Annotated in this window: 51 protein-coding genes (2 of these 51 only partly in view); 28 read left to right on the top strand and 23 right to left on the bottom strand. The window is 66.4% G+C overall.

Annotated elements, in window-relative coordinates:
* The 4 genes in view from ACYVF5_RS02960 to ACYVF5_RS02945 are tightly spaced (each overlapping or abutting the next) and all read right to left on the bottom strand, a layout consistent with a single transcriptional unit that may run on beyond the window.
* On the bottom strand, nt 1-547 hold the beginning of the coding sequence (locus ACYVF5_RS02960; RefSeq protein WP_460943170.1) for a dipeptide ABC transporter ATP-binding protein. 1235 nt of this gene lie to the left of the window's left edge; only the first 547 of its 1782 coding nucleotides appear in the window; it begins with the start codon at nt 545-547; the stop codon falls past the left edge of the window.
* Complete coding sequence (locus ACYVF5_RS02955; RefSeq protein ID WP_460943168.1) at nt 544-1401, bottom strand: ABC transporter permease; 858 nt, start codon at nt 1399-1401, stop codon at nt 544-546. Before ACYVF5_RS02955 ends, ACYVF5_RS02960 begins: the two co-directional genes overlap by 4 nt.
* Nucleotides 1398-2495 (bottom strand): ABC transporter permease, encoded by a 1098-nt coding sequence (locus ACYVF5_RS02950; protein WP_460943166.1) that lies wholly within the window; start codon nt 2493-2495, stop codon nt 1398-1400. The genes ACYVF5_RS02955 and ACYVF5_RS02950 overlap by 4 nt, the downstream gene beginning before the upstream one ends.
* Nucleotides 2473-4116 carry an ABC transporter substrate-binding protein gene (locus ACYVF5_RS02945; protein ID WP_460943164.1) on the bottom strand — a complete coding sequence of 548 codons (1644 nt, stop codon included), beginning with the start codon at nt 4114-4116 and terminating at the stop codon, nt 2473-2475. The genes ACYVF5_RS02950 and ACYVF5_RS02945 overlap by 23 nt, the downstream gene beginning before the upstream one ends.
* 656 nt (nt 4117-4772) lie before the next feature.
* Between ACYVF5_RS02945 and ACYVF5_RS02940 the strand changes: the two genes are divergently transcribed.
* The gene (locus tag ACYVF5_RS02940; protein ID WP_460943162.1) at nt 4773-5756 is read left to right on the top strand and encodes a glycosyltransferase family 2 protein; all 984 of its coding nucleotides are present in this window, start codon (nt 4773-4775) and stop codon (nt 5754-5756) included.
* 180 nt (nt 5757-5936) lie between these two features.
* On the opposite strand, the gene ACYVF5_RS02935 is transcribed toward ACYVF5_RS02940, so the two are convergent.
* Complete coding sequence (locus ACYVF5_RS02935; protein ID WP_460943160.1) at nt 5937-8546, bottom strand: ATP-dependent DNA ligase; 2610 nt, start codon at nt 8544-8546, stop codon at nt 5937-5939.
* 79 nt (nt 8547-8625) lie between these two features.
* On the opposite strand from ACYVF5_RS02935, the gene ACYVF5_RS02930 reads away from it, so the two are divergent.
* The 3 genes from ACYVF5_RS02930 (at nt 8626) to ACYVF5_RS02920 (ending at nt 9753) form a co-directional block, all read left to right on the top strand.
* Nucleotides 8626-8970 carry a nuclear transport factor 2 family protein gene (locus ACYVF5_RS02930; RefSeq protein ID WP_460943158.1) on the top strand — a complete coding sequence of 115 codons (345 nt, stop codon included), beginning with the start codon at nt 8626-8628 and terminating at the stop codon, nt 8968-8970.
* A gap of 174 nt (nt 8971-9144) precedes the next feature.
* Nucleotides 9145-9315, top strand: a complete 171-nt coding sequence (locus ACYVF5_RS02925) for a hypothetical protein (protein ID WP_460943156.1) — start codon at nt 9145-9147, stop codon at nt 9313-9315.
* Between the two features lie 24 nt (nt 9316-9339).
* Nucleotides 9340-9753, top strand: a complete 414-nt coding sequence (locus tag ACYVF5_RS02920; protein WP_460943154.1) for a DUF6098 family protein — start codon at nt 9340-9342, stop codon at nt 9751-9753.
* A gap of 283 nt (nt 9754-10036) precedes the next feature.
* Here ACYVF5_RS02920 and ACYVF5_RS02915 read toward each other — a convergent pair whose 3' ends face one another.
* The 3 genes from ACYVF5_RS02915 to ACYVF5_RS02905 form a co-directional block, all read right to left on the bottom strand.
* Entirely contained in the window at nt 10037-10267 is a 231-nt protein-coding gene (locus tag ACYVF5_RS02915) for a DUF2795 domain-containing protein (protein ID WP_460943152.1), read from the bottom strand.
* Between the two features lie 161 nt (nt 10268-10428).
* The gene (locus ACYVF5_RS02910) at nt 10429-11748 is read right to left on the bottom strand and encodes an O-antigen ligase family protein (RefSeq protein ID WP_460943150.1); all 1320 of its coding nucleotides are present in this window, start codon (nt 11746-11748) and stop codon (nt 10429-10431) included.
* The gene (locus tag ACYVF5_RS02905) at nt 11745-13223 is read right to left on the bottom strand and encodes an O-antigen ligase family protein (protein WP_460943148.1); all 1479 of its coding nucleotides are present in this window, start codon (nt 13221-13223) and stop codon (nt 11745-11747) included. Before ACYVF5_RS02905 ends, ACYVF5_RS02910 begins: the two co-directional genes overlap by 4 nt.
* Before the next feature lie 373 nt (nt 13224-13596).
* Here ACYVF5_RS02905 and ACYVF5_RS02900 point away from each other — a divergent pair, with 373 nt between their 5' ends.
* Nucleotides 13597-14316, top strand: coding sequence for a hypothetical protein (locus ACYVF5_RS02900; RefSeq protein WP_460943146.1), 720 nt, complete (start codon nt 13597-13599; stop codon nt 14314-14316).
* 149 nt (nt 14317-14465) lie between these two features.
* Here ACYVF5_RS02900 and ACYVF5_RS02895 read toward each other — a convergent pair whose 3' ends face one another.
* Complete coding sequence (locus tag ACYVF5_RS02895) at nt 14466-15644, bottom strand: acyl-CoA dehydrogenase family protein (RefSeq protein WP_460943144.1); 1179 nt, start codon at nt 15642-15644, stop codon at nt 14466-14468.
* A 341-nt stretch (nt 15645-15985) separates the two neighbouring features.
* On the opposite strand from ACYVF5_RS02895, the gene galE reads away from it, so the two are divergent.
* The 4 genes from galE (at nt 15986) to ACYVF5_RS02875 (ending at nt 22834) form a co-directional block, all read left to right on the top strand.
* Nucleotides 15986-16972, top strand: coding sequence for a UDP-glucose 4-epimerase GalE (gene galE / locus ACYVF5_RS02890; protein WP_460943142.1), 987 nt, complete (start codon nt 15986-15988; stop codon nt 16970-16972).
* Between the two features lie 451 nt (nt 16973-17423).
* On the top strand, nt 17424-17741 hold the full coding sequence (locus tag ACYVF5_RS02885) for a WhiB family transcriptional regulator (RefSeq protein ID WP_460943140.1): 318 nt from the start codon (nt 17424-17426) through the stop codon (nt 17739-17741).
* 247 nt (nt 17742-17988) lie between these two features.
* Complete coding sequence (locus ACYVF5_RS02880; RefSeq protein ID WP_460943138.1) at nt 17989-21429, top strand: glycosyltransferase; 3441 nt, start codon at nt 17989-17991, stop codon at nt 21427-21429.
* Nucleotides 21419-22834, top strand: coding sequence for a DUF5719 family protein (locus ACYVF5_RS02875; RefSeq protein WP_460943136.1), 1416 nt, complete (start codon nt 21419-21421; stop codon nt 22832-22834). The genes ACYVF5_RS02880 and ACYVF5_RS02875 overlap by 11 nt, the downstream gene beginning before the upstream one ends.
* An 18-nt stretch (nt 22835-22852) precedes the next feature.
* On the opposite strand, the gene ACYVF5_RS02870 is transcribed toward ACYVF5_RS02875, so the two are convergent.
* Nucleotides 22853-23302 (bottom strand): metallopeptidase family protein, encoded by a 450-nt coding sequence (locus tag ACYVF5_RS02870; RefSeq protein WP_460943134.1) that lies wholly within the window; start codon nt 23300-23302, stop codon nt 22853-22855.
* 140 nt (nt 23303-23442) lie between these two features.
* Between ACYVF5_RS02870 and ACYVF5_RS02865 the strand changes: the two genes are divergently transcribed.
* Both ACYVF5_RS02865 and ACYVF5_RS02860 read left to right on the top strand, forming a co-directional pair.
* Nucleotides 23443-23643 (top strand): DUF3499 family protein, encoded by a 201-nt coding sequence (locus tag ACYVF5_RS02865; RefSeq protein WP_460943132.1) that lies wholly within the window; start codon nt 23443-23445, stop codon nt 23641-23643.
* Between the two features lie 20 nt (nt 23644-23663).
* Nucleotides 23664-25115, top strand: a complete 1452-nt coding sequence (locus ACYVF5_RS02860; RefSeq protein ID WP_460943130.1) for a phosphomannomutase/phosphoglucomutase — start codon at nt 23664-23666, stop codon at nt 25113-25115.
* Nucleotides 25116-25205: 90 nt separating this feature from the next.
* Here the strand turns inward: ACYVF5_RS02860 and ACYVF5_RS02855 are convergent, their stop codons facing one another.
* The gene (locus ACYVF5_RS02855) at nt 25206-25499 is read right to left on the bottom strand and encodes a GNAT family N-acetyltransferase (protein WP_460943128.1); all 294 of its coding nucleotides are present in this window, start codon (nt 25497-25499) and stop codon (nt 25206-25208) included.
* Between the two features lie 74 nt (nt 25500-25573).
* On the opposite strand from ACYVF5_RS02855, the gene ahcY reads away from it, so the two are divergent.
* Complete coding sequence (gene ahcY / locus ACYVF5_RS02850; protein WP_460943126.1) at nt 25574-27070, top strand: adenosylhomocysteinase; 1497 nt, start codon at nt 25574-25576, stop codon at nt 27068-27070.
* Between the two features lie 130 nt (nt 27071-27200).
* On the opposite strand, the gene ACYVF5_RS02845 is transcribed toward ahcY, so the two are convergent.
* Entirely contained in the window at nt 27201-28055 is an 855-nt protein-coding gene (locus tag ACYVF5_RS02845) for an RDD family protein (RefSeq protein WP_460943124.1), read from the bottom strand.
* A gap of 17 nt (nt 28056-28072) precedes the next feature.
* Here ACYVF5_RS02845 and ACYVF5_RS02840 point away from each other — a divergent pair, with 17 nt between their 5' ends.
* Both ACYVF5_RS02840 and ACYVF5_RS02835 read left to right on the top strand, forming a co-directional pair.
* Nucleotides 28073-29068: a stage II sporulation protein M gene (locus ACYVF5_RS02840; RefSeq protein WP_460943122.1), complete on the top strand. Its 996-nt coding sequence runs from the start codon at nt 28073-28075 to the stop codon at nt 29066-29068.
* Nucleotides 29069-29264: 196 nt separating this feature from the next.
* On the top strand, nt 29265-29657 hold the full coding sequence (locus ACYVF5_RS02835; protein ID WP_460943120.1) for a PPOX class F420-dependent oxidoreductase: 393 nt from the start codon (nt 29265-29267) through the stop codon (nt 29655-29657).
* 26 nt (nt 29658-29683) lie between these two features.
* Here the strand turns inward: ACYVF5_RS02835 and ACYVF5_RS02830 are convergent, their stop codons facing one another.
* Genes ACYVF5_RS02830 through ACYVF5_RS02810 form a run of 5 tightly spaced genes read right to left on the bottom strand, consistent with a single transcriptional unit; the run spans nt 29684 to nt 35697 of the window.
* Nucleotides 29684-31015 (bottom strand): DUF58 domain-containing protein, encoded by a 1332-nt coding sequence (locus ACYVF5_RS02830; RefSeq protein ID WP_460943118.1) that lies wholly within the window; start codon nt 31013-31015, stop codon nt 29684-29686.
* Entirely contained in the window at nt 31016-32200 is a 1185-nt protein-coding gene (locus ACYVF5_RS02825; protein WP_460943116.1) for an AAA family ATPase, read from the bottom strand.
* Between the two features lie 46 nt (nt 32201-32246).
* Nucleotides 32247-33470 (bottom strand): DUF4350 domain-containing protein, encoded by a 1224-nt coding sequence (locus ACYVF5_RS02820; RefSeq protein WP_460943114.1) that lies wholly within the window; start codon nt 33468-33470, stop codon nt 32247-32249.
* Nucleotides 33467-34123 carry a DUF4129 domain-containing protein gene (locus ACYVF5_RS02815; protein ID WP_460943112.1) on the bottom strand — a complete coding sequence of 219 codons (657 nt, stop codon included), beginning with the start codon at nt 34121-34123 and terminating at the stop codon, nt 33467-33469. The genes ACYVF5_RS02820 and ACYVF5_RS02815 overlap by 4 nt, the downstream gene beginning before the upstream one ends.
* A gap of 2 nt (nt 34124-34125) precedes the next feature.
* Nucleotides 34126-35697 carry a glycerophosphoryl diester phosphodiesterase membrane domain-containing protein gene (locus tag ACYVF5_RS02810; protein WP_460943109.1) on the bottom strand — a complete coding sequence of 524 codons (1572 nt, stop codon included), beginning with the start codon at nt 35695-35697 and terminating at the stop codon, nt 34126-34128.
* Nucleotides 35698-35918: 221 nt separating this feature from the next.
* On the opposite strand from ACYVF5_RS02810, the gene mtrA reads away from it, so the two are divergent.
* The 6 genes from mtrA (at nt 35919) to secA (ending at nt 44771) form a co-directional block, all read left to right on the top strand.
* Entirely contained in the window at nt 35919-36602 is a 684-nt protein-coding gene (mtrA, locus tag ACYVF5_RS02805) for an MtrAB system response regulator MtrA (RefSeq protein ID WP_460943107.1), read from the top strand.
* A gap of 63 nt (nt 36603-36665) precedes the next feature.
* Nucleotides 36666-38339, top strand: a complete 1674-nt coding sequence (mtrB, locus tag ACYVF5_RS02800) for an MtrAB system histidine kinase MtrB (RefSeq protein ID WP_460943651.1) — start codon at nt 36666-36668, stop codon at nt 38337-38339.
* Nucleotides 38336-40054 carry an LpqB family beta-propeller domain-containing protein gene (locus ACYVF5_RS02795; protein ID WP_460943105.1) on the top strand — a complete coding sequence of 573 codons (1719 nt, stop codon included), beginning with the start codon at nt 38336-38338 and terminating at the stop codon, nt 40052-40054. Before mtrB ends, ACYVF5_RS02795 begins: the two co-directional genes overlap by 4 nt.
* Before the next feature lie 143 nt (nt 40055-40197).
* A complete protein-coding gene (locus tag ACYVF5_RS02790; protein ID WP_460943103.1) occupies nt 40198-40884 on the top strand; it encodes a ComF family protein in 687 nt (228 codons plus the stop codon).
* A gap of 121 nt (nt 40885-41005) precedes the next feature.
* On the top strand, nt 41006-41668 hold the full coding sequence (hpf, locus tag ACYVF5_RS02785; protein ID WP_460943101.1) for a ribosome hibernation-promoting factor, HPF/YfiA family: 663 nt from the start codon (nt 41006-41008) through the stop codon (nt 41666-41668).
* A gap of 247 nt (nt 41669-41915) precedes the next feature.
* Nucleotides 41916-44771: a preprotein translocase subunit SecA gene (gene secA / locus ACYVF5_RS02780; RefSeq protein ID WP_460943099.1), complete on the top strand. Its 2856-nt coding sequence runs from the start codon at nt 41916-41918 to the stop codon at nt 44769-44771.
* Nucleotides 44772-45009: 238 nt separating this feature from the next.
* On the opposite strand, the gene ACYVF5_RS02775 is transcribed toward secA, so the two are convergent.
* The gene (locus tag ACYVF5_RS02775) at nt 45010-45468 is read right to left on the bottom strand and encodes an Rv3235 family protein (protein ID WP_460943097.1); all 459 of its coding nucleotides are present in this window, start codon (nt 45466-45468) and stop codon (nt 45010-45012) included.
* A 211-nt stretch (nt 45469-45679) separates the two neighbouring features.
* Between ACYVF5_RS02775 and ACYVF5_RS02770 the strand changes: the two genes are divergently transcribed.
* Complete coding sequence (locus ACYVF5_RS02770) at nt 45680-46273, top strand: hypothetical protein (RefSeq protein ID WP_460943095.1); 594 nt, start codon at nt 45680-45682, stop codon at nt 46271-46273.
* Nucleotides 46274-46279: 6 nt separating this feature from the next.
* Here ACYVF5_RS02770 and ACYVF5_RS02765 read toward each other — a convergent pair whose 3' ends face one another.
* The gene (locus ACYVF5_RS02765) at nt 46280-46570 is read right to left on the bottom strand and encodes a helix-turn-helix domain-containing protein (protein WP_460943093.1); all 291 of its coding nucleotides are present in this window, start codon (nt 46568-46570) and stop codon (nt 46280-46282) included.
* Nucleotides 46571-46696: 126 nt separating this feature from the next.
* Between ACYVF5_RS02765 and ACYVF5_RS02760 the strand changes: the two genes are divergently transcribed.
* From ACYVF5_RS02760 to ACYVF5_RS02735, 6 genes are all read left to right on the top strand, one after another.
* Nucleotides 46697-47332 carry a hypothetical protein gene (locus ACYVF5_RS02760; protein ID WP_460943091.1) on the top strand — a complete coding sequence of 212 codons (636 nt, stop codon included), beginning with the start codon at nt 46697-46699 and terminating at the stop codon, nt 47330-47332.
* 1 nt (nt 47333) lies between these two features.
* Nucleotides 47334-48563: an AAA family ATPase gene (locus ACYVF5_RS02755; RefSeq protein WP_460943089.1), complete on the top strand. Its 1230-nt coding sequence runs from the start codon at nt 47334-47336 to the stop codon at nt 48561-48563.
* Nucleotides 48564-48768: 205 nt separating this feature from the next.
* On the top strand, nt 48769-50154 hold the full coding sequence (locus ACYVF5_RS02750; RefSeq protein ID WP_460943087.1) for a cytidylyltransferase domain-containing protein: 1386 nt from the start codon (nt 48769-48771) through the stop codon (nt 50152-50154).
* Nucleotides 50124-50996 carry an N-acetylneuraminate synthase family protein gene (locus ACYVF5_RS02745; RefSeq protein WP_460943085.1) on the top strand — a complete coding sequence of 291 codons (873 nt, stop codon included), beginning with the start codon at nt 50124-50126 and terminating at the stop codon, nt 50994-50996. Before ACYVF5_RS02750 ends, ACYVF5_RS02745 begins: the two co-directional genes overlap by 31 nt.
* Entirely contained in the window at nt 50993-52327 is a 1335-nt protein-coding gene (locus ACYVF5_RS02740; RefSeq protein WP_460943083.1) for a DUF6716 putative glycosyltransferase, read from the top strand. The genes ACYVF5_RS02745 and ACYVF5_RS02740 overlap by 4 nt, the downstream gene beginning before the upstream one ends.
* Entirely contained in the window at nt 52327-53820 is a 1494-nt protein-coding gene (locus tag ACYVF5_RS02735) for a sensor histidine kinase (protein WP_460943081.1), read from the top strand. The genes ACYVF5_RS02740 and ACYVF5_RS02735 overlap by 1 nt, the downstream gene beginning before the upstream one ends.
* Before the next feature lie 134 nt (nt 53821-53954).
* On the opposite strand, the gene ACYVF5_RS02730 is transcribed toward ACYVF5_RS02735, so the two are convergent.
* A complete protein-coding gene (locus ACYVF5_RS02730; RefSeq protein WP_018190103.1) occupies nt 53955-54203 on the bottom strand; it encodes a WhiB family transcriptional regulator in 249 nt (82 codons plus the stop codon).
* Between the two features lie 231 nt (nt 54204-54434).
* Between ACYVF5_RS02730 and ACYVF5_RS02725 the strand changes: the two genes are divergently transcribed.
* Nucleotides 54435-54857 carry a hypothetical protein gene (locus ACYVF5_RS02725; protein WP_460943078.1) on the top strand — a complete coding sequence of 141 codons (423 nt, stop codon included), beginning with the start codon at nt 54435-54437 and terminating at the stop codon, nt 54855-54857.
* Between the two features lie 2 nt (nt 54858-54859).
* Here ACYVF5_RS02725 and bcp read toward each other — a convergent pair whose 3' ends face one another.
* The 3 genes from bcp to aroA all read right to left on the bottom strand — a co-directional run.
* On the bottom strand, nt 54860-55336 hold the full coding sequence (gene bcp, locus ACYVF5_RS02720) for a thioredoxin-dependent thiol peroxidase (RefSeq protein ID WP_460943076.1): 477 nt from the start codon (nt 55334-55336) through the stop codon (nt 54860-54862).
* Between the two features lie 69 nt (nt 55337-55405).
* Nucleotides 55406-56452: a ribosome small subunit-dependent GTPase A gene (gene rsgA / locus ACYVF5_RS02715; protein WP_460943074.1), complete on the bottom strand. Its 1047-nt coding sequence runs from the start codon at nt 56450-56452 to the stop codon at nt 55406-55408.
* A gap of 22 nt (nt 56453-56474) precedes the next feature.
* A protein-coding gene (aroA, locus tag ACYVF5_RS02710) for a 3-phosphoshikimate 1-carboxyvinyltransferase (RefSeq protein ID WP_460943072.1) crosses the window boundary here: on the bottom strand, nt 56475-56944 show its end. It continues 928 nt past the right edge of the window; 470 of the gene's 1398 nt are visible here — the last part of the coding sequence; its start codon lies off the right edge, out of view; its stop codon occupies nt 56475-56477.

The following is a 56944-nucleotide window of genomic DNA, read 5'->3' as shown; positions in this document are numbered from 1 at the left end:
CGATGAGCGCCCGCTGACGCAGCCCGCCCGACAGCTCGTCCGGTCGCTGTCTCGCTCGCGTCTGCGGCGACGGCACACCGACGCGTTCGAGCAGCTCTGTCACGCGGGCCTGGCGAGACGTGTGTGTGCCCCAGCCATGAAGAGCGAGGGACTCGCGGATCTCTGCACCGACCGGCCGCAGCGGATCGAGCGACACCAGGGCGTCCTGCAGAATGAAGCCGATCCGTGTGCCGCGGATGCGCCGCCAGCCGGCCTCGCTGACCGACGTGAGATCTTCGGCGCCGAGGGTGAGAGCATCCGCTTCGACGACGGCGTTCCGGCCGGTGAGCCCGACGAGGCTGCGCGCGGTGACGCTTTTGCCCGAACCGGATTCGCCGACGATCGCGACGCATTCGCCCGGGTGGAGGGTGAACGACAGCTCGTGCACAACGTGACGGAAACCGCCGCCGGCGGCGAAACCGACGTTGAGGTTCTGCACGGTCAACCGCGGGACGGGCGCCGCCTGTGCGGGCAGCACGATCTGTGGTGCGCTGTCGACGAGGGTCATGCGCGTTCGCCTTTCTCGAGGTGTCGCTGGATGTGCTGACCGAGTGTCGTCGCCGCGAGCGCGAGCAGCACGATCACAAGGCCGGGGATGACGATCAGCCAGCCGGCGTGCGTCACATAGGCTCGGCCCGCATCGAGCAGTGCGCCCCACTCCGGTGAGGGGGGTGCGACGCCGAGGCCGAGGAACGCGAGGCTCGACGCCCAGACGATCGACTGCCCGATCGAGAGGGTGAAGATCGCGACGAGCGGCCGCACGGCGTTGGGGATGACGTGCTGACGGAGCACTCTGGCACGGCTGTGTCCGAGTGCGTGCGCGGCTTCGACGTACGCCGAGTTCTTCGACGCGAGGATCTGCCCGCGGATCATCCGCGCATACCCTGGCGCCGTGCCGACGCCGACCGCGAGCACCTGCGTGAGGGCCGAGGGACCGAGCACGGCGACGAGCAGCAGAGCGAGAAGCAGGGTCGGGAAGGCGAAGAGGATCTCGGTGACCGTCGTCGTGGTTCCGGCGACGAAGCGCCCGGTGAGTGCCGAGATCGATCCGAGAACCGTCGCGAGCGAGAGACTGACGGCGGCAGCCCCCAATCCGATCAGCAGAGACTCGCGGGTGCCGAAGACCACGCGGCTGAAGAGATCGCGGCCGGACTCGTCTGTGCCGAACCAGTGCTGTGCGTTCGGCGCCTGCAGCGCGCTCGCGAAGTCGAGCGCGAACGGGTCATGGGTCGCGAGCACGGCAGGCGCAAGCGCGGCGACCGCGAACACACCGAGAGTGACGATCGCCGCGATCAGCCCCCATGACAGCGATCGCAGGCGGTGACGGGCAGGCGTGGTGTGGCGTTCGATGAGTGTGCTCACGATGTCGTCACTCTCGGGTCGATTCTGCGGTGCACGATGTCGACGGCGACGTTCGCCACGACATAGAGAGCGGCGACGAGCAGGATGATGCCGGTCACGACCGGCAGGTCCTGCGCGCTCACCGCGGCGACGAGCACGGATCCGATACCTGGCCTGCTGAACACCGACTCGACGACAACGGCGCCAGAGATCGTCGCGCCGAGCGCCCACCCCGAGAGAGTGACGGCGGGGAGCGCGGCGTGACGGAGCACATGGCGCAGACGCACACCGAGGTCGCCCATGCCGCGCAGGCGGGCGGTGATCACAAAAGGCTGCTCGAGCGACCGCTCGAACTCCGTGCGCGTGGCCTGCCCCATGAACCCGGCGAGGGGGATCGCGAGAGTCAGCGCGGGCAGCACGAGCCCGTTCACGCCCGTGCCGCCGATCACGGGGAACCAGCCCAGCCCGAGCGCGAACACCAGCAGCAGGATGATGCCGAGCCAGTATGGCGGAAGACCGGCGGCCACCGTGTCTGTCATCGCACCGAGCGAGCGTGCCCACGAGCGCCGGCCGGCGGTGAGCATGACCCAGGCGACCATGATCACCCAGGCCAGCGCGATCGCTGTGAGGCTGAGCACGATCGTCGCCCCGAGCTGTTCGGCGATGATGTTCCACACCGGCCGGTACTGCTGGTACGACACACCGAGGTCACCGCGCAGCAGCCCGCCGAGGTAGTCGAGGTATTGCAGCACAAGCGGGTTCTGCAGACCGAACCGCTCGTTGATCGACGCGAGCTCCTCCGGTGTGCGCTCCTGTGCCTGCCCCGCCCGGATGTTGAGGATGGCCGTCGCCCGATCCCCCGGCAGTGAGACCTGGGCGATGAAGGCGGCTGTCGCAGCCCCGAAGAGCACGGCGACGGCTCCGAGCAGCTGCCCGGCGATCAGGCGAGCCCTGTGACGCCGGCGCGCGGATGTGTGTGAGCGGGTTTCTGCGCGGGCTGCGTCAGCGTTCGCGATGCCGGTCTTCTCGGCGTCTGTGCTGTCTGTGCTGTCTGTGCTGTTGGTGAGCTTGGTGCGCTCAGCCGCGCCGAGCTCAGGAGACGAAGTATGCGTCATGGAAAACCGGGCCTCCTTGCGCGTTCTCTTGCCAGACATCCTTCAGATGCGGGTTCACAGCGAGTGTGCTGAGCCGGTCATAGAGACCGATCGAGAGAGCGTGTTCCGCGATGTACTCCTGTGCCTGGCCATAGAGCTCGTTCTGCTCGTCGAGGTCTGTCGCAGAATTGGCCGCGAGAATGATCGACTCGAGCTCTGGACTGTTGTAGAACGCCGAGTTGGCGCCGTTCGGAGTCTCGTCGAGGTTCTGCCGCCAGTTGATGTAGAGGATCCCGGCGTTCACCGACGTCCAATAGCCGGCCGAGATGTCATAGCTGTCCGGCGTGGAATACGCACCAGACATAAACGTGCTCGGCGCGACGGGCACCAGCTCAACGGCGAACCCGACGGCCTTCGCCTGCTCCTGCACCCCCTGCAGGATCGACGCGCCGTCTGCGTTGATGATCGATCCGGCGCCATAGGGAAGCACCACCTCGAGCCGCTCACCGTTCTTCACACGCACACCGTCGTCGTCGACCTCAGACCATCCGGCCTCGTCGAGCAGGCGGTCGGCGGCCTCTGGGTCGTAATCGTAGGCATCCGCCGCCGCCTGGCTGTAGCCCGGCGTGGTCTGGCTGATCGGGCCGTTGGGCTCGTAGGGGATGACCCCCTGGCCGATGGTCTCGACGATGCTCTCGCGGTCGAGGCTGTAGGCGAACGCCTGCCGCACCTTCTCGTCGACGAACGGACCGGTCACCGTGTTGAACGACAGCTGCTGCGGACGGCCTGGCGTGACGTACTTCAGAAGGTCATAACCGTCGGCATCCACACCGGCCCAGTCGATGGCCGGAACGTCGTACACGGCGTCGGTCTCGCCCGAGCGCAACGCAGCGACGCGGGTTGTGGCGTCGTCGACGAACCTCCAGTCGATCTGCTCCACGTATGCGGCCCCGGTGTGCTTCGCGTTGGCGGGCGGCGAGGTGTAGTCATCGTTGCGCGTGAGCACGATGTTCTCGCCGCGGTTCCACTCTTCGACCACGAACGCGCCCGTGCCGATCGGCTTCTCGCAGTTGTCTTCGTCTGAGCGGGTCTCGAGGGCCTGCTGCGACTGGATGCCGAAGTACGACTGCGAAAGGTTCTCGGCGAAACGAGGGTACGGTGCCGAGAGCTGAACCTCGAGGGTGAGATCATCGATGGCCGTGGCCGACTCGTAGTACCCGCCGAGCCACACGGCAGCCGTGCTGTTGCCGCCGGCAGCCCAGTAGTCGAAGTTGTAGGCGACGGTCTCTGCTGTGAGCGGTGAGCCGTCTGTGAAGGCGACGCCGTCTGTCAACGTCACAGTCCAGGTGAGCTGGTCGTCTGAGACGCTCCATGCCTCGGCGAGCCAGGGCACGACCTGATTGTTCTCGTCGAGCGACACGAGGTTGTCGAGCACCTGGTAAGACAGGTAGGCCTGCTCGATCCAGCCGCCGTAGACGCACGAGGGCTCCTGCTGGTGACCATAGACGATGGTGCCGCCTTCGACGCGCTCCGCGTCGGCATCCGGTTGCACGGCAGCACCTTGCGCACACCCGGTGAGCGCCAGCATCGCGGTGAGGCTGCCGGCGAGCAGGGCGGTCAGGGGAGTCGTGCTTCTGGACATGTGCGTTCTTTCGGTCGGTGTGGTGCGGTGGCGGTCTGGCACGGTGGCGGTCTGGCACGGTGGCGGTGGCGGTGGCGGTGGCGGTGGCGGTGGCGGTGCGGGACGGTGGCGGTGGCGGTGCGGGACGGTGGTGGTGTGGTGTGGTGTGGCGCGGTGGTGGGATGTGTGCTGGTGCTGGTGCTGGTGCTGGTGCTGGTGCTGGTGCGCTGCCCTGCCCTGCGCTGTGCCGTGCCGTCGTGTGCTCTGCGGTTGTCGGCACGGGTGGGTTCGGTTCGGCGTCGGACGATGAGCTCGCCTGTGGTGGAACTCGCCATGCGCTTGCGTTGACCGACGTTGCCAGCGTAGAAACGTGCCGGCGAGCGTGCGGCGGATGTGTCGGCGTGCGTCTGACAGCGTCACAGGGCGACATCTGGGGTCGTGCCCGCGCGGCAGTCGGGTATCGTATGCCGCCGGCACGAGGCTGGTTCATCCGTCACTAAAGCACCGTTTCACGCGGTATTCGGTGCTTTGGCGACGGGGGAGTGCCGTGCTTCGTCGCCGTACCCGGTTCATCCGTCGCTAAAGCACCTTTACGCGGCCTATTCCGTGCTTTCGTGACGGCCGAAGCGGCTCGCGGGCGACGAGCCCAGCTGGCGGCGTGAACTTAGACTGATGTCGTGGCAGAACGCAACAGCATCGTCTCGGTGGCCCTGTGCACCTTCAACGGCGCAGGGTATCTCGGGGAGCAGCTCAGGAGCATCCTGAACCAGACGACGCCGCCAGACGAGATCGTGATCTCTGACGACGGATCGACGGATGCGACACTCGACATCGTCGGCGAGGTGCTCGGCGCGGCGCGGGTGCACCATCGGGTGCTGCGCAACACGACGTCGCTCGGGGTCACCGGCAACTTCGAGAGGGCCATCCGCGAGACGCGCGGCGATGTGATCGTGCTCTGCGACCAAGATGACGTCTGGCACCCGGATCGCATCGAGCGGGCGCTCGCCGAGTTCACGGACCGGCCGGATCTCGCCCTGCTGTTCGCCGACGCACGCATGGTGGATGCCGCGGGCACCCCGCTCGGATACAGACTGTTCGACGCACTCGAGATCAGCGAGGATGACCGACGGCTGCTCCACGGCGGCCGCGGGTTCGAGGTGCTTCTGCGGCGCAACCTGGCGACAGGGGCGACCGTCGCTTTTCGGCGGGCGCTGCTCGACGTCGCGCTGCCGTTCCCCGCGGAGTGGGTGCATGACGAATGGCTCGCGATCCTGGCTGCCGCGACCATGCGCGTCGACATGCTCGACGAGCCGCTTGTGGACTACCGCCAGCACGGTCGCAACGAGATCGGTATGCGCGAACCCTCACTCCGGCAGAAGATCGGCCGCGTGCTGCAGCACCGCGGCAGCCGCAACCGAGACATCGCAGCACGAACGGGTGCTCTCGTCGAGAAGCTCGCCTCGCTCGGTGACAGGGTGCAGCGAGCGGATCTGACCGCGGCGCGCGGCAAGCTGCGCATCGAGCGGATGCGCGCGGAGCTGCCCCCGAACCGGCTTGCGCGGGTGGTCCCCGTTCTGCGCGAGGCTCGGAGCGGTGACTACGAGCGCTACACGAGCCAGGGTCGCCGCGAGATCCTGCGGGACCTGCTGCAGCCCGAGTAGCCGTTCGGCGGTCGAGCCCACGCTGGTCGAGCTCGTCGAGACCCACGCTGGCTGACCCCGCGCACAAGTTCGGAAGAATTCGCCGATCGCGCCGCTCCGAGCCCGAATCCGCGACGAGACGCGCATTCTTCCGAAGTTATGCACGCCGGCGGGCGATGGAGGCTCAACCGAGCGAGGCGATCAACGCTCGGGACGAACGTCTGAGGGCGACTTGTCCGGCCGCCACCCGCGCCACACCGGGTGGCGGAGCGACCCGCTCGTCGTCCGCTCCGAGTACTTGACCTCGCCGACGAGCTCGGGTTCGATCCACGTGGTGGTCCGGTTGTATGGCGGCGGCACGTCTTCGACAGCCGGTGTCTTTCGGGCCATCGGCTCAAAACGCTCGCGCATCTCACGCCGATCGCGCTCGCTGAACCCCGTGCCTACGTTGCCCGCATAGCGGAGGACACCGTCGGAATCCGGAATGGCGAACAGCAGCGCCCCGACATCTCTGCCGCCCTTCACAGGCCGCCAGCCGGCGACGACGACCTCTTGTGTGTGGTCGTGTTTGATCTTGATCCACGCTCGTGAACGACGGCCCACTGCATAGGTGCTGTCGCGCTCCTTGGCGATCACACCCTCGAGACCAACCCGCCGGCTCGCGTCGAGGGCCTCATCGAAGTCACCTTCATAGCGCGGCGGCACCCTCACGAACCCGCCATCGTTCACAACACGTTCGAGAGCGGCCCTCCGCACGTCATAGTCATCGCCGGTGATGCGTTCGCCCTGCACCTCAAGCAGATCGAACGCTATGAAATGCACGGGAGTCTGCACGGCCGCCGCCCCGACGTCACGCGACTTCGTGAGCCCTGCCCGGGTCTGCAGCAGCCCGAAGTCAGGCCGACCCCGCGAGTTGAGGGCCACGATCTCACCGTCGACAACCGCAGAACTCACCTCGATCGCCTCACCGATCGCCTCGGCGAGCTCGGGAAAGCTCGGGGTGAGATCGTTGCCCTTTCTGCTCACAAGACGCACCCGGCCGTCGTCGACGACGGCCAGGGCGCGATAGCCGTCCCATTTCATCTCGAACGCCCAGTCCTCGTCGTCGGCGAGATCGGATGCCGTGCCCGCCGTCGCGAGCATGGGGGAGAGCTCTTCGGCGTTTCGGGTCGCTCGTGTCGACCTGTGCCGCTGCGGGCCGGGGCCTCGGCGGCCGGCTCGTTCCTCGTTGGTCTGCTCTGCCGCCGCCGCGGTTCGTCTCGCTTCGCGAGAGAGACCCCTCGCGGTCGCGTCGACGGGGGCATCCCGCCCTTCCGCCGAAGCGGCCGGGTCATCGGCGCTTTGCTCGACCGCGGGCGATCTCTTCTTCGCACCATCCATCAGATGGATCAGCCAGTTGTTCTCGGAGCCGGCTCGCCCGGTGTGGATCAGGGCGTACTTTCGCGGCACGCCGCCGAGCCCGCCGTCCGGCTTGCCCGTGAGCGTCGCGATGACCTCTTTGCCTTCGCGCCATTTCTCGAGTTCGTATTCACCGGCGTCCCAGATCTTTACCTCACCACCACCGTATTCGCCCTGTGGGATGGTTCCCTCGAAGGTGCCGTATTCGAGCGGATGGTCCTCGGTCTGCACGGCGAGGTGGTTCTTGTCGCCACTCGTGGGCGGCCCCTTCGGTATCGCCCACGACACCAGCACACCCTCGTATTCGAGCCTGAAATCGTAGTGCAGGCGTCTGGCGTGGTGCTCCTGAATGACGAAGGATGCTCCTGTCGAGGGCGCCGGGGCCCCATGCGGAACCGGTTCGGGGGTCTTCGCCCGGTCGCGCATGCTGCGGTACTTCTCGAGCCGGTCACGGGCATCCGGGGTCGACTCGAACGCCGCCATGTGCTCGGGCGTGGGTTCGAGACCGGCATCGCGCGCCGCGAGCAGCGGCCGAAGGGGATCGCCGTGCTCAGCGACGCGTGCGAGCACCTGCTCGTAGTCGAGGTGGTCGAGATCGGGGTCGTCGAGTTCCTGCCAGGTGCGCGGCGTCGCGACGGTCGGATGCAGCCGTCCACGCAGTGAGTACGGCGCGATGGTGGTCTTCGATCCGTTGTTCTGGCTCCAGTCGATGAGCACCTTGCCGTGACGAAGCGATTTCTTCATATCGCTCACGATCAGGTCTTTGTGATCGGCCTCGAGCGACCTGGCGAGTTCATGCGCCACCTCCGAGATCTGATCGCTCGTGAAACGGCCATCGAGCGCGGCATACAGGTGGATGCCTTTGCTCCCGCTCGTGACCGGATACGGTTCGAGACCCATATCGAGCAGAATCGCCCGGGTGAGCCGCGCGACCTCCGCGCACTCCCGCAGTGCGGCGTCTTCGCCCGGGTCGAGGTCGAGCACCAGCCGATCGGGGTTGCGCCTGCCGCCGGTTCTCGAGAACTGCCACTGCGGAACGTGCAGTTCGAGCGCCGCCATCTGGGCGAGCCAGGTGAGCGTCGGCAGGTCGTTGACGAGGGGATACTCCTTCTCGCCCGTGCTGTGGGCGATGGCGCGGCGGCTCACCCAGTGCGGTGTCGACCGCTCTTGCAGGGCCTTCTCGAAGAAGACCTCGCCCGGCTGCTTCTCGGTGCCGACGCCGTGCACCCAGCGCTTGCGCGTCGCCGGGCGGTTCGCGACGTGGGGGATCATCACCGCGCCGATCTCGGCGTAGTAACGCAGAACATCAGCCTTGGTGGTTCCGGTGGCCGGGTACATCACCTTGTCGAGGTTGGTGAGCTTGATGGTGCGATTGCCCACAGAGACGAGCTGTGACGCGCTGCTGCCTGCCATGCTTCATCTTGACCGGTTGAGCGCTCGCCCACCAGTCCTCGCTCTTGTGGCTGTTCCGCTCAGGCTGTATAGAGGGACTATGAAGACGCTCGCGACCCTGCTCGACCTCGAGCGGCAATTGGCGGCAGGCCGTGGTGCCGTATACAGCGAGATCCTCGCCGATGACGCACTGGTCATCGTGCCGGGAGCGATTCTCGACAAACAGGAGTGCGTGGTCGCCATGGATTCCAGCCCAGGGTGGGACGCCACCGAGCTCAGCGAGGCCCGTCTGACAACCTGCGGCGACGCGCACACCCTCATCTACCGGTTCGCCGGCAAACGCGGAAACGAGCGATACACCGCAACCCTCGCGAGCACCTATGTGCGGAGAGACCGGCAGTGGCATCTGCTGCTGCACCAGCACACGCCGGACCCGGTCGGCTGAGGGCGAACGACAGCGGCACCGGCCGAGCGCCGGGTCGCCGCCGAACATACGACCCGTCGCGGATGCTTCGCTGAGTCTGCAACGCGGGCACCGGTCGGTCAACCCCCTGTGGGCGATCATTCGCGGCGGGTTGCATATGGGGTGAACGGCTCTTGCCAGAAAGGTGCTGACATCATGACCGACCAGTCGAGGCCTCGCAGTCCGATGACCCGCTTCGAGGGGAATGAGCCGCCGCGGAACCATACGGAAGCAGGGCTCGGCGGGCGCAGGGCCCTGATCTCGGGTGAGTCCCGTTGTGCGCTCGGTGCGCCGCCCGCCGCCAACGTCGGTGTTCCCGCCCGGTAGGCCCGGATGTCGGATTCTGCGCACGTGCCCGTCTTCGACCGGCTCGCTGAGCTCGTCGAACTGGTCGAGGGCGAACCCGGGCTGTTCATCCGCTATTCACGCGGCTTCGATCACGATGTGAACACGGGGAGCATCGACACCGAAAGCGGGCTCGAGCTGCCCGGACTGTCGGTGAACCCGTTGTCGCCCGAACCGTGGTGGACCCGGCCCCTGCGTGACTGGCTTGCTCGCCAGCTGTGCCAATACAAACACCTGCAGGACAAGAACCCCGAACGCCACGCCTGGGTGTTGCGGGGCAGGTGCGTCGGCCGGGGGCCAGACTGCGAGCCGCTGATGGTCGACATCGTCGAGGTCGCGCGGCTCTCGGATCGTCTGCTGGCAGAGGCTCAGGCCGCGTATGAAGAACGCTTCGATGCGGGGCGCGGGCCAGAAGACTGATCGACGCCGCGAGAGCGGACTCGACGCCGCGCGAGAGCGGACTCGACGCCGCGCGAGAGCGGACTCGACGCCGCGCGAGAGCGATGCGGGAACGACGCAGAACACGTTGGCCAGCCCCGGGGCAGCGCGGGTCGGCGGGGTGGGCGACGTGAAGAAAGATATAAGCGGGGCCCAGACAGTATTCTGTCCGGACCCCGCTTGCCTGTGCTCGCGTTGCCCGTGGTCGCGTTGCCCGTGGCCGCGCGACCGTGAGGGGCGTTGCGAGAGTCTGTGCGAGCCTCGCTCAGGCCACGGCGTCGATCCTCGTCATCCCGCTCGTCGTGAGCTCGATTCTCGTCAGTGCCCGTCGCACCGCGTGGGGACCGTCGTAGCTGCCCTCTGGAAGCATCCGCAATCGATCGACGACGTCCGCACCGCGGCCCTCCTTCGACGCCTCGAAAACGAGGTCGAATTTCTCTGCCGGGTACTCCATCCCGGAGAGAAACTGATGCAGTGGATCACGAGTGCTGCTCATAGAGATCTCCTTTGCCGAACACGGTGAGAGACACCGTGGCTCAACAGGGTCAACGACCGACGTGGTGGGCGGCATTCCCGCCTATGAACAAGACAACCGGGAACGACAGAACGTCGCGAGGGGCTTGACAGAACCGCACGCGTATTGCAGAGAGGCGTGTGTCAGTCCTCTTGGGGAACCGGCACTGGTTCACGCCGTTTCTCGGGCAGCCGGCTGCGCCAGCTCAGGCCCTCTGACGCCTTGACCGCGCAGATCACCAGCAACAGCCATCCGGACTCGACGAGCGCGAAACTCTCTGCGACGGCCGTGGCGAGAATGGCGACAAGAACGAGTGCCGGCCAGGTGTAGGTCACGCTGCGGCGGTTGGATGCGAGCAACCACGAGCGCAGGAACGCGAACCCGCACAGCACGAGGAACAGGAAGAAACCGACGAGCCCGACCTGCAGATAGACGTCGAGGTACGAGTTCAACCCGGTGTTGGTCGAGCGCCCGCTCGTCCAGTTTACTATCGAGAACGGAGACACGACCCCGCTCCAATAACCTGACCAGCCCCAGCCCTCGAGCGGGTTGAACTGAATGAACCGCCACATCCCGATCCAGGTGCGATAGCGCACCTCGAACTCGCTGCCCGCGTTCAAGAGGTCGATGATGCGTGTGCGTGCGAGATACGCGATGATCACCCCGAGGCACGAGACGAGCAGCAGGCCGGCCTGCAGCATCCGTCTGGTGTCGGGCTTCGCCTTGCGCAGGGCGAACAACGAGACCGTCGCGATAGCGAGCACGATGATGACAAGCAGAGTCACCGGCGACTGGCTGAAGAGAACGCAGGCGGCGGCCAGGGCGATCGAATAGGCGGACAGAGACGTGGGCACGGAGCGCATGCGCCACTCGATCACAAACGTCACAAGGGCGATGAGAGTGACCATGCCGAGCAGGTTGCGGGTTCCGAACAGCCCCTGGATGGGCCCGCCGTCGGCGAGGCTGCCGCTCACGCCGATGAACCGGAACGGGATGTCGAGCAGGATGCCGCTGAGAATCTCGACCACAAGCGAGGCCGTCAGAACAACGCGGAGCACTTTGCCGACGGAGCGGACGATCTGGATGAGATCACGCGTCAGGGCGACGGTCAGCCCGAGAAACGCGAAAGCGACCTGATAGAGCGAGGCCTGGATGGTGAGCCACTCGTAGTCGCTCCACAGCACACTGATCCCACACCAGGCAACGAACGCGATGATGGACAACGGCAGCAGACCGTGCCAGTCGAGGTAGCGGCGCCTGGCGATCAGAACGGCGACGGATGCCACAACAAGCGTCGCGAGGATCGCAATGAGCCCGGGCCACCCGACGATCCTCTTGAGCAGCGGTGAGAGAAAACCCGTGCCGAGAATGCACAGGGTGAGCGCCTGCGCGACCTGCGCCGAGGCCAGGAACGTCTCGATGGCATCACGGCGCGCGGGCGGAACGCTCGGGGTGCGGCTCATCGCACCACGGCGCCGTCTGGGGGAGAGTCGCTGATGATGCAACGCTGCTTGGTGGCGAGGGCGAACGCCACCAGGAGCACCCAGCCCGACTCGAAGAGGATTCGGCTCTCGGTGAAGGTCTGCACGAGCAGCACGGTCATGATCAGCAGGGGGAACAGCGAGATCGGTTCGTAGCTGCGGTCATCGCGCAGGTCGAAGCGAGGGCGATCGACCGCCTGAAACCAGGCGCGCCCGAGTGTCGCCATCACTGCCGCCGCGAACACGACGACCCCGACGACGCCGAGCTGCATCCACACGTCGAGCCACGCGTTGTGTGCGTGCAGCTGCAGAACGCCGTTGCGCCGGACGAGGTCGTTGAACGGTTCGACCCAGGGCACCCACGGGCTCGAGTACCCCCAGCCGAACCACGGCCGCTCGACGGCCATCTCGGTGACCGTCGCCCAGATGTCGAGGCGGCCGGTGAGGTCTGCGCTCTTGCCGAACGCCTCAAGCAGCTGGGACCAGGCGAGCGAGACGGTGACGAGACCGGCGGCGGCGAGGGCGAGAAGACCGAGATAGACCGACGTGCGCTGCCGCGGCGAGGCCGTTCGGCGTATCAGAAGCGCGGCGGCCAGAACAACGAGGGCGACGACTGCGGCGATGATCATCGTGCTCGACCTGGTCAGCGCGAACATCACAACGGCGAGCACAATCCAGAAGATGCCCCAGGCGCGCGAGGGCAGCGGGATCGAGGCGTGGAGCGCGCTCGGGTCGGCGCGGGTGGTGACGGCGTCGACCGTGTTGCCGCGTGTGCCACTGCGCCTGTCATGGCCTCTGCCTGGCGCCGTCTCGGCAGAGCGCCTGCTCGCCAGCTGAATCGAGAAGACGATGATGCCGAACAGCGCGACGACGCCGAGAAGGTTCGAATTGCCGACGACGCCTTGAATCCGGCCGCCCTCGAACAACAGGTTCCGCGACCACATCGAGAGCAGCGGCGGATCGTCCTGGTGCTCGACCCAGAGCGGCAGCACCGGCTGCCCGACCACCAGCGACACCCAGAGTTCAAAGGCCAGCGAGAGGCCGAGCATCCATTTGATGGCGTTCGCGAAGCTGCGCAGGAACATCGGCCAGCTCAGTGCCAGGGCCGCATAGACGCCCACCGTCGCCCCGAGCGCCATGCCGACCAGCGCGATGGCGGTGCCAGACGCATAGGCCGACCAGGCGAGTGAGACCACGGCGAGAGCCATAAACGCGACGAGCGCCTTGGGCTGCCTGTGCACGTTGAACGTGAGCAGGTCGCGGCGGGAGCGCCTGACCATCGTGACGACGCAGACCGCGCAGGTGACCACCGCGAGGGCTGTGAACCCCCAGATGCCGAGCAGGTTCCTCCAGCCGTCGCCCGCGATCGCGACGAACAGGGCGAAGGTTCCGACACCGGATGCCCACAGGCGCTCCTGCGAGAGCGCTCGCGGTGCGAGAACGCGGGTCGGTTGCATAGAGAACAGGGTACTGCGCGCGGGATGAGCGGCGGGTGCACGCGGCGGATCGGCGCTGTGTGCTTGCGAGGGCCCAGAGTCGAACCAAAGCAGAGTTGAAGTCAGAGCCCTGGAATCGAACGAAGGCAGAGTTGAACGAAAACAGAGTTGAACGAAGGCAGAGCCGGGGATTGATATTGCCGTGGGCGCGGAGCAGTGTAGAGGGTGAAACACGACGAGTGGCGAAGCGTTGGGCGCGGGCGCATACAGGCAAGGCATGATTCTCCGCTTTCTTCGATGCCGATCCGCTCGCGTGAATGCGGTGAACCATGGAATGCGGTGAACGATCGAGGGGAGGCCCTCAATGAAGGGGTCACCAGCAGAATTTGATCTCATGCCCGTGCTGTCACGTGGCAAACATCGAAATCCGGCCAAAGGCGCGTGCTTTATGGAGTTCGCGTCGTATCTCGCCGGCGAGAAATGGAGCGATCATCCCAGCTGCACACATCACGCCCTCGCCCAGGTGGCACGGATGGTCAACGATTACAGTTCCGACAGCGCACGCAGTCGGCTCTCACCTCTGATTCCCTCGGTGATCGGGGTCAACACAGACGATCCACGTCTTGAGATCGTGATCGCCTTGAAGACGATGGCTGCCGCACTCCCCATCGCCTCGGTGACTCGCCAACGATCCCTGGCGGTCGGCGCCCTCGTCTGGTGTGACTATCTCGAACGGAGAGGCGGTTCCGGGCCGGTCGACGTCGAGCACACCGTCCGCAGGGCACTTGGCGCCACACCTCTGGCAGAACAGTGGGCACGAGACTTCGCTGCAACGTATCAGGTGCACGTGCCGCGCGAACTCACACCGAGGCAGAGCCAGGAACTGGTCGCATTGGCCATCGAAGGAATCGGCCGCTCCTGCATCGGTGACGACGAGCGCGATCAACGGCTGTTCGACGTGCTTCAGACGACAATCGACGACAGCCGGGCATTCATCGATCATGTCGAGTCTCACCCTCGCACAGAAGACATGCGGCCGGGCACCGGGTCGACGACGGATCAGCGACGCCGATCGCGCACACGACTCATGCGCAGGCTGACGCCGACGGCGTGAGGCGGAACTGCTTGCGACATGACGCCGTTGTTGTGGTGAAGGACGGCGAGACGTGGTGGTGAGACGGCGAGCGGCGGGCGTCGGGCTGAGAAGCACTGGTGGCACAACGGAAGACGCTGGGACCGTGACGGAACCAGGAGCCGTGTGCTTTAGACGAACGCAGCCTTGCCGGTGATGGCCCGACCGACAATGAGCGAGTTCATCTCGCGAGTTCCCTCATAGGAGTACAGGGCCTCCGCGTCGGCGAAGAAGCGGGCCGCCTCATAGTCGAGCACGATGCCGTTCCCGCCCATCGACTCACGCGCCCAGGCCACCGTCTCGCGCATACGAGCAGTGCAGAACGCCTTGGCGAGAGCGGAGTGCTCGTCACGCTGTGTACCTTCATCGAGCATCTGTGACACTCGCACACACAATGCCATCGATGCTGTGATGTTTCCGAGGCACTTCGCGAGAAGGTCCTGAATCAGCTGATGTTCGGCGATCGGCTTGCCGAACTGCTCCCGCTCCTTGGCATATGCGACCGCTGCTTCGTATGCACCGACCGCGACCCCCACGCTCGACCAGGCCACACCCGCGCGAGTGAGGCGCAGGACTTTCGCCGTGTCACGGAAGGAGCGTGCATTCTGCAGACGCATCCGTTCGGGCACAACAACGTTCTCAAGAGTGATGTCGGCGTTCTGAACCGGGCGAAGGCTGATCTTGCGTTCGATCTTGGTCGCTGTGTATCCGGGTGAGTCAGACCGGACGAGAAACCCCTTCACCTGGTCGTCCGCCGTGTCTTTCGCCCAGATGATCGTGATGTCGCTGAACGTCGCATTCCCGATCCACCGCTTCGAACCGTTCAGCACCCAGGCGTCGCCGTCGCGCGTCGCCGTCGTGCGCAGACCACGGGCACTGTCACTCCCCGAGAGCGGCTCGGTGAGACCGAATGCTCCGAGCACCTCACCCGACCCAAGCCGCGGCAACCACTCGTCACGCTGCTCCTGGGAACCACAGACGTTGATCGTGCCCATGGCCAGACCCTCTTGCACCCCGACGAACGTCGACATCGAGGCATCCACCCGCGACATCTCCATGGACACCAGACCACGGAACACAGCTGAGTTCTCGAACGGAGCGATCGACTCGAAAGCGAACCGTGCGACGTCCGTCTCGAGGAACGGCTTGATGAGCTCGTGGGGAAACTCTCCACGTTCCCAATAGTCATTGATCACAGGCCGCACATTCGACTCGAGGAACTCGCGCACCCGGGCGATGGCATCCTGCTCCCGATCGGTCAGCAGGGATTCGAAGCCATAGAAGTCACTGGCGAGAGGCTCAAAGGGCATGTGTGCTCCATTGCGTGAGAATGACGGTTCAGACCAGCCTACGAACGCAGCCATGCGCACACGCAATCGCTGGGCCGAACGAACAACAACAGACGGATGCCCGTTGCACCGGATTGTAGGGAGCAACCAAGTCGCACCTCTCGCCCTGATCACACCTGTGTGTGCTCGTCGGTGCGGTGCGGTGCGGTCGTCGCGGTGCGCCCGTCGGCTGCGGTGCGCTCGTCGGTGCTCCGCGTGTGCGTGTGCGTGTGCGTGCCAGCCGGTGTCGGCGTCGGTGGCATCTGTGTCGGCGGGGTCGCATGTCAGTAGGCTGGCCGAGAACTCGAACTGAGGAGACTCATATGACCTGGTTGGTCACAGGCGGCGCCGGTTACATCGGCGCCCACGTCGCACGGGCATTCGGCGAACAGGGCATCCCTGTGGTCGTGCTGGACGATCTGTCGAGCGGTCACCGTGACTTCGTGCCAGAAGATGTCCCCTTCGTGCACGGAAGCATCCTCGACGGCGCACTGCTGATCGACACGATGCGCTCCTACGAGGTGACGGGCGTTGTGCACGTGGCGGGATACAAGTACGCAGGGGTCTCTGTGCAGAAACCCCTGCACACCTACGAACAGAACGTGACGGGAACACAACGGCTGCTCTCGGCCATGGAGGAGAACGGCGTCTCACGCATCGTCTTCTCGTCGAGCGCCGCCGTCTATGGCACAACAGACGTCGACCTCGTCACCGAAGACACCCCGAAGAACCCCGAATCCCCCTACGGCGAATCGAAACTGATCGGTGAATGGCTGTTGCGGGACCAGGCAACCGCCACCGCACAACGCGGCGAGACACCCCTCGCACACACCTCCCTGCGGTACTTCAACGTCGTCGGGTCCGGCTACCCCGACGTGGCAGACACGAGCCCGCACAACCTGTTCCCCTTGGTGTTCGATGCCCTGCTGACGGGAAAGACTCCCCGCATCAACGGCACCGACTACCCGACGCCAGACGGAACCTGCGTGCGCGACTACATCCACGTCGCCGACCTCGCTCACTCGCACGTCGCCGCGGCGAAGCGCCTGCAGGCATCCGAACCCCTCGAATCGGCCTACAATCTCGGCTCAGGAGACGGTGTGTCTGTCGGGCAGATCATGACAGCTGTTCGTGACGCAACGGGAATCGACTTCACGCCGGAACACGCCGAGCGCCGGCCGGGGGATCCGGCACGGATCGTGGCGTCTGGCGAGCTTGCCGCCCGAGATCTGGAATGGGCCATGAGGCATACCCTCGCCGACATGGTGCAGAGCGCATGGGATGCCAGAAAGCTGCGCGAATCCGTGTGAGGTACCCCGAGCACCTCGGGCGCGTCCGACGATTCCCCGTCTCTGCCACGCGTCGCGCTCCGCGATGGCCCGCGCAGGCGCTGCATCGCGCTGGGGTTGTCGGCCGCCCTCGGCCGCACCAACCGGATTGCTGCCTTCGCCTTGACAGGCTCAGCACCAGGCTCAGCACCGGCACCGGCACAGCACCATTCGGCAGACGCAGTACGGGCAGAAACCGACGTGTCCCCTTCTCTCACCCCATCGCGCTCCACCGCGCATCAGGTCGCTCACGACGGCGTCAGGCGCCAGACCCACCGTGCTCCCGCGTGAGCGACACGCCGGTGAGAAGCTCAAGAACCCTTAACTGAGAGTTGAGGGTTTACGATCTGCGACTTGACGCCAGCGAACTACACGGGTGTAATTACTTGTATGCGCCGCGTGGCGCACGGGTAACAAATGGGGAGGAGCTGGTATGTCACCTGAATATCGCTCTGGTGTACCCGAGGACTGGTTCGTTGATCCAGTGCAGCTGGGGGTTCCCGGTGTGCGAAAGGTTGTCGACGATGACAACCCTCTCGCATGGCAGGCAGATTCGCTGTGCGCACAAACGGATCCTGAGGCGTTCTTTCCAGAAAAGGGCGGCTCGACGAGGGATGCCAAACGCATCTGCAGCAGCTGTGAAGTGCGGTCACAGTGCCTCGAATATGCACTCGAGAACGACGAACGTTTCGGAATCTGGGGCGGCCTCTCAGAGAGAGAGCGCCGCAAACTCAAGAAGCGGGCGGTCTGAGAGCTCCTGGTCTCGACAAGCTCGGTCTCGACAAGCTCGACCACCGAGGTCTCGACGGGCTCGACCACCGAGGTCTCGACAGGCTCGACCACCGAGGTCTCGACAGGCTCGACCACCGAAGGGGATCGGTGTGCTCGACGGGCGAGGTCTCGACCGGCTTGACCTCGGAGCGCGTTCCTGACCGGATTTTGAAGCCACGCCGAGCGCGTCGAGGGCCACCGGCACACACCGACGTAGTGTTATCGCGATGTACCACTCCGTTACCGCGATCCTTGTCGTGCACAACGGTGTCGGAGCGACCTCGGGGTCGACGGACTCCGATCACCTGAAGAGCACACTCGACGCGCTCGCCGCTCAAACCCGACAGCCGGACTCCGTGATCGCTGTCGCCTGTGATGCGCCCGAATCCGCCCTGCAGATGCTGCAGGAGTTCGGCGTGACGCAGATCGTCACCTCGACCGAACGCCTCAGCTTCGGAGACGCCGTCGCCGCCGGCGTTCGTGTTCTGCCTGAGTCCCGCGCGGCATCCGAGATGCTGTGGCTGCTCGCCCAAGACACGGCACCCGCAGAGAATGTGCTCGCCCGGCTGGCCGGAGCCCTCGAAGTCGCACCGTCCGTCGCCGTCGCCGGCCCCAAACTCGTTGATGCCGCAGACGGCGTCACCATCGTCTCGCTCGGCGAGACGATCACGTACCTCGGCACAACCGTCCCACTCGTCGAAGACGAACTGGACCAGGGCCAGCACGACACCGAGAGCGACGTCCTCGCCGTCGCCCCCGCCGGAATGCTCGTACGGCGCACGGTGTGGGACGAACTCGGCGGCTTCGACCCCGCGCTGAGCTCTGCAGACGACTCGCTCGACTTCAGCGTGCGCGCCCGTCTCGCCGGACACCGCGTCGAGGTCGTGCCAGGCGCCACCGTGTTCGTGCGCGGTGACGGCGTGGCCGGGACGAACCGTTCCCCACGGGCATCCGTTCGCCGCAGACGAGCACGACAGGCTCGCGCCGCCCAACTGCACCGCAGGCTCGTCTATGCTCCCGCCGTTGTCGTCTGGATGCACTGGCTGAGTCTCGTGCCGATCGCCTTCATCCGATCGATCTGGCGGCTCGTCATCAAACAGCCCGAACTCATCGGCGCCGAACTGGCCGCTGCCTTTCAAATCGCGTTCAGCGGAAACAAGGTGGGGACAGCCAGGCGATCGCTGCAACGCATCAAGCACACCGGTTGGTCCTCGATCAGGCCGCTCCGCATTCCCGCAGCCGAGGTGCGCAGGCGCAACCGGCTGCGACGCGAAGCATCCGCAGGTTTCTACACGGTCGAACGCACCGAGCTGAATTTCTTCGGAGGAGGGGGCGCCTGGACGGTGCTGGCCTCTGCCGTGGCATCCGTTGCGCTGTTCTTCTCGCTGCTCCCGGCCACATCCGTTCTGGGAGGCGGCCTTCTGCCGCTCTCTGGCACCGTGCAGGAGCTCTGGGGGAATGTCGGCTGGGTCTGGCATGAGGCAGGCCTCGGGTTCGCGGGGGCCGCCGATCCGTTCGCCGCCGTGCTCGCCGTTCTCGGAACAATCACGTTCTGGGATCCGTCGTACTCCCTCGTGCTGCTCTGGCTGCTGGCCCTGCCGCTCGCCACCCTCGGAGGATGGTTCGCCGCGACCAGACTCACCGAGCGCAGCGGATACCGCATCACCGCCGCGATCCTCTGGACCGTCGCACCCACGTTCTGGTCTGCGCTCGTCGACGGACGTCCGGCCGCCGTGATCGCACACCTGCTCCTGCCGTGGGTCTTCTTCGCGGGCGTCGTGGCCGCGCGATCGTGGGCAGCAGCGGGAATCGCATCGATCCTGCTCGCGGCGACCCTCGCCGCCTCGCCCTCTCTGACACCCGCCTTCGTTGTGCTGTGGGTCGTTGCCGTGGCCGTCGCGGGCAAACACGTGGCCAGGGCTGTATGGCTGCTGATCCCGTCAGCCGCACTGTTCGCCCCGCTCATCTGGCAGCAGGGCGTGCTGCGCGGCGCATGGCTGCAGCTGCTCGCCGACCCCGGGCAGGCGTCGGCGTGGTCCGCAGCGAGTGGCTGGCAGCTGTCGACAGGCTTCCCCACCGGGAACAACGGGTGGGCTGTCGTCGCCGAGACCTTGCAGTTCGACGGCATCTGGGCCTCGCTCGCCGCGCCGATACTGCTCGCACCGCTCGCCGTGCTCGCCGTCTCTGCACTGTTCCTGCCCGGCAGCCTGCGCGCCGCGGTGCTGCTGGTCACCGGCCTGCTCGGCCTTGTGACGGCAGTGGGCGCGGCGCACCTGAGCCTCGTCGTCGACGGCTCCTCGACGGTGCCGATCTGGTCTGGCGCCGGGCTGTCACTCTATTGGCTCGGGGTCTCCGGCGCGGCGATCGTCGCGCTCGACAGCCTGCGACGCGCCGGCACCCTTCCCGCGATCGTGGTGACCGTGCTCTCGGTTCTGGCCGTCACCCCGCTTGCCGCCATGGTGCCCGCAGGCCACTCGCAGGTCGTCGCGGCGAACGATCGCACGCTGCCCGCCTACGTCACGGCGGCAGCCCAGCAGGATCCTGCGCAGGGCACACTCGTGATCGCGCCCCAGGCAGACGGCGGTGTTGTCGCCCGCATCGTGAGGGGCGCCGGGCTTATGCTCGACGAGCGATCCACGGTCGCATCGACGACCGCCCGCGTGACAGGCGCTGATGAGCAGATCGCAGAGCTCACCGGAAACCTCGTCGCGCAGAGCGGGCTCGACGCCGCGCCCCTTCTGTCTGAGCTCGGTCTCCGGTTCGTGCTTCTCGCCCCGCCGGGCGCCGATGCGGCAGAGAGCCCTGACGCCGCACAGCGCGCCGCCGTCGCATCCGCAGCCCTCGACGGCAACCCCGCACTCGTTCATGTCGGTCCGACAGACCGCGGAACGCTCTGGCGCTTCGACGGAGACGTCGTCGCACAAGACTCCACAGATCGGATGCCGTGGATGGCCGCGCTCGTCGCCATCGGACTGGCTGTGGTCTTCGGGATCGCGCTGCTCTTGTCCGTGCCGACGGCCGCGTCCAGGCGGATCGCCGAGATGACCCCGCGGACCGTCGGTCGCCGCCCCTCTGAACTCGAGCGGCCCCGCCGCCGGTCGGCCGCCGAACGCGCAGAAGACCTCGCTGAATCCGAGGCGGAGAGGGCCCTCGAGCGGGAGTACGCTCGTGAGCACGCAGACGACACCTCGCACGAGGCCAACGCCGATACTGCATCCGTTGCGCCCCTCGACACAGACGAGGCGGCTCAGCCGACGGCCGATGACGCCGACACGGTCGGGACGGCAGGCGCCGACACAGCCGAGACGGCAGGCGCCGACACGGTCGGGACGGCCCGAACGGTTGACGCCGTCGATACGGGGGAAAGCGCGGACATGGCCGATACGCCTGGCCGGGCTGACACCGGCGAGGCGCCCGACACCGCCGACACCGCCGACAGGGCAAGCGGTGCAGGTGCGGCCGACACGGGTGAGACGGGTGGGACCGCCGACACGGCAAGCGGTGCCGACGCGCGCGCGGACATGGGCTCGCATACGCCCCAGGGAGCGACCTGGCCCCCGCCGGCAGCGCAGCGGGAGCCGGACGACGCCGGGCCGCGCACCTCTGCGAGCGTCGAGCGCACCGACGACCCTCCACACACAGACCCGGAGAACGACAATGGCCGATAGGCGGCGCATCGCGAGAGCATCCGGAAAGATGATCGCCGGAGTCGCCGGCGTGGGGATCGCCGTTCTGGCGATCACCACAGCCGGTCATCTGGCCCTTCCGACCGTCGAGGCTGCCGTACCGAGCATCGAGGTCACACCCATCGCAGCCGATCAGACGCGCGTCTGCCCGGGAGCTCTTGTCACCCTGGGCGCTGACGGCTCTTTCTCGGCCTTCGCGACGCCCGACGTCACCGTGGCGACGGGCGGAGCGGCAGAGGCGGAACTGGGCGGTGTGGAGTCGCCGAACAACAGCAGTGCGGCGACATTCGGATCACCGATCGTTATGAGCGTCGACTCGACGGAGGACGCAGATTCGCCCCTGATCGCCGGTGCCCAGTCGCAGATGGCCGGAACAGGAGACCTGAGCGGATACACGGCGACGGCCTGCGGTGAGCCGGCTGCCGAAAGCTGGCTTGTGGCCGGGTCGACGGACACCGGGCGTTCGAGCGTTCTGTCGCTGACCAACCCCACGGAATCCGACGCGACGGTCGACCTCGAGATCTTCAGCGAGAACGGGGCGATCGACGCTCCCGGCTCTGCCGGAATCATCGTGCAGGCGGGTGAGCAGCGGCTCTTCTCGCTCTCTGGCTTCGCCCCGAACATGCTGACTCCCGTCGTCAAGGTCACCTCGACAGGCGGTCAGGTCTACGCCTCGATGCAGCAGAGCACCATCCGGGGCATCACCCCCGTCGGTGTGGAGACATCGAGCCCGGTCAGCGCGCCATCGACGACTCAGCACCTCACCGGTGTCGTCATCTCGTCGGATGCGCCTGCGCTCGGCGGGGGAGAGGGCTACGACGACAATTCCCCGGTCGTGCGGCTGTTCGCACCCGGCGACGTGACAGCTCACGTCGAGCTGACGTTCGTCAAGGAGGGCGGCGGCGAGAACCCGCTGCCCCTCCAAGCAACGCTCCAGGGTGGGAACGCGTTCGATGTGAGCCTCGTCGGACTGCCGCCCGGATACTATGCGATCGAGGTGACGAGCGATCAGCCGGTGGTGGCCGCGGCGAGAACCGCCGTTGATGCCGACGGCATCGATTTCGCCTGGTACGGGGGGTCTGCAGCGCTCGGCGAGGTCACCGCCATCGCCGTCGCATCCGGGCCCGAGCCGAGTCTGCACCTGTACAACCCAACGGATTCCGATCTCGAGGTCGAACTGCGGCCAGACGACGGCGAGGCGACCGCATTCGCTCTCGCGGCAGGCGAGGCGCGAGCCGTCGAGCTGTCACCTGCTCTCGGTTACACACTGCGTGGAGCGACAGGAGCTCACGCCCAGGTCGTCTATCGCGGTGAGGGTGCGTTGTCGGGATTCGTTGTGCAGTCGGCCGGCGCCGGGGCCGCGCCTGTCACCGTCTATCCGCGCTGAGCTCCGCGACGCTTCGATTCAGAAGTTCCCGGGACCGAGGTCCCACGGATCTTTCCCGATCAGCTCGGCAGCGGCCCTGAACACACAGCTTTCGATCATCATGCGCTGGTGCATCTCGTCGTTGCGGTGCAACTTGCTCATCCGCTGGATCGGCAGCCGGAAGAGCACGATCCGCTTCTCGCTCGCACTCGTCCACCAACGGGGAACGGCGTCTGCGGGCCCCCAGCTTCCCGGGGGCATGTCGGCTACCTGAAACCGAACGCCGATCAGCTCTTCCGACCAGGCATTGCGCAAGAAGTCAGCGGTCGAGGCGACAGTCGTGTCGAACAGGTCGATGCGGCTCTTGAGGGGCAGCAGAGGGGGCCTGGTCACGAGACTGCGCGCCGCTCGACCGTGGCGGTCATGACGGACAGCCCGGCGTTCGAACGACGCACGCGGGCGACCGGTGCGAGTGGTGCGTCTGGCCATGGGCTCATCATATGCGCCCTGCCGGGCGGCTGCATCGGCAACCGTTCCCGGCATCCGTTCTGGTCGCAGAACAAGACGATCCGAACGCTCGCGGCGGGGTGCCGCACAGCCGTCGGTGCGCGCTTGTATGGTGTGGTGTGATGTTAGACAGATCGTGCTCGAAAGTGGGATGCTCACGTGACGCCGTCTCGACGCTCACCTATGACTATGGCGATTCGATGGCGGTGCTCGGCCCGCTCGGCATCAGCCGTGAGCCGCACTCCTACGACCTCTGCTCGATCCATGCAGAACGCTTGAGCGTTCCGCAGGGGTGGCAGGTCATCCGTCACGCGGTCATCTGACATCGCGTAGCGTGAGAGCCATGAGCAAGCCCGGTTACGAGCCCGTCGAGGCCCTGCAGCAGATCGTCAAGACATATGACGTCAGGGGACTCGTGGGTTCGCAGCTCACGACCCCCGTCGTCGAAGCGCTCGGCGCGGCGTTCGCAGACGAGGTGCATGCCGCAGCGGGCGACCTGATCGTCGGTCACGACATGCGGGACTCGTCTCCCGGTTTCGCCGCGGCGTTTGCGCGCGGTGCACAGGCCAGAGGAGCCAACGTCGTTCTGATCGGTCTCTGCTCGACAGACGAAAGCTATTTCGCCTCGGGCCAACTGCACGCGCCCGCGGCGATGTTCACGGCCAGCCACAACCCGGCCAGCTACAACGGCATCAAGTTCTCGCGTGCCGGCGCCCAGGGCATCAGCATGGAAACCGGCCTCGGAGCGATCCGAGACCGTGCGATCGTCTACGTCAGATCGGGCATCGAACCGGTGGCTGCGCCCGGATCGCTCCGTGAACGCGACGTGCTGAGGGACTACGCGGAGTACCTGCGTCAGCTTGTGCCGCTCGACGGCATCCGGCCCCTCACCATCGTTGTCGATGCCGGAAACGGTATGGGCGGAATGACAGTACCGGCGGTGCTGTCGACGGCAGCCGGCCTCGGTGCGCTGCCCATCGAGATCGTTCCGATGTATTTCGAGCTCGACGGAACCTTTCCGAACCACGAGGCCAACCCGCTCGACCCGGCGAACCTCGTCGACCTGCAGCGTGCTGTCGTGGAGCACGGCGCCGATCTCGGGCTCGCGTTCGACGGCGATGCCGACAGGTGTTTTGTCATCGACGAGAACGGCGACCCGGTGAATCCGTCTGCGGTGACGGCCATCGTCGCTGTGCGCGAGGTCGCCCGGGTGCGCGCTGCGCAGGCCGACGGGTCACAGCAGGCAGAAGACATCCACGTCATCCACAACCTCATCACGTCGAGGATCGTGCCAGAGACCATTGCCGCGGTGGGCGCCATCCCCGTGCGCACGAAGGTCGGACACTCGTTGATCAAAGACGAGATGCGCGCAACGGGCGCCGTGTTCGGCGGCGAGCACTCTGCGCACTACTACTTTCGCGACTTCTGGGGCGCTGACAACGGCATGCTCGCGGCCATGCATGTTCTCGCGGAGTTCGGGGTGCAAGACGCCCCGCTGTCGCAGTTCGCGTCCGAATACAACCCCTACGCGCAGTCGGGCGAGATCAACTCGACGGTCCTCGATGTTCCTGCAGCGCTCAGGCGGATCATCGAGGCGTTCACCGGTCGGGCGGAGTTCGAGGAGTTCGACGGCCTGACCGTGACGGGGGCGCATCCTCCCGGGAGTGAGACGTTCTGGTGGTTCAACGTGCGCGCGTCGAACACCGAGCCGCTGCTGCGGTTGAACGTCGAGGCGTTGGATGCCACAGCGATGGAGCAGATCCGCGACGAGGTGCTCGCGCTCATTCGCGCCTGACGCCGGACCGCGTCGAAACCGTCCGTTTCGACGGGCTCGGCCACCGGGGTCTGCTCGCCTGGCGGGAGGTCTCGACGGGCTCGGCCACCGTCAGTCTGGGCGGGCGGTGAGCAGGTCGTTGTACTCCGGATGCGTGCGGATGAACTCATTCACAAAGGAGCAGGCGGGCACGACTGCCGCGCTGCTGCGTGACCGAACGTCGTCGAGTGCCCCACGCACGAGAAGCTCCCCGAGACCCTGGCCGCGATGCGGAGGTTCGATGAGCGTGTGCGGAAACACGATCGTGTCTCCGTGTTCCTGATACTCGGTGATTCCGACGTTCTCTCCGTCGAGGAACAGGCTGTACCTGTGCATCTCCGGCTCGCGTCTCACTTCGGTTCCCATGTCTTCACCGTACGCCCGGACACCGTGTGTGCCCGCCCCCGAAACACACAGCGCGCGTCTGCGAGAATGGACGTATGACGCTCACTCAGCCCGGAACATCCACCTCGTCCGACCAGGCATCGTTCAAGGTCGCAGACCTGTCGCTCGCCGAGGCGGGGCGTCACCAGATCAGACTCGCCGAGAACGAGATGCCGGGCCTGATGGCCCTGCGCGACGAGTTCGGCGACTCGAAGCCCCTCGCGGGTGCACGCATCGCCGGTTCGCTGCACATGACCGTGCAGACGGCAGTTCTGATCGAGACGCTCACGGCACTCGGCGCACAGGTGCGCTGGGCGAGCTGCAACATCTTCTCGACACAAGACGAGGCTGCTGCGGCGATCGCCGTCGGCCAGACCGGCACACCCGACGCCCCCGCCGGCGTTCCCGTCTTCGCCTGGAAGGGCGAGACCCTCGAAGAGTACTGGTGGGCCACGTCACGCATCTTCGACTGGTCTGCCGAAGCGGCGGTGGCGGGTGCGGACTGGACGGGCCCCAACATGATCCTCGACGACGGCGGAGACGCGTCGATGCTCGTGCACAAGGGGCGTGAGTTCGAGGCCGATGGCGCGGTTCCGGATGCGTCGGCAGACGACAGCGCCGAGTACCGCGTGTTCCTCGATGTGCTCCGTCGCTCGCTGGCCGAATCCCCCCACCGTTACACGAAGATCGCCGACGACATCATCGGTGTCACAGAAGAGACGACAACGGGTGTGCACCGTCTCTATGAATTCGCCCGCGACGGCAAGCTGCTGTTCCCGGCCATCAACGTGAACGACTCGGTCACCAAGTCGAAGTTCGACAACACCTACGGCATCCGTCACTCGCTGCCGGACGGGCTGAACCGCGCCACCGACGTGCTCATCGGCGGCAAGGTCGCCTTCGTCGTCGGATACGGCGATGTCGGCAAGGGCGCAGCCGAAGCACTTCGCGGCCAGGGTGCTCGCGTGATCGTGTCTGAGATCGACCCGATCAACGCGCTGCAGGCCGCCATGGACGGCTTTCAGGTGGCGCGCATCGAATCTGTCGTCGGGCAGGTCGACATCTTCGTCACCGGCACAGGCAACGTCAACGTCATCACCGTCGACCACATGCTCCAGATGAAGCACCAGGCGATCGTCGCGAACGTCGGCCATTTCGACAACGAGGTCGACATGGCGGGACTCGAGTCGCTCGACGGAGCCGAGCGGATCGAGATCAAACCCCAGGTGCACGAGTGGCGTCTTCCCACCGGGCGCTCGATCCTGGTCCTCAGCGAGGGGCGCCTGATGAACCTCGGGAACGCCACGGGACACCCGTCGTTCGTGATGAGCAACTCGTTCACGAACCAGGTGCTCGCGCAGATCGAGCTGTATGCGCACACCGAGAACTATCCCGTCGACGTGTATGTGCTGCCGAAGCATCTCGACGAGAAGGTCGCCCGTCTGCACCTCGACGCCCTGGGCGTCGAGCTGACGACTCTCACACCGCAGCAGGCCGCCTATATCGGTGTTCCCGTCGAGGGGCCGTACAAGGTCGATCACTACCGCTACTGACAGCCGGGTCTCGGGTCTCGACGGGCTCGATCACCGGTGCGGGGTCTCGACGGGCTCGATCACCGGTGCGGGGTCTCGACGGGCTCGACCACCGGGGCCTCGACCGCCGCGGGTCTCGACAACCGTGCGGCTAGCGATCGGGAAAACCGTGGGGGAGTCCGGTGAGCACGGGCTGCAGGCGCGCCAGCCGCTCGCGCTCGAGCATCAGGGCGTGAAACTCACGGTCGCGTCGCACCGCCGCGACAGCGTAGAGAAAGATCTGCGGGTCGACGTCCGGCACCGGTGACACAAAAACGGATGCCTCTGCCGCCAGGTCACGGGCCAGGCGGCTTCTGGCGTGCTCGGTGAGGCGCGGTGCCTGCTTCAGGAACTGGGCGATGCGTCTGGAGAGCCGGTCAGGCATCCGCCCGACGTCTGCGAGCGTCGCCCACGACGCCAGCTGCGGGGGAACGCCGACCACGGGTTCGACGATGCGCGGCACACGCTCGTGCTGACTGTAGGTGCCCGCGAGCAGGTCGCCGATGCGCTTCGATCTGTCGCTGAGCAGTCCGACGATGGCGGCGAGGCCGCCGAAGGTCATATAGATCTCGAGAAAGCCGGTGAGCGCGCGGATGAATGCGTGCCTGAACCCGATCGCCCCGCCGTCGTCGCGCACGATACGCGCGCCGATCGTGAGCTTGCCGAGTGAGCGTCCGTGTGTGATCGTCTCGACCACGGTCGGCACGATCACGAACGAGAACACAACGATGGCCGTCGAGAACGCCGTGAGCGCCGCGACGTCGAGCGAGCCGCTCTGGGCGACAGAGAGGAGCACCCCCATCAGGGCGAAGGCCACAATCAGCGTCGCGATGAAGTCGATGATCGCCCCTGCCGCGCGGAGCAGAAAACTGGCTGGTCGCACATCGAGCGCGACGGCTTCGCCTGTCACCAGCTCATCCGATTGCTGAGCCAAAGTGGATTTTCGTACGCCGTTCGGCTCTTCCATGTCTAGTATTTAATCAGATGGATCTCGACGCATACAGCGCAGCCCACCGCGCCGACTGGGACCGCCTCGATGCGCTCGCGTCGAAGCGGTCATTGAGCGGTGCAGAAGCAGACGAGCTGATCGACAAGTACCAGTCGGGTGCGACGGAGCTCTCAGCCATCAAGAGCACCGCCGGTTCCACGATCGAGGGCGACCGCCTGAGCGTCACCCTCTCTCGCGCCCGGCTGCGCTTCACCGCCGCAAGCGCCAACATGTTCTCGCAGTTGCCGCGCTTCTTCGTGCTGCAGCTGCCGGCCGCGCTCTACCGCCTGCGCTGGCTCACCCTGGCCGTCGCGGGTGCGACGGCTGTCGTCGCGACCATGTGGGCGGTGTGGGTGCTGAACGACCCGCAGGTGCTCGCGAACCTCGGCGACACCGAACAGCTGAGACGACTGGCCGAAGAAGAGTTCATCGACTACTACTCCGAGAACCCCGCTGCGTCGTTCGCCGGGCAGGTGTGGACGAACAACGCCTGGATCGCCGCGCAGTGCATAGCCTTCGGGATCACCGGGGTGTGGGTTCCCTACGTGATCCTGCAGAACGCGCAGAACCTCGGCATGACGGCCGCCGTTCTGTTCAGCTTCGGCCAGGGGGACACGTTCTTTCTCTACATCGCCCCGCACGGGATGCTCGAACTCACGGCGATCTTCGTCGCGGCGGCGGCCGGCCTGCGGATCTTCTGGGCGTGGGTCGCCCCCGGCAACCGCACACGAGGACAGGCGCTCGCCGACGACGCACGCGCCCTGTTCACGGTGGTCATCGGGCTGATCCTCGTGCTCTTCGTGGCGGGAATCCTCGAGGGATTCGTCACACCGCAGCCGTGGCCGTGGCCCGTCAAGATCGGCCTCGGTGCGCTCGCGCTCTGCGCGTTCCTCGTCTACATGATCGTCGTCGGCGGGCGGGCGTACCGGGCGGGTGAGACGGGTGACCTCGTCGAGTTCGAGGCCGGGGCCAAGCGCATCTACGCGGCATAACGCCTCCGAGCGGACGTCGGCTGGTCGGACGTAGCCTCAGCTGGAGCGGGCTGGGCGTGCCGTGCACAACTTCGGAGAATTTCGCTACGAGATTCAGAACGTGCGGCGTCGACGTGGGTGACCGACCGAGTGAGGGCTGGATCTCCGAAGTTGTGCCCACTGTTCCCCGCGCACTTGGCGTGGCTAGGCTGAGCATATGGCTGCAGACATCCCCAAGAATCTCGTCGACCTTCTCGAACGACCGATCGTCGGGCACCTGGGCACTGTGCGCCCCGACGGCGCGCCGCAGGTGAACCCGATGTGGTTTCTCTACGACGGCGAAGACATCCGCTTCACCCACACCACCAAGCGGGCGAAATACCGCAACCTGCAGAGCAACCCCGCGATGAGCCTGTGCGTCTCGGACCCAGACGACCCGTACCGTTACATCGAGGTGCGCGGCCGGCTGAACGAGGCCATTCCCGACCCGAAAGGCGAGTTCTTTCAGGTGCTCGGGTCGTGGTACGGCAACCCGGACGCCCCGCCGCCGCCGGACGCGGCAGACAGGGTCATCCTCGTGATGTCCGTCGACTCGTTCACACAGAAGTAGCGCCCGGTCATGCCGTGCGACAGCCGCTACAGGCGCCCCGCGGCCTTGAGCGCGATATAACGATCGGCGAGGGCGGGCGGCAGGTCCTCCGGCGAACCCGTCACCACTTCTGCGCCTTGCCTGCCGATGGCCGCAGACACGCGCGAGATGTCGAGCAGGGCGCGTTCGGCGGCGGCAGCGAGATACACCTCGTCCCTGTTGCGCCTCGACCGCGACGCCTCGATGGCGGCGGGGTCTGTGACGGATGCCACCACAACCGTATGCTTGCGGCTCAACTGCGGAAGAATGCTCAGCAGCTCCGTGGATGCGCCCGGAGCATCGATCGAAGTCAGGAGCACAACGAGAGCGCGGTGGCTCGTGACCGACTGCACCTGGGCCGGAACGGCCTTCCAGTCCATCTCGATGAGCTCAGGGTCGATGCCCGCCATGGCATCCACCATCTTCGACAGCAGATCTGCTCCCGTCGCCCCCTGCACCCGGCCGCGCACTCGACGGTCGAACGCGAGCAGGTCGACGCGGTCACCCGCGCGCGTCGCCAGCGCGGCGAGCAGCAGCGATGCCTCGAAGGCGGTGTCGATGCGCGGCTCGTCCGCCACTCGCGCCGCCGAGGTGCGGCCGGTGTCGATGACGATAACGACTCGCCGGTCTCGTTCGGGGCGCCAGGTGCGCACCACCAGCGTGTTGCCCGCCGTTGAGCTCTCGTTGTGACGCCTCGCCGTCGCACGCCAATCGATCGATCTCACGTCGTCTCCGCGCACATACTCACGCAGTGAGTCGAACTCCGTTCCCTGGCCCCTGACAAGCACACTCGTGGCGCCGTCGAGTTCTCTCAGCCGGGCCAGGCGCGAGGGCAGGTGCTTGCGGGCGTTGAACGGAGGCAGCACACGCACACGACCCTCGCAGGTCATCGTCGCCTGCCGCGACCAGAGCCGAAGCGGGCCGAACGAGCGCACGGTGACCTGCTCGACGCGCCGTTCGCCGCGACGGAACGGCGTGAGGTGCTGACGTGCGACGCGTCTCTCGCCCGCCGGAATCGTGACCCGCATCCGTGGTGACGACGCGCCGGCGGACGGCTGCCAGGCATCCCTGACCGCACCGCGGAGCGTCCTGGGGCCTGTGTTGGTGAGATAGAGCTCGCTTGTGACGGTTTCGCCGAGCCTGGTCCGATCCGGCAGCGACCGGCTCAGTCGCAGGGCGCGGGGCGATGCCGCGAGAAGCAGGTCGACGACACCGAGCACGAGGGCGAACAACAGCCAGATGCCCATCACGACACCGGGCTCACCCGTCGCCTGCCCGATCAGCACGACCGGCACGACGCCGAGGGCGACGAGCGCAACGAACCAGCCGGAGACGGTCATCTAGATCGGAACCTGCACCTGCTGCATGATCGACCGCAGAATGGCATCGCTCGACACACCTTCGAGCTCGGCCTCCGGGCGAAGCTGCACGCGGTGGCGCCAGACGGGGAGCACCATGGCCTGCACGTGATCGGGGGTGACGGACGGATAGCCGCTCAGCCACGCCCATGCCTTCGCGGCGGCGAGCAGGGCCGTTGTGCCGCGCGGGCTGACGCCCATCCGAACAGACGGGCTGCGGCGTGTGGCCCTGGCGAGGTCGACGACATAGCTCAGCACGTCTCGATTCACCCCGGTGCCTGCTGCGGCGCTCTGCGCACGAGCGAGGTCGGCAGCGCTGAGCACCGCGGTGACGCCCGCGCCGGCGAGGTCGCGAGGGTTGAAGCCGGCGGCGTGGCGGCGCAGCACCTCGACCTCGAGGTCGCGCTCGGGAACGTCGAGAACGAGCTTGAGCAGAAAACGGTCGAGCTGCGCCTCTGGCAGTGTGTATGTGCCCTCGTACTCGATGGGGTTCATCGTTGCGGCGACGACGAACGGCTCAGGCAGCGCGGTCGTCACGCCGTCTGCGCTCACCTGCCGCTCTTCCATCGCCTCGAGCAGCGCCGACTGCGTCTTCGGGGGCGTGCGGTTGATCTCGTCTGCGAGCAGCACGTTCGTGAACACCGGCCCCTGCCTGAACTCGAAGTCACCTGCCTTCGCATCGAAGACGAGGGACCCGGTCACGTCACCGGGCATCAGGTCCGGTGTGAACTGGATGCGTTTGGTATCGAGCGAGAGGCTCTGGCTGAGCGTGCGAACGAGCAGCGTCTTCGCGACACCTGGCACACCCTCGAGCAGCACGTGGCCCTTCGCCAGCAGCGCGATGATCAGCCCGGTCACGGCGGCGTCCTGTCCGACGACGGCCTTCGCGACCTCTGAACGAACCCCGGCGAGCTTGTCTCGCAGCTCGCTCCCCGCGTCGCGCGGTCTGGTCTGCTGCGCCTCGGGCGAGAGCGCGTCCGCACCCGGTGCCTGTGGCGGCTGCTGGGGTGGCAGCTGCTGTGCGGGCTGCTGCGGCCGGTGTGCCGGTGGCTGCGGCGCCTGCTGCTGGTATGCCGGAGGGTGTTGCGGGTACTGCTGCTGCGCCGGGTACTGCTGCTGCGCCGGCCGCTGGTCGTCGCCCGGTCGATACGGTGTTGGATCGGTCATTGCATCATTCTCTCGGTTGGGAGTGTGTTGTGTCGGCTTCTGCCGGTCATCGTCTGTGGGGTGATCGCGGGTCGACGGCGTCTGACACCGCATGCTCGAGGTTCTGCAGGGCGTCAGACACCTCGATGAGGTCGCGCTCCGTCTGGACGGGCCGGTCGACGAGCACACCGCGAACCCCCGGTGTTCCCTGCCCGAGAGCGGATGCCGCGGCATCCGCCACCTCGTACACACCCGCCTGGTCTGAGAGCCCGAGCATGGTCGCCAGACGTGCCGTCGCCCCCACGCGAAGGGCGTCAGCCGCCCGCACGCGTGACGCCGTGCGCTGGTAGAGCCTGGCCCGCCCCTGCATGGTCTCGCCCGCCCGCACGGTGACGGGGAGGTCTTCGATGACGATCGGCCCGAAACGGCGGCCCCGCCAGAACATCGCGACGAGCGCTGTGATCGTGAGCAGGGAGGTCACGGGCACAAGCCAGTTCGGAGTGAGCTGCTGCAGCGTCGGCGGCCCCGTCGCCTCGACATCGGCGATCGTCGGCAGGTACCAGACGAGGTTCTCTTCAGCTCCGAGCAGTCCGAGCGCCAGGGCGGCGTTGCCGTAGTCCACGATCGCGTCGTTGGTGAACGGCGCAGTCGGCCCGACGACAGCGATGTGGTCGTCGACGACCAGGGCGAACCCGCCCGTCTCTGACTCGAAGCATCCCGTCGCGTCTGAGGAGTCGTCGATCGCGAACGTCGCGCCGCCGCTGATCGTGCTCGCTCGCTCGGCAATCGCCTCGTCGCACGATGCGCCGAGCGAGGTCTCTTCGCTGTAACCGGCGGCACGGACACCGGGCAGCAGGTCGTTCAGCTGCGTGAACGAGGGCGAGATGGCGACGGTTCGCTCGGCGGCGTCGACCAGGTCACGCCGGCGTTCGGCGTCGAGATAACCGTTCGGGTCGTAGAAGGCGAGGGTGGCGTCGTCTTCGAGCGCCGCGCGGGCCTCGTCGATGTCGTCCGCGACGGTGACGGCGACGCCCTCGGCACGCAGCACCTGCAGCACCGCACGTGCGCCCTCCGGCGCTGCACTGTCGCCGTCGAGCGGTGCTCCTGAGCCCGTGCCCGGGTTGGTGAGCACCGCAGACGCGACGACGACCAGGCCGCAGACGACAGCTGCTCCGACCCAGAACATCCCGCTCCTGAGAAAGGAGCGCACACGTGGCGTCGTGACGGCTGTGCCCCCGTCGTCGCCGGTCTTGTGTGTGTCTTCTGCCGGACGCGTCGATGTCGTGCTCACGAAGGGGCGCCAGAGGTGACGGGCTCGTGAGAAACGGGTGCGCGGTGTGCGAGACCGTCGTCGAGAGCGCGCACATGCCGATAGTGCGCCTCGGTCGCGGTGCGGCCCAGGTATCGGGCACCGTCGAACTCGTCTGCGGCCGTTGCGAGATCTTCAGCCTGGTCTGGGAACGACTGGGCGGCGCGGCTCGCGAAATCGTGGGCGGTGGTGCCGGGCGACACCATCACCACGGTGCGTTCCGCGAGCCCGCGTGCGACCGCACGGTACTGCTCTATGACCGCCGTGTTGAAGTCCCCGCGTTCCGCTGCCTTCTGCGCAGAGGCCCTCAGCTCAGATGCGGAGCGCCTGTCATCGTCGCCGAAGAGCACATCGGCGACGCTGCTGCGCCTGTTGATGCGCGGAACACCCCAGATGACGATCGCGACGATGATGCCCGCGATGACGAGTCCGACGACCGCGACGAGGAGCCAGTCGGCGCCCACGGCGGCGCCAGGGGTGAACACACGCTGGAGCCACTCGAAGAACGCCTCAGAAATGATGTCGAACAGGGTCGGCTGCGCCGCTGCGTACTCGGGTTTCGAGAGCTCTTCGGTCAGCAGATCGCGTGCCTCCGGCGCATCGGGAACGACGGGGACGTCGAACGGGAAGGGCATGATCAGCGCTGTTCCCGTCGGCCATCGGTCTCACCGTCGCCCGCCGGCGGCTGTGGCGGGTACTGCTGCTGTGCGGGCGGGTACGGTGGCCCGGGCGGATGCTGCGGCGCCTGTGGATGCTGCGGCGCCTGTGGCTGCTGCGGCGCCTGTGGCTGCTGCGGATAGGGCGCCGCGGACGGGTATCCCTGGCCCGGATACTGCTGGGGCGGGTGCTGTGACGGATATCCCTGACCCGTGTGCTGCTGTGGCGGGTACTGCTGACCCGTGTACTGCTGACCCGGGTAGGGCTGACCCGGGTAGGGCTGGCCCTGGTACTGCTGTGGCGGGTACGCCTGGCCCGGACCCGGGTATGGCTGGGGCGGGTACTGCTGGCCCGGGTACGGCTGCCCCGGGTATGGCTGCCCGGGCGCGGGAGGAACCGGCGCACGCGGCGTGCGAGGTGCGGAAACGTATGGATCGTCCACCGCTTCGCCGGTGTTCCTCGCTTCGACGAACCGGATGAGCTCGAGGTCGAGGCCTTCTTTGCGCATACGCAGGTCGATGTAGATGAGGGCTATCGCCGCAGACATCACAACCGTCGAGATGGCGCCGAGCACGAGTGAGATCACGATCGTCAGCACGTAGAGCACGGCGGGAAGGACGAAGTCATCCGGCGACACACCGGTGGGGGCGAGCACCGACATGCTCATGATGAAGAGAAGATACACGGGCGTGATCACGATCTGCGCCACCGTCGACACGATGAACGAGACCAGGAACTGCACTCCGAGGGTCTTCCAGAAGTAGCCGTTCGTCAGCGACCACGAACGCCTGGCCGCCGCGAAGACGCGCTCCTTCTCGAGCACGATGATGCTCGGCGTCAGCGAGAGCTTGATGCCGATCCAGATCGCAAGCCCGATGACGGCGAGCGTCGCGAGGATGGCCAGGATCACGGCGACGGCGACGAAACCGCCTCCGAGGGCGGAGAGGCCCCAGACGACCCCGACGATCACGGCGAGGGTGACGACGAGCACACCTGTGACAACGAGCATCCACCCCAGCAGCGCGCCGAGCCGTGGCCACGCGGCCTTCCAGACGGCGCGCATCGTCAGCTTCTCGCCGAGAGTGGATCGTGCGACCTCGACGACGATGATTCCCTGCAGAAAAGCGGATGCCACAAGCGAGAGGACAACGGGGATGAGGCTCGCGAGCAGGATGGCGGTGACCGAGCCCGCTTCAACCGTGGCTTGGTCTTCAGGTGCTGCGCTGATGATGCGCGCCGTCGCCCACCAGGTGGCGAGGCCGATGACGATGACCGTGACGACGACGGTGATGGCCTGCACGAGCAGCGCGCTGCCGAACGTGGCCTTCGGATTGCGACGCAACGTCTGGAACGGTGCTCCGAGCAGGGTGCCGAAGCCGAGGGGGCGCAGCGGGATCAGGCCGGGCTTCGGCGGCGGGGTCCAGCCCTGCTGTCCGCCATACGGCACGTGTGGGGCACGCGGTTGCGACCCGTTCGGGCCGCCGTCAGCGCCCGCCGGGCCCTGACCGCGCGAGGTTTCTGTTGGCGGATGCCAGTCCTGGCCGTAGGTCACGGAAGCGACTCCTTGTCGTCGAGCCTTGCGAACGCGGTGAGCTCTTTTATCGTGTCATATGCACGGTCGTCGTGGGGCATCATCGAGGCGCGGATGTGGACAAGCGGCCGATTTCGGGTTCTACCGACTAATCTTGAGCGAAGCAACGCGAGCTTGCGCTGCGGGTGAGCCATGACTCACACCCGAATCACAGACGATGCAGGCAGATCGGAACGAATTGCATGAGCGCACGGATTCTTGTGGTCGACGACGACACGGCCCTCGCCGAGATGATCGGAATCGTGCTCCGCACCGAGGGGTTCGAACCGTCCTTCTGCGCTGACGGCTCGTCTGCCCTCGAGAGTTTCCACGAGAACAAACCCGATCTCGTGCTGCTCGACCTTATGCTCCCGGGTGTGGACGGCATCGAAGTCTGTCGTCTGATCCGGCAGGAGTCCGGCATCCCGATCCTGATGCTGACCGCGAAATCGGACACGGCGGATGTGGTGAAGGGCCTCGAGTCCGGCGCGGACGACTACATGGTGAAGCCGTTCAACCCGAAGGAACTCGTTGCCCGGATCCGCACCAGGCTTCGCCCCCCTGCGCCGCAGCAGAGCCAGGAGGTGTTGCAGGTCGGTGACCTCAGTCTCGACGTGGCCGGTCACGAGGTGCGGCGTGGCGACAGGAGGATCAGCCTGACCCCACTCGAGTTCGATCTGCTTCTCGCGCTCGCCGAGAAGCCCCAGCAGGTGTTCACCCGCGAGATGCTGCTCGAGCAGGTATGGGGCTACCACTACAAGGCAGACACCAGGCTCGTGAACGTGCACGTGCAGCGCCTGCGCGCGAAGGTCGAAGACGACCCGGACAACCCGAAGATCGTGATGACTGTGCGCGGCGTCGGATATCGCGCCGGCACGACCGGCTGAGCGATGATGGCCACAGGGTCTGCCGGGCGGTTCGTCGGCGCCAGGGGCCAAGGGGTCGCGGGCATGAGGCTGCGCAACTGGCGCAGTTGGCCGTCTCGGGTCGTGCACAGCTGGCACCGATCCCTGCAGTTCCGCACGGTGGTCGTCTCGCTCGGGCTGGCACTGCTCGCCGTGCTGATCTCGAGCGTCTATATGTCGTTGTCGATCGGCAACGACCTGTTCCAGTCGCGCGCAGATCAGGTGATGCGCGACACCGCACGGGCGACGACGTCTGCGCAGCGTATCCTCGACGCCTCGGACGCCGAGGACAGGGTCGCCGTGCAGGACCTCATGAGCTCGGTGCGCACCGAGATCGCCCAGGCCTCGCCCAGCAGGCTGGTCGCCGTCTACCGTGTGCCGGGGCAGGAGCCGAGCACCGTGGCGCCGCAGGACTTCGAGAGTCCCGGGCTGCAGGGCGTGATCAGCGACAGCATGCGGCAGACCGTGCAGAACAATCCAGACGAACAGTGGTGGCAGTCTGTTGTGCTCGACGTGAACGGCCAGAAGTCCCCTGGCATCGTCGTGGGCACCCAGATCTCGTTCCCAGAGGGCGGACGCTATGAGGTGTACGTCGGGCACGACCTCAGCGACACCGAGCAGACGCTCCTGTTCGTGCAGCGCACCCTGACGATCGGCGGTATCGCGCTGCTGCTGCTCGTCGGAGCGGTGGCCTGGGTGGTGGTCAGGCTCGTCGCCAGTCCGATCAGGATCGCGGCAGAGACGAGTGAGAAGCTCGCGGACGGCGACCTCGAGGTGCGCATCCCGGAGCGCGGCGAAGACGAGCTCGCCACTCTCGCACGCTCGTTCAACGGCATGGCGGACAGCCTGCAGTCGCAGATTCGCGAGCTCGCCGACCTGTCACAGGTGCAGCAGCGGTTCGTCTCGGATGTCTCACACGAGTTGCGCACACCCCTCACCACGATCCGCCTCGCCGGCGACGTGCTCTTCGACCAGCGCGACGACTTCGCACCGGCCACGGCGCGAACGGCGGAACTTCTGCACACCCAGACGCAGCGCTTCGAGGTGTTGCTCGCCGACCTGCTCGAAATCAGCCGGTACGACGCGGGGTCTGTGCATCTCGATGCCGAGCAGACCAGTCTCGTCCACCTCGCCGAGGGCGTCATCGATGAGATGGCCGCGGTCGCCGAGCAGAAGGGGTCGGACATTCGGCTGGTGGCCCCCGGCGGGTATTCCAACGTCGAGATGGACTCGAGGCGCATCAGGCGCGTGGTGCGGAACCTGCTCGGGAACGCCATCGAGCACGGCGAGGGCCGCCCCGTTGTGGTCGCCGTCGACAGCAACGAGCAGTCCGTCGCGCTCTCGGTGCGTGATTACGGCCTCGGCATGACCGAGGACGAGGTCGAGCGGGTGTTCGATCGTTTCTGGCGGGCCGACCCGTCGCGCAAGCGCACCATCGGAGGCACCGGCCTCGGGCTCGCGATTGCCCTCGAAGACGCTCAGCTGCACAATGGCACTCTCGAGGTCTGGTCGAGAAGCGGAGGCGGGTCGCTGTTCAGGCTCACACTCCCGCGCACACGGGAGGGAGTCGTGCAGGTGTCACCGCTCCCGCTTGTGCCGGATGACGCAGACGGCACAACGCCGCAGTTCGACCTCGCGGACGACCAGACGCACAACAACGACCGCGCCCACGATGGCGGCGGGGCGGGTGTGTCGGACACGGACGAGGAGCAGCGATGAGGCGGCAGGGCATCCACCGACGCGAGTGCAGACGGCCGACGGCATCCGTCTCGGTCATGCTGCTCGTGATGGCGCTCGTGACAACCGCCTGCGCCGGGATTCCCCGTTCCGGCGCCGTGCAGGAGGGTCGCGTCAGCCCCGGAGACTCCGAGGTCGAGGTCGAGGTCGAATACAAACCAGCCAGCCCTCAGCGCGATGCGACGCCCGAGCAGATTCTGCGCGGGTTCATCGAAGCGGCGTCGAGCCCCGCCAACAACTACGCGATCGCGCGCGAGTTCCTGGCGCCAGAGCTCGCGGAGGACTGGAACCCGGATGCCGGTGTCACCGTCGACCAGCAGTCGCGCCGGGAATACATCGAAACCAGCCCGACGACCATGAGCCTGCGGGTCATCCCGGTCGCCGAAGTCGACGGCAACGGGCTCTACAGTGAGTTCTCGAGCGAGAACCCGATCACACAGGCTTATGGATTCAGCGAGGTCGGCGGCCAGTGGCGGCTGAGCGCCGCGCCGAACGGCGTGATCCTCGACCCGATCAAGTTCGTCGACGTGTTCAGTCCGTATTCGCTGAGCTTCTTCGACCCCACGTTCAGCTACCTCGTGCCTGATCTGCGCTGGTTCCCGTCGCGAGCGTCAACGGGAACGCGGATCGTTCGCGCCTTGATCGACGGTCCGAGCGAATGGCTCGCCGTGGCCGTGTCGACGGCCTTCCCCGAGGGAACCGCGCTGACGAAGAGCGCTGTGCCTGTCGAGGGAGGCGTCGCCGCGGTCGACCTCAACAGCGAAGCCCTGCAGGCCGACCAGCGGACCCTCGAACTGATGCAGGCGCAGCTCGTCTCAAGCCTGGTCGGTGTGACGACGATCAACGCCGTGTCGATCTCGATCGACGGGAACGTTGAACAGATCGACACGGTGACACTCGACTCGCCGCGCGTCGACCCGCGACCGCTCGTCTCGTCAGACAACGGGTTCGGTTTTCTCGGCGGCGGCGCCATCGAGCAGATTCCCGGCATCTCGGGGTCGGTCGAGGAGCTCGCACCCATCGCGGCGACCCTCGGCGCGGATCACACCCTCGCAGCTGTGCAGTCCCGAGAGGGAGGGGTGTACTCGGTGCGGCCCGGGTCCGACAGCGTGCCGGTCGACCAGCGCCCAGGGCTCATCGCGCCGGCACTCGACGATCGGGGCTACATCTGGTCTGTGCCCGAGACGGCGCCCTCCGACCTGCGGGCCTTCGGCCCCGACGGCGAGACGTTCCCCGTGACGACGAGCTGGCCGGACGCCTCGACGATCACCTCGCTCGCGCTGTCACGCGACGGAACCCGGATCATCGCCCTGCTCACGGTCGGGGAGCAGAACCGTTTTCTCGTCGCGGGCGTCGAGCGCACACCGGACGGAGCTCCGATCCGCCTCGGCGAACCGATCGAGCTCACCGTCGGCGACGGCCAGCCTCTCAGCGCCACCTGGGTCGATGACCTGACCGTGGCATCGCTGACGCAGACCGATGACGGCTCGACAGAGATCACAAAACAGCCCATCGGCGGACAGTCAGAGCCGGTCGCGCCCCTCGAGGGAGCCGTGATGCTCGTCGGAGGCAACTCCGCCCAGCAGTTGCGTGCTCTGACGGCAGACGGTGACCTCGCGCTTCGCAGGCCGACGGCGTGGCAGACGATGGCGACGGGGATCGGGTTCATCGCCACCCAGCTCGGCAGCCCACGGTGAGCCGTGCCGGGTGCGCGTCGTCGTTCGGGCGCCACCCCTGACCCTGCTGTGTCCGGTTCTGCACACCTGAGCCGACGGCATCCGGTTCTGCACGGGTTGCCGTCCGCCTCCCGCGCTGTCTCTCCGTCGGGCACTCTCTTCGTATGGCACGCCACGCCTCTCCGCTCGCCGAGGCCGTCACTCTCGTCTCTCACGCACTCCGGTCCGCGCTCGGGGTACTCCTGCCCGTCGCGTGCGTCGGCTGCGGAACACCGGATGCCGCGGTGTGCGACGAATGCCTGCCGCGTCTTCGCCCGCGCACAACTGTCAGGATCGTGGCTGGCGGCATCCGCGTGTGGTCAGCCCATGAGTACAACGGCGTTGTGCGGGCGGCGATCCTCGCGCTGAAGAACGAGAACCGGACGGATGTCGCAGGGCCGCTCTCCGGCCTGGTCATCAACGTGCTCGACCTGGCGCTCACCGATCTGCGGACAGAGGGGCTGACGGGCGAGGTCTGGCTGGTGACGATCCCGTCGACGCGCGCGGCCTCGAGGCGGCGCGGTTACCATCCGGTGCAGACGGTGCTGAGGCGAGCGGGACTGCGGGCCGCGCCCGTGCTCAGGCACGTCGTCCAGCCCGCAGACCAGGTCGGCCTCGGCAGCGTGTCGCGTCGCGAGAACCTGAGGGGAACACTCGCCGCCCGCGGTTCTCTCACGGGCCGGCAGGTGTTGGTCGTCGACGACGTGGTGACAACGGGTGCGACGGTCGAGGAGGCCTGCTCGGCGCTCACCGAGGCCGGGGCGGACGTGTGCGGCGCGATCACACTTGCGTCGACCCCGAAGCTCCTGTGAGTCGCATTGGCAGATTCGCAAAGACCGGTGACTTCGACTGCGACGAGGACTACGGTTGCCCTAAAGGCGTGAAGGACCGCCCTGATATCAAGGCGGCACGCCGAATCGAGGGAGGTCTTTCGTGGAAACGAACATCGTCGGATTTGGCGTGGGAATCACTGATCGTTTTCGTGATTACGTGGATGAGAAATCTGAGAAGATCGCCCACCTGGCCGATCGTGCCATCGCGTTCGAGGTGAAGGTCAGCCGTCACAATGACAAAGCGGGCAAGCCCGGTGACGATCGGGTCGAGCTCACGATCATCGGTCCGGGCAAAGTGGCCAGGGCCGAAGCGCAGGGGGCGGACAAGTACGTGGCCTTCGACCTGGCCATCGCCAAGCTGCTCGAACGGGTACGACGGGCGAAGGATCGCAAGAAGGCGATCAGGGGAAAACAGCGCACCTCGCTTCACGACGCCAGCGCCGACGGGTTTCCCGGCATCGGAGTCCAGGTGGCGAGTGCCGACTCGATCTCAGGCCTCACAACGGGCGAGATCGCCACCGTCGACGCACAGGCGGAGCCAGACGATGAGTACTCGCCCGTGGTGATCCGCGAAAAGGTGTTCCCCGCGGAATGGATGACGGTCGACGAGGCCGTCGACCGGATGGAGCTCGTCGGTCACGACTTCTTTCTCTTCGTCGATTCCAAGACCGATCGCCCGAGTGTCGTGTATCGGCGCAAAGGCTGGGACTACGGTGTGATCGGGCTCGACGAAGACGCGTCGGACACGAGAAAACGCGCGTAACTGCGGCCACCGTGCGCCGCCGGCCATAACGCTTTCGCTGGTCGGCGGCCCCGGCCGTCTGCGGCATCCGCCCGCGTCACGGGCGTCGAACGGATGCCGCTGGGAGCGAAACGTCGTCGGTATCAGCGCGCGCAAAGGGTCGCAACGCTAACATGGGTACCGGTGTCGACACCCGTGTCGGCAGCTCGTGCAACACGGCACGGTCGCGCACGAGAGTGCGTCTCTCAGATCAAGTGGAGTGCAACAGGTGGCCTCAGTACTAGAGAAGGTTCTTCGCGTCGGTGAGGGCCGGATCCTCAAAAGACTGCAGAACATCACAAAAGCCGTCAATTCGCTCGAAGACGACTTCGCGGAGCTGAGCGACGACGAGCTGCGCAACGAGACGACACAGCTGCGCGAGCGGTTCGAGAGGGGCGAGACCCTCGACGAGCTGCTGCCAGAGGCGTTCGCCGCCGTCAGAGAAGCCGCGAAGCGCACACTGGGCATGCGTCCCTTCGACGTGCAGATCATGGGTGGCGGCGCCCTTCATCTCGGCAACATCGCCGAGATGAAGACCGGTGAGGGCAAAACGCTCGTCGCGACCCTGCCCGCCTATCTCAACGCGATTGCCGGCAAGGGCGTGCACATCGTCACGGTCAACGACTACCTCGCGAGCTACCAGTCCGAGATCATGGGTCGTGTCTTCCGCGCTCTCGGAATGACAACGGGTGTCATCGTGTCAGGGCAGACTCCCGCGCAGCGCCGCGAGCAGTACGCGGCAGACATCACCTACGGCACCAACAACGAGTTCGGCTTCGACTACCTGCGAGACAACATGGCGTGGCAGTCGAAGGATCTTGTGCAACGCGGGCACTACTACGCCATCGTCGACGAGGTCGACTCGATCCTCATCGACGAGGCGCGAACACCGCTCATCATCTCTGGCCCGTCGTCAGGCGAGGCGAATCGCTGGTTCACCGAGTTCGCGCGTATCGCCAGGATGCTCGTCGAGGGTGAGGACTACGAGGTCGATGAGAAGAAGCGCACAGTCGGTGTGCTCGAACCCGGCATCGAGAAGGTCGAAGACCACCTCGGCATCGACAACCTCTACGAGTCGGCGAACACACCGCTCATCTCGTTCCTGAACAACTCGATCAAGGCCAGATCGCTCTTCAAAAAAGACAAGGACTACGTCGTGATGAACGGCGAGGTCATGATCGTCGACGAGCACACGGGGCGCATCCTGCAGGGACGCCGCTACAACGAGGGCATCCACCAGGCCATCGAGGCCAAAGAGGGTGTGACGGTCAAGGCCGAGAACCAGACACTGGCGACGGTGACCCTTCAGAACTACTTCCGGCTCTACGAGAAGCTCTCGGGCATGACGGGAACGGCCGAGACCGAGGCCGCCGAGTTCATGTCGACGTACAAGCTCGGAGTTGTGCCGATTCCGACGAACAAGCCGATGAAGCGCATCGACCAGTCCGACCTCGTCTACAAGAACGAAGAGACGAAGTTCGCGCACGTCGTCGACGACATCGTCGAGCGCCACGAAAAGGGCCAGCCCGTGCTCGTGGGAACGACGAGCGTCGAGAAGAGCGAGTACCTCTCACGCCTGCTCGCGAAGAAGGGCGTCAGGCACGAGGTGCTCAACGCGAAGAACCACGCGCGTGAAGCGGCCATCGTCGCACAGGCCGGTCACCTCGGTGCCGTGACCGTGGCCACGAACATGGCCGGTCGAGGCACCGACATCATGCTCGGAGGCAACGCGGAGTTCCTCGCCGTACAGGCGATGAACGAGAGGGGACTGAACCCCAACGACACACCTGAAGAGTATGAAGCCGAATGGGATGCCGTCTTCGACAGCGTCAAAGAGAAGGTCGCCGAAGAGGCCGAGAAGGTCATCGAAGCCGGAGGCCTCTATGTGCTCGGCACCGAGCGCCACGAATCGCGGCGTATCGACAACCAGCTGCGCGGTCGTTCGGGTCGTCAGGGTGACCCGGGCGAGAGCAGGTTCTATCTGTCGCTGACCGATGACCTTATGCGCCTGTTCAACTCGGCTGCCGCCGAGTCGCTTATGGGCCGCGGCGGAGTGCCGGACGACATGGCCATCGAGTCGAAGGTCGTGAGCCGCGCCATCAGGAGCGCCCAGGGTCAGGTCGAGACACGCAACGCCGAGATCCGCAAAAACGTTCTCAAGTACGACGACGTCCTCAACCGCCAGCGTGAGGCGATCTATGCAGACCGTCGACGCATCCTCGAGGGCGACGACCTGCACGACCGCGTGCAGAGGTTCCTCGAAGACGTCATCGATGAGGTGCTCGACGTTCACACGGGTGAGGGCAACGGCGACGACTGGGACTTCGACGCACTGTGGGTCGACCTCAAGACGCTGTACCCGATCACCCTGACGATCGACGAGGTGCTGGCAGAGGCCGGGCAGCGAGGCCGCATCAACCGCGAGTTCATGCGCCGAGAGATCCTGTCAGACGCCAGGCTCGCATACGAACGTCGTGAAGAGCAGCTCGGATCAGAGGCGATGCGCGAACTCGAGCGTCGTGTTGTGCTCCAGGTCGTCGACCGTCGCTGGCGCGACCACCTCTATGAGATGGACTACCTGAAAGACGGCATCGGCCTGCGCGCCATGGCACAGCGCGACCCGCTCGTGGAGTACCAGCGCGAGGGTTTCAGCATGTTCCAGCAGATGATGGGGCAGATTCGCGAGGAGTCGATCGGCTACCTGTTCAACCTCGAGGTCGAGGTCTCGAAGCCGGAGGCCGCGGGCGAAGTCGCCCCGACGGTCGTCGCCAAGGGACTCGCACGACCAGACGGCGAAGACGAGAAGCTCAGCTACTCGGCCGCGAACGAGGGCGGCGAGGTCGAGGTGCGCAACCAGAAGGGGCAGATCGAGAAGGCAGCCACCTCTCGTGCGCGTGCGGCGACGGCATCCGGTGGCGCGCAGCAGAAGCAGCGCCCCGCCCCGGGGCAGCGGCCCGTGGCGCCCCCACAGGCTCCGAAGCAGCCTGCCGCACGCGGTGCGTTCGGCCAGAAGGATGCAGACGCGCAGTCCGCCGGCGGCAACCGCGCGCAGCGTCGAGCGCAGGAACGCAAGAACAAGGGGTGACGCAGGCGTTCGAGACGAGCCTCCCACCGCGCTCGGCGCCGCCTTCACGCGAAGCTCACACCAACCTCGTCGTTCGGCCGCGGTGTGCGCCGTCGCGCCGGTGGAGCCCACGTCGGGGCTGACCGGTGCGCGTCGCCGAGCCCGCACGCGGCCCGCTCGCGCCAGCTCTCGGCCTGGCTCAGTGCGCGTCGGCCTGGCTCAGTGCGCGTCGGCCTGGCTCAGAGCACGTTGATCTGGCTCAGAGCACGTTGATCTGCGTAGCGCGCCAGCGCCTGTCGAGGCCCTCGAGTCTGATCGCCACGGCACGCGAGCGGGGTTTGGCGTGCACCATGACAACCGCCTCGATGACGTCGTCCCGCGGTCTCGATGTTCGGATGCGACCGACGTGCAGAATCGGCCGCTGCGCCGCGACTCCCTTCACACGACGCGCCCTCGCCGCGAGCACCTGGCGTTTGAGCAGGTGCAGATAGACCTCTTCGGTGACCCAACGCGAGAGCTGCTCGAGTTCGCGCGCACCGGCGAGCACCTCGATCACGCTTCTGGTCAGGTTTTGGAGCAGAGGCTCGGGCGGTGGAAGCAACTCGGCGGGAGTGGGCTGGTGGCCGAAGAACTCCTCGGGATCATAGTCTCGGGGATCGTAGTCTCGAGCGTCAATGCGCTGCGCGGCGCCCGAGGGGTTTCTTGTGCTGTGGCTCATCGCTGGGATTCCATCGTCTGTGTGAGGAACGGGTGTTGTGCAGGCCCTGCGTCCCCGAAACGCCGTATACCCCTGAACGCCGTGCACCCCCTGAACGGGGGACCAGAAGGTGCTGCAACTCAACCAGCTGTGAGTGCTGCTTGTAAAGCACCGGTTGCGAATTGTGGATAAGTCGCACGAGCACGCGGTGACTCGGGCTAGGGTCGCTGCCATGCGGTGGGACAGCCTCTTCGACGATCTCGAGAGTCAGCTCGAGCACGAGCTGCACACGGAAGACCTCGATCTCGCTGCCGAGGAACACCGCCTGCGCCTCGGCCGGCTCACGCTGCGCGATCGGCTTATGGCCCTCGTCGACGATTCCTCAGGGCGGGGGATATCCGTCGAGCTGGTCACGGGCGAGTCGGTCACCGTGGTGCCCAGGACGTTCGGGCGCGACTGGTTCGCCGCCGACCTGGTCTCGCCGCCGGCCGCCTCGCGGGCCTGCATCGTGCCGCTCGACGCGATCACGGGAATCGTGATCCCGAAAGACCGGATCACGAGGAGCATCCGCGTGAGTGACACCGATCAGAGCGAACCGCGTCTGACAGACCGGATCGGCATCGCATTCGCTCTGCGCGACCTGTGCAGGCGGCGCAGCTACGTGAGCATCCATGCAGCAGGCGGAGTGCGACGGGGCACCATCGATCGAGTGGCGCGAGACCACGTGGACATCGCCGTGCACGAGCCGGGAACCGCTCGCCGCGAGCGAGAGGTGGCGCACCATCGGGTCGTGCCGCTCGCGCACATCGCGCTCATCACGATGTGAGGGTGCTCAGCCCCGTTCACGCGGCCGGGTGATCCTGCCGGCGGCCAGTTCGGGAATGCCGGCGAGGTCCGACTGCTCCCAGAGGCTCATACGGCGTGCTTCTTCGTATTTTCCGTCGATGTACTCCTCGAGCACCGTGCGTTCGATCCTCCAACGCCGCGGTGAGCCGAGGCGGATGGCCGGGAGTTCGGCCGTGCGCACCAGCTCAAGCACCTCTGCCGCAGAGATGTTGAGAATGTCCGCAGCGTCGGCGACGGTGAGAAAGCGGCCGACGGAGTCGGGCGAGACCGTGTCCATCTTCTGATTATCGTCCTGTTGCCTGTGGAGAGAAGACATCTGTGGATAACTTTCCCGGGTGTGTCCGAAACTTGGCAGCATGGAGGAGCGCCGCTGCTGCGGCAGGACACACGATCAGGAGTGAAGATGGCGAAGACGCAGCCCCTCGCCCCTCAGGGGCAGAAGAGACGCAGACGGTTCTGGGTCGACCCGCGGTTCGGAATCGGCGTGGCCCTCGTGGTGGTGTCGCTCGCCGGCGTCTGGTTCGTCGTGAGCACCGCGACGACGTCGACTCCCGTCTATGCGGCGGCATCGACCCTCTCGGTCGGCGACACGGTGACCGCCTCTGACCTTGTGGTCACACACGTACAGCTGGGCGAGGCGGGCGGCAGATATGTGGCGGATGGAGAACTTCCCGATGACGGCGCGGTGATCGTCCGCACGATCCTCAAGGGCGAGCTCGTTCCGCAGTCGTCGGTGGGCAGCGAGGCGGAGCTGAGGACGAGCGCCGTCGTCGTCGAGACGAGCACGTCGCTGGCTGCCGCCGTCGAACCCGGAGCGCTCGCCGACATCTGGACAGCGGAACGAGACGGCCAGGGCGACTTCGCTCCTCCCGTCGTGACCGTCTCCGGCGCATCGGTCGCGCGTGTCATCGAAGACAGCGGGATGGTGACGGACGACGGTGCGAGCGTCGAGCTGCTTGTACCGAAAGGCTCGGTGGCCGCCGTGCTCGCCGCGATCGCGCGAGGTGACGCCGTGTCGATCGTTCCGGCCGGTTCCTGAGATGGTCACCATCGTGACGGCGCTCGGCCGTGCCTCAGAAGAACATCTTCTGCCTGAGCTCATCAATCGCGGGCACCGCATCGTCGGCCGAGTGGGTGAGGGCGAGGACACGATCGACGTGGCTCTCTCCGTTCGCCCTGCAGCGCTCCTCATCGACTCATCGCCGCAGCGTCTCACGCGTGACGTTCTGTCGACCTGCGACGATCTCGGCATCCGCACGATCGCGGTCGCCGAGACCGAGCGCGGCAGGCGCAACGCCGCAGCCCTCGGCCTGTACGAGGTGTACGACTCGCACGCTCCCGTCGCCGCGCTGCACAGCATGATCGACGAGGGGGCGCCGACCTGGCCGGACGAGGCGAAAGCGGGGCGGGTCTTCACCGTCTGGGGTCCACACGGCGCCCCTGGGCGCACGACGGTGGCCGTCAACCTGGCGGCGGAACTCGCCGCGGCCGGGCATCGGGTGGCGCTCGTCGACGCAGACACCCATGCAGCGTCGGTGGCACCGATGCTGGGGATGCTCGATGAAGCACCTGGTTTCGCCGCGGCCTGTCGCCTCGCGGGCCAGAACGCGCTCAGCCTGACCGAGCTCGACCGCATCCATCAGCCGTATGCCGTCGGCCGGGGAGAGCTTCGAGTGCTCACCGGCATCACCCGCGCCGCACGATGGCCGGAACTCGGTGCAGAGCGCGTCAGCTCGACCCTGACGCTCTGCAGGCAGTGGGCGGCGTTCGTGGTGGTGGACGTCGCAGCGAGTCTCGACCACGATGAAGAGATCTCGACAGACCTCTTCGCCCCGCGCAGGAACGCCGCCACCCTCGCCGCCCTGCGTGCCGCGGACCGGGTGATCGCCGTCGGATCCGCTGACCCTGTCGGCCTCTCGCGGTATCTGCGCGCCCATGCGGAACTGATCGAGGTCGTGCCGGAGGTACCCGTCACCACGATGATCAACAAGGTGCGAGCGACGATCGCCGGTCTCAACCCCTCTGGCCAGGTCGCGCTCACGCTCAGCCGATTCGGCGGAATAGACGATCCCGTGATCGTGCCGCACGACCTTCGAGGCACGGATGCCGCACTCGCGGCAGGCCGTGTCGTCAGGGACGTTGCACCTCGATCCCATGCCCTCGCAGCTCTTCGCCGGTTCGCGACGGCAGAGATCCTGCCGGCCGTGGCGCAGCCCGTGCAGCGCAGGGCTCGCCGTCGCCGAGGTGTGACAGCGGCAACCGCGAGCTGAGCGCGGAGGGCAGACCGGCCGGCAGCGGAAGTCCGGTTCGGATCCCTCCCGCTCGAGCCCGTTCTCGAGCAGCCAATCCCGTGCTCATGGCCCGCGTACACCCGCCGGTGTCAATCGCGACAGCATCCGTTCACCCTGTCGTCACCATTCCGTTCACACCGAGGCATACCGTCAGAGGGATGCGAATCGGTGAAAGGCGGATGCAATGGATGTGATCGCCGTCATCCCGGCCCGCGGAGGTTCTCGGGGAGTCATCGGCAAGAATCTGCGAATGGTCGGGGGAGTGACACTCATCGAGCGCGCGGTCAGCGCTGCGGGCGCGAGCGCCTTCATCGACAGTGTGGTCGTCACCACTGACGATCCGGCCATCGCCGCCGTCGCTCGCGACGCAGGCGCCCGTATCGTGCAGAGGCCGGCAGACCTGGCGGGCCCTGTCGTCTCGTCTGAGACCGCGCTGCTGCACGTGCTCGACCAGACGACTGTGCGGTCGGGCGGCACGGGCGAAGACGAGCCGTCGATCCTGGTGTTCATTCAGGCCACATCACCGTTCATCGACCCGGCAGACATCGACCTGGCGATCACACGCGTTCGCACGGGCGAGAACGACGTTGTGTTCTCTGCTGCCGAGACGCACAGTTTTCTCTGGCGCGAGACGCCGGCGGGCGCCGAAGGAGTCAACCACAACGCCGCGGTGAGGCCGATGCGCCAGGAGCGAGAGCCGCATTACCGTGAAACGGGTGCGTTCTACGTGATGCGCACCGAAGGGTTCCGTGAGGCGGCGCATCGTTTCTTCGGAAGGGTAGGTGTGCAGGTGGTGGATCCCAGGGGCGCCATCGACATCGACACCGTAGCCGACCTCGAGATCGCTGACCTCATCGCGCCGGTCATCGACGCGAAGCCGCGTCGCTCGGCCGCCGTCCCGCCCCTTCGAGCTGTCGTCACCGATTTCGACGGTGTGCACACAGACGACAGAGCCCACATCGGTGCAGACGGATCTGAGTTCGTCACGGTCAGCCGAGCAGATGGCATGGGAGTGCGGCTGCTCCGTGAATCCGGACTCGAGGTCCTCATCCTCTCGACGGAGCAGAACCCGGTTGTCGGCGCGAGGGGGCGAAAGCTCGGCGTCGAGGTGCTCCAGGGGGTCTCGGACAAGGCGGATGCCTTGCGTGGCTGGGCTGCGCGGCGCGGCGTGCCGCTCGCTCAGGTCGCATACCTCGGCAACGACGTCAACGACCTGGATGCCATGCAGCTCGTCGGATGGCCGGTGTGCGTGCCAGAGGCACCGGAGTCCGTTCGCTCGGCCGCGCGGATGATCCTGCGCACCCCCGGCGGACAGGGCGCTGTGCGTGAACTCGCCGACGGCATCCTCGACGCGAACGCCCGGCGCGGGCCGGCCGACCTCTCACAGCCGGCGCCACGCGGAGAGAGCCGCGAGCGCGGTGCGCCTGAGCAGGCGAGCGCGGCCGCACACGAACTTCTCGAGCGCCAGCGGAGCGCCGTCGACGAATCCCCACAGCTCGCATCATCCGGGTCACCCGCACAATCCCCACAGGAGGAATCATGGCCGTACGCATCGGCAGCTCATCGCTAGGTCCCGGTGAACCGGTCTACGTGATCGGCGAGATCGGGCTCAACCACAACGGCGACGTCGAGATCGCCAAACGGCTCATCGACGTCGCGGCGAAAGCGGGCGCGCAGGCGGTCAAGTTCCAGAAGCGCACACCCGCGATCTCGACACCTGAGCACATGAAGTCGACCCCGCGGGACACCCCGTGGGGGCGGATGACGTACCTCGAGTACCGCTATCGCGTCGAGTTCGAGCGCGAGCAGTACATCGAGATCGGCGACCACGCCACCATTCGCGGTCTCGACTGGTTCGCATCGCCGTGGGACGTACCGTCCGTGGAGTTTCTCGAGAGCCTCAACGTCGTCGCGCACAAGGTCGCCTCTGCGTCGGTCACCGATATTCCGCTGCTGCGGGCGCTCGCCGAGACGGGAAAACCCATCATCCTGTCGACGGGCATGTCGACCATCGAGCAGATCGACGAGGCCGTCTCGGTGCTCGCCGCGAGCCCGCTGGTCATCATGCACGCCACCTCGACGTATCCGCTGCCTCCCGAAGAGGCGAACCTGCGCACGATCCATACCCTTCAGGAGCGCTACGCCGGTGTGCCCATCGGCTATTCAGGGCACGAACGAGGCCTGCAGATCTCGCTCGCGGCCGTCGCTCTCGGTGCGGTGGCCGTCGAGCGCCACATCACTCTGGACCGCACCATGTGGGGTTCAGATCACGCAGCATCGCTCGAACCGCAGGGCTTCGAGCACCTCGTCCGCGACATCCGGGTGATCGGCGAGGCCATGGGAGACGGCGTCAAGCGCGTCTTCCCCGGCGAGCTTGCTCCACAGGCGAAGCTCAGACGGGTTACGGCTTGAGGGCCGACGTCCGGTTCGTCGTCGTCGCTGATTCGGACTCCTACGTCAAGTGGGGCGCTGCGCTCGCATCGAGGACACCGGCGCATTGGACGACCTCGCTGCTCGTCGTCGAGACACCGGTTCTGCCGAGCGAGAAACAGCTGGCTGACGCACTCGCGGGCAGTGACCTGACTCCGGAACGCGTCGCGGTGGTCAGTCTCGACGAGGCAGCGCGACGTATCGGCGAGCAACGGCCGGATGTTGTGCTCATCTCGGTGCGTGGGCCGCTCGTTCGTGTGGTCGTGCGCGCCATCGCGAAGCTCGACATTCCCCGGCCCGTGCTGATCTCGGGGCTCCCCGGCATCACCATCCCCGCCGCCCGAAAGGCCATCGCGTACCGTTCTCAGACAGACGTCATCGTGCTTCACAGCCGCCGCGAGATCAGGGACTTCAGTGCGCTCGCCGCCGATATGGGCATCGAGCAGCGGTTCGGCCTCGCGAGGCTGCCGTTCATCGCGTCGACGGATGACCGCCCGAGCGTCGGCGACGACGTCATTTTCGCCGCGCAGGCGAAAGTACCGAAGCCGAGGGCCGATCGACTCGCGCTGCTCGGGTGGCTCGCCGAACTTGCGCGCCGTCAGCCCGAAAGACGGGTGGTGATCAAGGTGCGTGCCGCTCAGGGCGAGCAGCAGACACACGCCGAAGAGTACTTCTACGCCGATCTCATCGGGGAGCTGCAGCCTCCGCCTCCGCCGAACCTCGTTGTGGAGGGCGGACCGATGCTCGAGCACCTCGTCAGGGCGAACGCTCTCGTCACCGTGAGCTCGACGGCGGTGATCGAGGCCATCGCCCGCAGCATGCCGACCATCGTGCTCGATGACTTCGGCATCAGGCGCGGCCTCATCAACACCGTTTTCATCGGCAGCGGGCTGTTCGGCAACAGCGACGACCTGGTCAACGGCCGGTTCAGGCATCCGGATCCCGATTGGGTGCAAGACAACTATCTTCACAACGACGCGGGCGAAGACGATTGGATGTTCGTCACTGACGGGTTGCTCGCCAGGCGTGCCGTCGAGGCGTTGCCGCTGAAGCCGCAGGCCACGGGTCGTCTCGGTTCGGGCCTGCGTCGTGCATGGGACCGCAAGAGCATTCTCGGGCCGTACGACACCTCGTTGTCCGGCACGATCGCCGTGATGATCGGCACGCCGGCACGCTGGGCGGTGCGCCGCATGCGGCGGGCGCGGGCGCGCATCCGCCGACGTGTGGGTACCCGGAACGGGGGTGTCGTGTCGAGCGCAGTTGACGCCGTGCCCCTCACAGTGAACGAGGGCACCCCGCATAGACTGGACTGATGTCGACGCTGAGTGACCTCGTTTACGCCCAGGGCCGCAGCAGCGCCCACGATGTCGACTGGCTTCACGGCCTTGTCGCAGACGCGCAGCTGCTCGCCGACCTGGCCTTCGCGGACATCGTCATCTGGGTGCCGACGACAGACGGCAGCTTCATCGCCGTCTCCCACTACCGCCCGTCGAGTGCGGCGACGCTGTTCTATCGCGACTTCGTCGGTCAGCCCGTCAAACAACAGTGGCGCGCGCAGGTCACCGAGGCGTTCGAGTCGTCTCGTGTGATCGATTCGTCTGCACCTGACTGGTATGAAGAGACACCGACACGCGTGCTCGCCGTTCCCGTGGTGCGGCGCCTGAACGCCACGAGCCCGAGCACCGCGGCCGAACCGATCGCCGTGCTCACCCGCCACACGAACCTCGGCGAGGCCCGCACGCCGAGCCGCCAGGAACTCACCTTCAACAACTGCGCCAACGACCTGTTTGAGATGATCTCCACGGGCGATTTTCCCGATCTCAGCGCGCCGACGGGGCCGCGGAGAGGCGCGCCGCGTGCGTCAGACGGTCTCATCCGTCTCGACGTCGAGGGCGTCGTCACCTTCGCGAGCCCGAACGCGCTGTCTGCCTTCAACCGGATCGGGTTCGACGACGAGCTCGAGGGGGAGTCGCTCGCCGAGGTGACGACACAGATCATTCCGGGCAAACAGGTCATCGACGAATCCCTGCCCCTCGTCGTCACGGGGCGCGCGCCGTGGCGCACGGACATCGAGCTTCAGGGCGTCACCGTGTCTCTTCGTGCGATTCCGCTTCGTCACCACGGGGAGCGGGCGGGCGCGATAGTCCTCTGCCGCGACGTCTCTGAGCTGAGGCACCAGGAACGTGAGCTGATCACCAAGGACGCGACGATCCGTGAGATCCATCACCGGGTGAAGAACAACCTGCAGACGGTCGCGTCGCTCCTGCGCATTCAGGCGAGGCGCGCGCACAGCGATGAGGCCAGAGACGCACTCACACAGGCGATGCGACGTGTTGCCGCGATCGCCGTTGTGCACGACACCCTGTCTGAGGGGCTCGCTCAGGACGTCAACTTCGATGACGTTTTCGAACGGGTGCTGATGCTCGTCGCCGAGGTCGCCTCGTCGCACAACACCACTGCTCACCCACACAAGACCGGAACATTCGGGGTGCTGCCGAGCGAATACGCGACACCTCTCGCCCTCGCGCTGACCGAGCTCGTCACAAACGCCGTCGAGCATGGCCTGGCCGGGCGCGAAGGCCAGGTCGAGATCGTCGCCGAGCGCAGCGACGTCTCTCTGAGCGTGCTCGTCAGAGACAACGGTGCCGGGCTCGCAGAGGGCAAGGTCGGCGAGGGTCTCGGAACCCAGATCGTTCGAACGCTGATCCAGGGCGAGCTCGGGGGCACGATCGACTGGCACACGGTGGTGGGGAGTGGAACCGAGGTGACCATAGACATGCCGCTCCGCTGGATCACATCGTCATGACGGTCAGGATGCCGCCCGGCCGTCAGTCGGGGGAGCGGGGATGCCGCGTCGCGCCCACAATCGATATCGGTGAACGACGGCGCGGACGCTCGGGTGTTCAGGTGTGTTGTGTGCGGATGCGACGGGTTCGAAAGCTACGAGGCGCGGCGTGCGCGTGCGGCGCGGCGCTTGAGGGCGCGGCGCTCGTCTTCGCTGAGCCCGCCCCAGACCCCGGAGTCCTGTCCGGTTTCGAGGGCGTATTGAAGGCAGATCTCGGTCACGGTGCAACGAGCACACACCGCTTTGGCCTTATCGATCTGGTCGACAGCTGGCCCTGTGTTGCCGACCGGAAAGAACAGCTCGGGATCGGCGGTGAGGCAGGCAGCTTTGTCGCGCCAGTCCATGGGGGTGCTCCTTTGTATAGCGGGGGAAACGACCGATATGGTCGATAAATGCGGGTAACCGTCGAATTGCAGGGTGGGTGGTCGATGGGAATCGGCCTGCTCACGACCCTGTGAGCGAAAATTCGACTTCAAATATGCTCCCATAGAGCTCTGGCCAAATCAAGAGATTTTGCAATGGATGTACCTGTGAATAACGTTCCTGACACCAATCGGCAACATTCGGGCGCTAGTATGCCCGGCCCTGAGCGGCCCGCCGGCCGGCGGCATCCGCTCGTGGGTGTTCTCGCCGGTGTGCTCGTGGTCGAGTCGCTCGCGATGCTGGTGCTCGCGGTTGTGGTCATCGTCGACACGCTGACGCTGGACGCAACTGCGTCAGCGATGCCGACGGCGCTCGCTTTGACCGTTCTCGTTCTGCTCGGCACTGTCTGGATCGTTGCCGTGACGATCGGCATGGTGCGCGTCGCGCCGTGGTCGAAGGGCGGGGCGCTGTACTGGCAGCTCATCCAACTGGCGATCGCCCTCGGCGCCTTCCAGGGCGTCTTCGCTCAGCCGGCGATCGGGTGGGCGCTCGTCGTGCCGAGTGTCATCGCGCTCGTGCTCCTCTTCACACGGCCGGTGACGAGGGCGCTTGCGCGCCAGACCCCGTACGGCTGACCTCAGTCGAGCCCCAGCTTCTTGCGGAGCGATGCGACGTGACCGGTTGCCTTGACGTTGTAGAGCGCGAGCTCGATGCGTCCGGTCTCGTCGATGACGAACGTCGAGCGCAGGACGCCCTCTGTCACCTTGCCGTAGAGGTTCTTGGTGCCGTATGCGCCGTAGGTGTGGTGCAGTTCGAGATCGGGGTCGCTCAGCAGGGGGAACGTGAGAGCGTCGCGCTCCTGGAATTGCTTCAGCGTCGCAGGATCGTCTTTCGACACTCCGAGCACCGTGTATCCGGCTGAGGTGAGCGACGAGAGGTTGTCACGAAAGTCACACGCCTGCGTTGTGCACCCAGGCGTCATGGCCGCCGGGTAGAAGTACAGGACGACCTTGCCTCCGGCCAGCTCAGACAGGGAGACCGATTCTCCGTCCTGGTTTCTCAGGGTGAACCCGGGAGCCTTGTCGCCGGGCGTCAGGCGTGCGGTGTCAGTCATTCCTCCAGCTTATGCCCGCCCGGAGCACGGTGTGCGGTATCGCTCGGCCTCCGGCCGGTCCCCGCACGCTCAGACGGCGAACTGTGCGAGCAGACGCTGCAGCGAATCCAGACGTGCTGCGCCCGTCTCACCGAGCTCGCCGGCCTCGACGGCCTCGATCATCGCGCAGTCAGGGGCGTCAGGCAGGTGCGTGCAGCCCCGTGGGCACCGCTCGGCGATCTCGGCGAGATCGGTGAAGGCCTTGAGGATGTTCGCGGTGTCGACGTGGCCGAGCCCGAACGATCGCACGCCCGGTGTGTCGATCACCCACCCTGTGCGCCCGTCGTCGGTCAGCACCCGGTACGACACCGTTGACGACGACGTGTGCCTGCCCCTGCCCGTCACCACGTTCACGTGCCCTGTCGCGCGTTCGGCGCTCGGCACGAGGGAGTTCACGAGAGTGGACTTTCCGACGCCTGAATGACCGACGAACACTGTCGCGTGGTCGATGAGCACCTCGACGATCTCGTCAAGAGGCATGTCGTCTGTGCGGCTTGTGAACACCCGAAGGTCGAGCCCGGCGAAGTTGGTGAGAAAGGAGGCGGGGTCGGCAAGGTCCGTTTTGGTGATGCAGAGGATCGGCTGGACGCCCGCATCGTATGCGGCGACCAGGTATCTGTCGACGAGGCGTGCGCGTGGCTCGGGATTCGCGGCGGCCACAACGATCATCATCTGGTCTGCGTTGGCGACGATCACCCGCTCGACCTCGTCGGTGTCGTCTGCGCTTCGCCGCAGAAGTGTTGTGCGCGGCACGATCCGCACGATGCGGGCGAGCGACCCGACATCGCCAGAGCGGTCCCCGACGAGGTCGACGAGATCGCCGGTCACCACCGCCTGCTTGCGCAGCTCTGATGCCCTGGTCGCCGTCACCTCGTGCTCGTCAGGCGTCGCCTCCCCGAGCAGCACGGTGTATCGTCCGCGGTCGACCGACAGCACGCGCCCGGTCTGCGCATCCTTGTGTTCCGGGCGTGTTTTGGTTCGAGGCCGTGTGCCCTTGCGGTTGGGGCGAACACGCACGTTGTCTTCGTCGAAGAGCGGGTCGTCTTCGTCGTCGTCGGTGTCGTTCCACCAGCTCACGGGCGCACGATCTCTGCTCGCATCAGGGTGTGACGCCCTCCGTGCCGGATGCCGCTGGGCGGCGCCCACTCCGACCTGACACCATGTCCGTCCAGAGCTCGGTGAACTGGGGGAGGGTTTTCGCCGTCGTCGCCACGTTCTCGATCTCGACGCCGTCGACGGCCAGGCCGATGACGGCTCCGGCCGTCGCCATCCGGTGATCGTGGTAACTGTGCCAGACGCCGCCGTGCAGCGGCTTCGGTGTGATGCGCAGACCGTCTTCGAGCTCGTCGACCTGCCCGCCGAGCGCATTGATCTCGTTGGCGAGAGCCGCCAGCCTGTCGGTCTCGTGGTGCCTGATGTGGCCGATGCCGATGATCGTCGACGGCGAGACCGCGAGGGCGGCGAGTGCGACGAGCGCGGGGGCGAGCTCACCTGCCGTCGTGAGGTCGAGGTCGACACCGCGGATGTGCTCACCCGCTGTGACGGTGAGGATGCCATTGTGCTTCGTGA

The sequence above is a fragment of the Okibacterium endophyticum genome, assembly GCF_054780075.1.
The sequence above is the reverse complement of the archived record's forward strand: the minus strand, read 5'-3'. Positions and strand labels throughout refer to the sequence as shown.

Bases quoted from the DNA above. Each gene is read 5' to 3' on its own strand.
- ACYVF5_RS02950 (WP_460943166.1), bottom strand. From the start codon at position 2,495: ATGACGCATACTTCGTCTCCTGAGCTCGGCGCGGCTGAGCGCACCAAG.
- ACYVF5_RS02945 (WP_460943164.1), bottom strand. From the start codon at position 4,116: ATGTCCAGAAGCACGACTCCCCTGACCGCCCTGCTCGCCGGCAGCCTC.
- ACYVF5_RS02935 (WP_460943160.1), bottom strand. From the start codon at position 8,546: ATGGCAGGCAGCAGCGCGTCACAGCTCGTCTCTGTGGGCAATCGCACC.
- ACYVF5_RS02930 (WP_460943158.1), top strand. From the start codon at position 8,626: ATGAAGACGCTCGCGACCCTGCTCGACCTCGAGCGGCAATTGGCGGCA.
- ACYVF5_RS02925 (WP_460943156.1), top strand. From the start codon at position 9,145: ATGACCGACCAGTCGAGGCCTCGCAGTCCGATGACCCGCTTCGAGGGG.
- ACYVF5_RS02915 (WP_460943152.1), bottom strand. From the start codon at position 10,267: ATGAGCAGCACTCGTGATCCACTGCATCAGTTTCTCTCCGGGATGGAG.
- ACYVF5_RS02910 (WP_460943150.1), bottom strand. From the start codon at position 11,748: ATGAGCCGCACCCCGAGCGTTCCGCCCGCGCGCCGTGATGCCATCGAG.
- ACYVF5_RS02905 (WP_460943148.1), bottom strand. From the start codon at position 13,223: ATGCAACCGACCCGCGTTCTCGCACCGCGAGCGCTCTCGCAGGAGCGC.
- ACYVF5_RS02900 (WP_460943146.1), top strand. From the start codon at position 13,597: ATGCCCGTGCTGTCACGTGGCAAACATCGAAATCCGGCCAAAGGCGCG.
- ACYVF5_RS02895 (WP_460943144.1), bottom strand. From the start codon at position 15,644: ATGCCCTTTGAGCCTCTCGCCAGTGACTTCTATGGCTTCGAATCCCTG.
- galE (WP_460943142.1), top strand. From the start codon at position 15,986: ATGACCTGGTTGGTCACAGGCGGCGCCGGTTACATCGGCGCCCACGTC.
- ACYVF5_RS02885 (WP_460943140.1), top strand. From the start codon at position 17,424: ATGTCACCTGAATATCGCTCTGGTGTACCCGAGGACTGGTTCGTTGAT.
- ACYVF5_RS02880 (WP_460943138.1), top strand. From the start codon at position 17,989: ATGTACCACTCCGTTACCGCGATCCTTGTCGTGCACAACGGTGTCGGA.
- ACYVF5_RS02875 (WP_460943136.1), top strand. From the start codon at position 21,419: ATGGCCGATAGGCGGCGCATCGCGAGAGCATCCGGAAAGATGATCGCC.
- ACYVF5_RS02870 (WP_460943134.1), bottom strand. From the start codon at position 23,302: ATGGCCAGACGCACCACTCGCACCGGTCGCCCGCGTGCGTCGTTCGAA.
- ACYVF5_RS02865 (WP_460943132.1), top strand. From the start codon at position 23,443: ATGTTAGACAGATCGTGCTCGAAAGTGGGATGCTCACGTGACGCCGTC.
- ACYVF5_RS02860 (WP_460943130.1), top strand. From the start codon at position 23,664: ATGAGCAAGCCCGGTTACGAGCCCGTCGAGGCCCTGCAGCAGATCGTC.
- ACYVF5_RS02855 (WP_460943128.1), bottom strand. From the start codon at position 25,499: ATGGGAACCGAAGTGAGACGCGAGCCGGAGATGCACAGGTACAGCCTG.
- ahcY (WP_460943126.1), top strand. From the start codon at position 25,574: ATGACGCTCACTCAGCCCGGAACATCCACCTCGTCCGACCAGGCATCG.
- ACYVF5_RS02845 (WP_460943124.1), bottom strand. From the start codon at position 28,055: ATGGAAGAGCCGAACGGCGTACGAAAATCCACTTTGGCTCAGCAATCG.
- ACYVF5_RS02840 (WP_460943122.1), top strand. From the start codon at position 28,073: ATGGATCTCGACGCATACAGCGCAGCCCACCGCGCCGACTGGGACCGC.
- ACYVF5_RS02835 (WP_460943120.1), top strand. From the start codon at position 29,265: ATGGCTGCAGACATCCCCAAGAATCTCGTCGACCTTCTCGAACGACCG.
- ACYVF5_RS02830 (WP_460943118.1), bottom strand. From the start codon at position 31,015: ATGACCGTCTCCGGCTGGTTCGTTGCGCTCGTCGCCCTCGGCGTCGTG.
- ACYVF5_RS02825 (WP_460943116.1), bottom strand. From the start codon at position 32,200: ATGACCGATCCAACACCGTATCGACCGGGCGACGACCAGCGGCCGGCG.
- ACYVF5_RS02815 (WP_460943112.1), bottom strand. From the start codon at position 34,123: ATGCCCTTCCCGTTCGACGTCCCCGTCGTTCCCGATGCGCCGGAGGCA.
- mtrA (WP_460943107.1), top strand. From the start codon at position 35,919: ATGAGCGCACGGATTCTTGTGGTCGACGACGACACGGCCCTCGCCGAG.
- mtrB (WP_460943651.1), top strand. From the start codon at position 36,666: ATGAGGCTGCGCAACTGGCGCAGTTGGCCGTCTCGGGTCGTGCACAGC.
- ACYVF5_RS02795 (WP_460943105.1), top strand. From the start codon at position 38,336: ATGAGGCGGCAGGGCATCCACCGACGCGAGTGCAGACGGCCGACGGCA.
- ACYVF5_RS02790 (WP_460943103.1), top strand. From the start codon at position 40,198: ATGGCACGCCACGCCTCTCCGCTCGCCGAGGCCGTCACTCTCGTCTCT.
- ACYVF5_RS02775 (WP_460943097.1), bottom strand. From the start codon at position 45,468: ATGAGCCACAGCACAAGAAACCCCTCGGGCGCCGCGCAGCGCATTGAC.
- ACYVF5_RS02770 (WP_460943095.1), top strand. From the start codon at position 45,680: ATGCGGTGGGACAGCCTCTTCGACGATCTCGAGAGTCAGCTCGAGCAC.
- ACYVF5_RS02765 (WP_460943093.1), bottom strand. From the start codon at position 46,570: ATGGACACGGTCTCGCCCGACTCCGTCGGCCGCTTTCTCACCGTCGCC.
- ACYVF5_RS02760 (WP_460943091.1), top strand. From the start codon at position 46,697: ATGGCGAAGACGCAGCCCCTCGCCCCTCAGGGGCAGAAGAGACGCAGA.
- ACYVF5_RS02755 (WP_460943089.1), top strand. From the start codon at position 47,334: ATGGTCACCATCGTGACGGCGCTCGGCCGTGCCTCAGAAGAACATCTT.
- ACYVF5_RS02750 (WP_460943087.1), top strand. From the start codon at position 48,769: ATGGATGTGATCGCCGTCATCCCGGCCCGCGGAGGTTCTCGGGGAGTC.
- ACYVF5_RS02745 (WP_460943085.1), top strand. From the start codon at position 50,124: ATGGCCGTACGCATCGGCAGCTCATCGCTAGGTCCCGGTGAACCGGTC.
- ACYVF5_RS02735 (WP_460943081.1), top strand. From the start codon at position 52,327: ATGTCGACGCTGAGTGACCTCGTTTACGCCCAGGGCCGCAGCAGCGCC.
- ACYVF5_RS02730 (WP_018190103.1), bottom strand. From the start codon at position 54,203: ATGGACTGGCGCGACAAAGCTGCCTGCCTCACCGCCGATCCCGAGCTG.
- ACYVF5_RS02725 (WP_460943078.1), top strand. From the start codon at position 54,435: ATGCCCGGCCCTGAGCGGCCCGCCGGCCGGCGGCATCCGCTCGTGGGT.
- bcp (WP_460943076.1), bottom strand. From the start codon at position 55,336: ATGACTGACACCGCACGCCTGACGCCCGGCGACAAGGCTCCCGGGTTC.